This is a genomic window from Labilibaculum euxinicum, from assembly GCF_009795715.1.
Taxonomy (GTDB): Bacteria; Bacteroidota; Bacteroidia; order Bacteroidales; family Marinifilaceae; genus Labilibaculum; species Labilibaculum euxinus.
The window spans coordinates 1-44821 of sequence record NZ_WTCR01000021.1 but is presented as its reverse complement, the minus strand read 5'-3'; the positions used below and the strand labels follow the sequence as shown (position 1 = coordinate 44821).

General features: G+C 33.9%; 39 protein-coding genes. 20 read left to right on the top strand and 19 right to left on the bottom strand.

The window, feature by feature from the left end:
* Positions 1-124 precede the first annotated feature (124 nt).
* Entirely contained in the window at positions 125-226 is a 102-nt protein-coding gene (locus GQR60_RS20460; protein ID WP_124993290.1) for a bacteriocin class II family protein, read from the top strand.
* A 280-nt stretch (positions 227-506) separates the two neighbouring features.
* Positions 507-1370 carry a sensor histidine kinase gene (locus GQR60_RS19400; RefSeq protein WP_124994529.1) on the top strand — a complete coding sequence of 288 codons (864 nt, stop codon included), beginning with the start codon at positions 507-509 and terminating at the stop codon, positions 1368-1370.
* 53 nt (positions 1371-1423) lie between these two features.
* On the opposite strand, the gene GQR60_RS19395 is transcribed toward GQR60_RS19400, so the two are convergent.
* The 3 genes from GQR60_RS19395 to GQR60_RS19385 form a co-directional block, all read right to left on the bottom strand.
* Positions 1424-1753, bottom strand: coding sequence for a hypothetical protein (locus tag GQR60_RS19395; protein ID WP_124994528.1), 330 nt, complete (start codon positions 1751-1753; stop codon positions 1424-1426).
* A gap of 12 nt (positions 1754-1765) precedes the next feature.
* Entirely contained in the window at positions 1766-2788 is a 1023-nt protein-coding gene (gene ruvB / locus GQR60_RS19390; RefSeq protein WP_101311147.1) for a Holliday junction branch migration DNA helicase RuvB, read from the bottom strand.
* Between the two features lie 137 nt (positions 2789-2925).
* Positions 2926-3306, bottom strand: a complete 381-nt coding sequence (locus GQR60_RS19385) for a response regulator (protein ID WP_124994527.1) — start codon at positions 3304-3306, stop codon at positions 2926-2928.
* Positions 3307-4162: 856 nt separating this feature from the next.
* Between GQR60_RS19385 and rpiB the strand changes: the two genes are divergently transcribed.
* The gene (rpiB, locus tag GQR60_RS19380) at positions 4163-4603 is read left to right on the top strand and encodes a ribose 5-phosphate isomerase B (RefSeq protein ID WP_101311149.1); all 441 of its coding nucleotides are present in this window, start codon (positions 4163-4165) and stop codon (positions 4601-4603) included.
* A 129-nt stretch (positions 4604-4732) separates the two neighbouring features.
* Positions 4733-5176 (top strand): RrF2 family transcriptional regulator, encoded by a 444-nt coding sequence (locus GQR60_RS19375; protein ID WP_101311150.1) that lies wholly within the window; start codon positions 4733-4735, stop codon positions 5174-5176.
* Here the strand turns inward: GQR60_RS19375 and GQR60_RS19370 are convergent.
* Positions 5171-5599, bottom strand: a complete 429-nt coding sequence (locus GQR60_RS19370) for a VanZ family protein (protein ID WP_124994526.1) — start codon at positions 5597-5599, stop codon at positions 5171-5173. The two genes, GQR60_RS19375 and GQR60_RS19370, sit on opposite strands and share 6 nt — an antisense overlap.
* Positions 5600-5855: 256 nt before the next feature.
* Entirely contained in the window at positions 5856-6575 is a 720-nt protein-coding gene (locus tag GQR60_RS19365; RefSeq protein WP_124994525.1) for a head GIN domain-containing protein, read from the bottom strand.
* Between the two features lie 189 nt (positions 6576-6764).
* Between GQR60_RS19365 and hemW the strand changes: the two genes are divergently transcribed.
* Positions 6765-7901: a radical SAM family heme chaperone HemW gene (hemW, locus tag GQR60_RS19360; protein WP_124994524.1), complete on the top strand. Its 1137-nt coding sequence runs from the start codon at positions 6765-6767 to the stop codon at positions 7899-7901.
* Between the two features lie 55 nt (positions 7902-7956).
* Positions 7957-8346 (top strand): rhodanese-like domain-containing protein, encoded by a 390-nt coding sequence (locus GQR60_RS19355; RefSeq protein WP_124994523.1) that lies wholly within the window; start codon positions 7957-7959, stop codon positions 8344-8346.
* Between the two features lie 683 nt (positions 8347-9029).
* Here GQR60_RS19355 and GQR60_RS20010 read toward each other — a convergent pair.
* On the bottom strand, positions 9030-11273 hold the full coding sequence (locus GQR60_RS20010) for a hypothetical protein (RefSeq protein WP_191991654.1): 2244 nt from the start codon (positions 11271-11273) through the stop codon (positions 9030-9032).
* A 35-nt stretch (positions 11274-11308) separates the two neighbouring features.
* A complete protein-coding gene (locus tag GQR60_RS19345; RefSeq protein ID WP_124994522.1) occupies positions 11309-14032 on the bottom strand; it encodes a TonB-dependent receptor in 2724 nt (907 codons plus the stop codon).
* 713 nt (positions 14033-14745) lie between these two features.
* Here GQR60_RS19345 and GQR60_RS19340 point away from each other — a divergent pair.
* Together GQR60_RS19340 and GQR60_RS19335 are read left to right on the top strand one after the other, a co-directional pair.
* The gene (locus tag GQR60_RS19340; protein WP_124994521.1) at positions 14746-15783 is read left to right on the top strand and encodes a sensor histidine kinase; all 1038 of its coding nucleotides are present in this window, start codon (positions 14746-14748) and stop codon (positions 15781-15783) included.
* A gap of 25 nt (positions 15784-15808) precedes the next feature.
* A complete protein-coding gene (locus GQR60_RS19335) occupies positions 15809-16513 on the top strand; it encodes a response regulator transcription factor (RefSeq protein ID WP_124994520.1) in 705 nt (234 codons plus the stop codon).
* On the opposite strand, the gene GQR60_RS19330 is transcribed toward GQR60_RS19335, so the two are convergent.
* Complete coding sequence (locus GQR60_RS19330) at positions 16510-17214, bottom strand: ComF family protein (protein WP_124994519.1); 705 nt, start codon at positions 17212-17214, stop codon at positions 16510-16512. The two genes, GQR60_RS19335 and GQR60_RS19330, sit on opposite strands and share 4 nt — an antisense overlap.
* Before the next feature lie 218 nt (positions 17215-17432).
* On the opposite strand from GQR60_RS19330, the gene GQR60_RS19325 reads away from it, so the two are divergent.
* The 4 genes from GQR60_RS19325 to GQR60_RS19310 all read left to right on the top strand — a co-directional run bounded on the left by GQR60_RS19325 (position 17433) and on the right by GQR60_RS19310 (position 20781).
* Entirely contained in the window at positions 17433-17804 is a 372-nt protein-coding gene (locus tag GQR60_RS19325; RefSeq protein WP_124994518.1) for a carboxypeptidase-like regulatory domain-containing protein, read from the top strand.
* A 9-nt stretch (positions 17805-17813) separates the two neighbouring features.
* Positions 17814-18281, top strand: coding sequence for a toxin-antitoxin system YwqK family antitoxin (locus GQR60_RS19320; RefSeq protein ID WP_124994517.1), 468 nt, complete (start codon positions 17814-17816; stop codon positions 18279-18281).
* 159 nt (positions 18282-18440) lie between these two features.
* Positions 18441-19265, top strand: a complete 825-nt coding sequence (locus GQR60_RS19315) for an energy transducer TonB family protein (RefSeq protein ID WP_124994516.1) — start codon at positions 18441-18443, stop codon at positions 19263-19265.
* Positions 19266-19368: 103 nt separating this feature from the next.
* Positions 19369-20781, top strand: a complete 1413-nt coding sequence (locus tag GQR60_RS19310; protein WP_124994515.1) for a glycoside hydrolase family 16 protein — start codon at positions 19369-19371, stop codon at positions 20779-20781.
* 28 nt (positions 20782-20809) lie between these two features.
* On the opposite strand, the gene GQR60_RS19305 is transcribed toward GQR60_RS19310, so the two are convergent.
* From GQR60_RS19305 to GQR60_RS19285, 5 genes are all read right to left on the bottom strand, one after another.
* Positions 20810-21400, bottom strand: a complete 591-nt coding sequence (locus GQR60_RS19305; RefSeq protein WP_124994514.1) for a hypothetical protein — start codon at positions 21398-21400, stop codon at positions 20810-20812.
* 385 nt (positions 21401-21785) lie between these two features.
* On the bottom strand, positions 21786-25223 hold the full coding sequence (locus GQR60_RS19300; protein WP_124994513.1) for an efflux RND transporter permease subunit: 3438 nt from the start codon (positions 25221-25223) through the stop codon (positions 21786-21788).
* Between the two features lie 11 nt (positions 25224-25234).
* Positions 25235-26356, bottom strand: coding sequence for an efflux RND transporter periplasmic adaptor subunit (locus GQR60_RS19295; RefSeq protein WP_124994512.1), 1122 nt, complete (start codon positions 26354-26356; stop codon positions 25235-25237).
* Positions 26357-26385: 29 nt separating this feature from the next.
* Entirely contained in the window at positions 26386-27732 is a 1347-nt protein-coding gene (locus GQR60_RS19290; protein ID WP_160463531.1) for a TolC family protein, read from the bottom strand.
* 4 nt (positions 27733-27736) lie between these two features.
* Positions 27737-28345: a TetR/AcrR family transcriptional regulator gene (locus tag GQR60_RS19285; protein WP_124994510.1), complete on the bottom strand. Its 609-nt coding sequence runs from the start codon at positions 28343-28345 to the stop codon at positions 27737-27739.
* Positions 28346-28632: 287 nt separating this feature from the next.
* Here GQR60_RS19285 and GQR60_RS19280 point away from each other — a divergent pair, with 287 nt between their 5' ends.
* Positions 28633-29487, top strand: coding sequence for a hypothetical protein (locus GQR60_RS19280; RefSeq protein ID WP_124994509.1), 855 nt, complete (start codon positions 28633-28635; stop codon positions 29485-29487).
* 33 nt (positions 29488-29520) lie between these two features.
* Here the strand turns inward: GQR60_RS19280 and GQR60_RS19275 are convergent, their stop codons facing one another.
* A complete protein-coding gene (locus tag GQR60_RS19275) occupies positions 29521-31179 on the bottom strand; it encodes an AMP-binding protein (RefSeq protein WP_124994508.1) in 1659 nt (552 codons plus the stop codon).
* Between the two features lie 277 nt (positions 31180-31456).
* Between GQR60_RS19275 and asnS the strand changes: the two genes are divergently transcribed.
* The 3 genes from asnS (at position 31457) to GQR60_RS19260 (ending at position 35395) form a co-directional block, all read left to right on the top strand.
* Entirely contained in the window at positions 31457-32902 is a 1446-nt protein-coding gene (gene asnS / locus GQR60_RS19270; RefSeq protein WP_124994507.1) for an asparagine--tRNA ligase, read from the top strand.
* Positions 32903-33210: 308 nt separating this feature from the next.
* A complete protein-coding gene (gene rpoN / locus GQR60_RS19265) occupies positions 33211-34665 on the top strand; it encodes an RNA polymerase factor sigma-54 (RefSeq protein ID WP_101311186.1) in 1455 nt (484 codons plus the stop codon).
* Positions 34666-34792: 127 nt separating this feature from the next.
* A complete protein-coding gene (locus tag GQR60_RS19260) occupies positions 34793-35395 on the top strand; it encodes a phosphatase PAP2 family protein (RefSeq protein ID WP_124994506.1) in 603 nt (200 codons plus the stop codon).
* An 11-nt stretch (positions 35396-35406) separates the two neighbouring features.
* On the opposite strand, the gene GQR60_RS19255 is transcribed toward GQR60_RS19260, so the two are convergent.
* Together GQR60_RS19255 and GQR60_RS19250 are read right to left on the bottom strand one after the other, a co-directional pair.
* Positions 35407-35826, bottom strand: a complete 420-nt coding sequence (locus GQR60_RS19255) for an SPOR domain-containing protein (protein WP_124994505.1) — start codon at positions 35824-35826, stop codon at positions 35407-35409.
* 19 nt (positions 35827-35845) lie between these two features.
* Positions 35846-36277 (bottom strand): SPOR domain-containing protein, encoded by a 432-nt coding sequence (locus GQR60_RS19250; protein ID WP_124994504.1) that lies wholly within the window; start codon positions 36275-36277, stop codon positions 35846-35848.
* A gap of 250 nt (positions 36278-36527) precedes the next feature.
* Between GQR60_RS19250 and GQR60_RS19245 the strand changes: the two genes are divergently transcribed.
* Positions 36528-36902 (top strand): methylglyoxal synthase, encoded by a 375-nt coding sequence (locus GQR60_RS19245; RefSeq protein WP_101311175.1) that lies wholly within the window; start codon positions 36528-36530, stop codon positions 36900-36902.
* 95 nt (positions 36903-36997) lie between these two features.
* Positions 36998-39286, top strand: coding sequence for an inorganic phosphate transporter (locus GQR60_RS19240; RefSeq protein ID WP_124994503.1), 2289 nt, complete (start codon positions 36998-37000; stop codon positions 39284-39286).
* A 60-nt stretch (positions 39287-39346) separates the two neighbouring features.
* Here GQR60_RS19240 and GQR60_RS19235 read toward each other — a convergent pair whose 3' ends face one another.
* The 3 genes from GQR60_RS19235 to GQR60_RS19225 form a co-directional block, all read right to left on the bottom strand.
* Positions 39347-39868: a hypothetical protein gene (locus GQR60_RS19235; protein WP_124994502.1), complete on the bottom strand. Its 522-nt coding sequence runs from the start codon at positions 39866-39868 to the stop codon at positions 39347-39349.
* Positions 39869-39881: 13 nt separating this feature from the next.
* Complete coding sequence (locus GQR60_RS19230; RefSeq protein ID WP_124994501.1) at positions 39882-40562, bottom strand: SIR2 family NAD-dependent protein deacylase; 681 nt, start codon at positions 40560-40562, stop codon at positions 39882-39884.
* A gap of 111 nt (positions 40563-40673) precedes the next feature.
* Positions 40674-41519 carry a hypothetical protein gene (locus GQR60_RS19225; RefSeq protein ID WP_124994500.1) on the bottom strand — a complete coding sequence of 282 codons (846 nt, stop codon included), beginning with the start codon at positions 41517-41519 and terminating at the stop codon, positions 40674-40676.
* 248 nt (positions 41520-41767) lie between these two features.
* Here GQR60_RS19225 and dnaG point away from each other — a divergent pair, with 248 nt between their 5' ends.
* A complete protein-coding gene (gene dnaG, locus GQR60_RS19220) occupies positions 41768-43723 on the top strand; it encodes a DNA primase (RefSeq protein ID WP_124994499.1) in 1956 nt (651 codons plus the stop codon).
* Positions 43724-43744: 21 nt separating this feature from the next.
* On the top strand, positions 43745-44257 hold the full coding sequence (locus tag GQR60_RS19215; RefSeq protein WP_124994498.1) for a pyridoxamine 5'-phosphate oxidase family protein: 513 nt from the start codon (positions 43745-43747) through the stop codon (positions 44255-44257).
* The last annotated feature ends 564 nt before the right edge of the window (positions 44258-44821 follow it).

The following is a 44821-nucleotide window of genomic DNA, read 5'->3' as shown; positions in this document are numbered from 1 at the left end:
AAAGGTGGTATCAACGAAATGACTGATGTTAGTATTTGTGACGATTGTATCGTGTAAGTACCCAATTGACCAAATCCAAATTTCCTATAGTAAACCTAGTATTGACCAATAAAACCAAACAGCAATGAAAAATTTTGAAATAGTATCTCAGGAAGAATTACAAAACATCAAAGGTGGTATCAACGAAATGACTGATGTTAGTATTTGTGACGATTGTATCGTGTAAATAAGTATCTCTTCAAAATATTGACAAAGTAGTTTGAATAAATTATATTTACTGAGCCCATGAATAATTTTGAAGAAGTATCCACAAAAGAATTACACTTAATTAAAGGTGGTGTAAACGAAATGACAGATATATGTATTTGTGATGATTGCATTGTTTAAATAAACCCAATATATATTTCCAATAAAGATTTTATCAATAAGACTTAGTGTACTTGTTTTTAAATAATGTAAAAAACAAAAGACTAATTAACTCTATTATTGAGACCTAATTCATTTGCATGGAGAGACGTCCTACATATAAAGAACTGGAGCAATTACTAAAAGAAGAAAAAGCTAAAACTGCCAAGGCAGAAGTGCTTAAAAATTCTTTTCTTGCAAATATGTCACATGAAATTCGAACGCCAATGAATGCTATTATTGGTGCTTCAGAATTATTACGTGATGATTCTCTTTCAAAAATAGAGCGAAATGAATTTACTAACATTCTTAATACCAGCAGTAAAGAATTGTTGGATTTATTTAATAGAATACTTGAACTTTCCCAATTAGAAAGTGGTTCTATGAATTTCCACGAATCGGAAATATCAGTTCACACTTTATTTATCCAATTGTATTCTATATTCGAACAGAATATTAATGATTCTCAGAAAAATTTAATTCTAAATTTTACTGAAGATCTTCAAGAAATTAAAATATTCACGGATCTTGACAAATTAACAAAGGTTCTATCCTATCTTCTAGAAAACGCAGTGAAATTTACTGAAAAAGGAGAAATTGATTTTGGTTGCGCAATTCAGGATAGAAATAATATTCTTTTTTACGTAAAAGATACTGGTCCCGGAATTAACAAAAACGAACAAGAACAAATATTTAAAAAATTCACGCAAGTGGATAATTCGTACACAAGAATTTATTCAGGTGCCGGATTAGGTTTGAGTTTATGCAAAGAAATTGTAAACTTTTTGGGTGGTAAATTATTTATAGATTCACACCTCGGACAAGGTTCCATTTTTTATTTTACAATTCCTCTAAAATATTCAGAATCGAACATCATTTTAAAAGAAAAAATTGAAGCTATTTTAAAGCTTAATATTAACGATATATATTCTTTATCTACTATTAAAAAGAATATTGCTATTTAGGAAAATTACTAGGTAATAGAAAGGAGCTTGCTGGTCACAAGCTCCTTTTTTTTTTATTTCGATTTAAAGGATATTTCTTTTAAATTCAATAGGAGGTCAAATACGATTGTAAGTATCAAAAAGTTGAACTTTTGATTCCAGTCGTAGAAAAATCCTGCACAAGCCACAATCATAAACAGAATATTTGCCAAACGCAAAACCTCCAAAATTTTAGATGATTTAACGCTTTCATAATTTAGTGTACTAAATCTGTAAAATACATTAAGAACAAGTCCCAGACTTAAAACAGCCAATCCGTATTTCTCAGCTTGTAAAATAAATAAGGCACCAATAATAATTAGTATTGTTGCAATGGTATAAACAATTGGTAATATTTTATTCATCTGTTCTTGCTATTAAAAAAGTAATTCAGGGTCAGTAAATTTGTTTTTACCCAAATGTGCATACGCCAGAGGAGTTACTTCTCTTCCTCGAGGCGTTCTTTTAATAAATCCTTCTTTGATTAAAAACGGTTCGTAAACTTCCTCGATTGTACCACTATCTTCACCAACAGCAGTTGCAATTGTAGAAATACCAACCGGCCCTCCATTAAATTTATCAATCACAGTATTTAGAATTCGATTGTCCATTTCATCCAAACCGTGTTTATCAATATTTAATGCTTCCAAAGAGAATTTAGTAATACTCAAATCTATATTTCCATTTCCCTTTACTTGAGCAAAATCACGAACCCTTCTTAAAAGTGCATTCACAATTCGTGGTGTTCCTCTGCTTCGTGAAGCAATTTCGCCTGCAGCTTCATGAGAAATCTCTACATTTAAAATTTTAGCAGATCTTTCCACAATTTTAGTTAAAATAGGAAGGTCGTAATACTCTAAGTGACAATTTATTCCAAAACGTGCACGCAAAGGTGAAGTTAGTAAACCCGAACGAGTTGTTGCACCAATTAACGTAAAAGGATTTAATTCAAGTTGGATGGAACGTGCAGCGGGCCCCTTATCAATCATTATATCGATCTTGAAGTCTTCCATAGCGGAATACAAATACTCCTCTACAATCGGACTTAAACGATGAATTTCGTCAATAAACAACACATCGTTAGGTTCAAGATTGGTTAAAAGCCCGGCAAGGTCTCCTGGTTTATCCATTACCGGACCCGAAGTAATCTTTAATCCAACACCCAATTCGTTGGCTAAAATATTTGAAAGTGTTGTTTTACCCAATCCAGGAGGTCCATGAAGCAGCACATGATCCAAAGCCTCTTCCCGCATTTTTGCAGCTTTAACAAATATGCTCAGGTTTTCAACTGTCTTTTTTTGACCTCGAAAATCACTAAATTCAAGAGGTCGTAATTTCTTTTCATACTCTTTTTCGTTGTCCGAAAAATTATTATCTCTGATATCCAAGTGATCCTCCATTAGAAGCAAAATTTGACTACATTCATTTGTAAACAATGAAGTGATTTATACAAAAAAGGGTTACGGAAATTTATTGATAGCTCATCCAGAATAAGATTAAATCCTTTTCAAGGATAAGACTGAAGCTGCAAATTTATTTAAAGATCTAAACTTTTTAGCACTTTAAACAAATTATCAATTTCAAAAGGTTTCGCGATATGACCATTCATACCATTTCTCAGACATTTTTCTTCGTTGGCAATCATGATATCTGCAGTTAAAGCTATAATTGGAATTTTCTGACCATTCTCCAGATTTCGAATTGCTCTCGTTGCATCTAATCCATCCATTTCAGGCATCATGATATCCATTAAAATAAAATCGTAATTGCCTTGTTTAAACATCTCAATTGCCTCTATTCCGTTATTGGCAACATCAATTAAATAACCATATCGTCTTAAAGTAAATTTAACAACGGTTTGATTTAACTTATTATCCTCAACTAATAAAATGGAATAGTTTTTTGTTTCCCAGCTCATATTGTATTTCGTGGATTTTTCAATGCAATGCAAGATAATAAAATCATTACAAAAACCAGATATTTGATCGAACTAATGATTTGAATATATTTCAAGTTTAAAGAACCCAATTAACACTTATCAACAAGTCTAATATTATTATTTATTTTTTAAAATTTCTTAAAAGAATATAATGATTAATATATCCTGTTAATACTGTTGGTAAGAGTTTCCGTATTTTATTGATTTTTAATTAAAATTAAACCTAGTAACAGGAAATGAACAGGTATTGTTAATTTTATCATATTTGATTTTCAGTGAAATACTAATGTTATTAACAAGTTGTTAATAACAATAAATATTAATAAAAATTTATCTTATTGATATTAACAGTCTGTTGAAAACCTGTTGAGAGATGTAAATCTTCAAATGAAAAATAAACTTGTAATGGAATAATATTTTTTCTATACAATCAGGAAATTGTATGATCCAAAGAAAAGATTGTAAAATTTAGTAAGGAAAAATCAACAGTATGTTAACTGAATGTGAACAAAAATGTTGATAGTTGTGATATTTTAATGTAAGTGTCAGATTTACAGCATTATCATTCATTGTTTTTATTCAGTTGGATGTAGATATATTAAAATCCCATTTTTTCAAGCAAATGAGTAATTTTAATTAGTTTTGTATCCTTAAACAATGAAATATTTTTGTGGATTTTAAAGAATAGATTAAAAATTAAACACTTTTTAATCTACTTTATTTTGAAAAATTGCAAATATGAAACGTCCATGCCAAATCGATTTTGACACACAGAGAGATAATTATTTCTGCATTGAAAGTTCGATATGGTAAATAAAAAAGAAATAATAAGTATATGAAAACACTAAAAATAGCTATTGCATCAGATCATGCAGGTTATCAATTCAAGAATAGGCTTGGAGAATTTTTAAAGAAAAACGGTTATTTGGTGACTGATTTTGGTACCGATTCGGAAGCTAGTATGGATTATCCGGATACAGCTCATCCATTAGCAGAAGCTGTCGCGTCAGAGAAATTTGATTTTGGATTTACTCTTTGTGGTAGTGGCAATGGAATTACCATGACAGCAAATAAGCATCAAAAAATTCGTGCGGCATTGTGTTGGAATTCTGAAATTGCTGAATTAGCAAGGTTGCATAATAATGCAAATGTGTGTGGAATTCCAGCTAGATTTATTTCTTACGAAGAAGTAGAAAAGATTGCAAAAATATTTTTATCAACTGATTTTGAAGGAGGTAGACACCAAACTCGAATAGATAAAATTCCTTTAAAATAGAGTGTTATTTTTTTGATAAACAGAATCTAAATAAGGAATTAAAGAATTAAAGATGCTTTATTAGTAGTAAATATTGTTATATTTGTGCTGATTGTTAGATGAATATGAGAGTAATACTAAATAGAAAGAATGTTATCGAATACCTGTAAATATGCAATTCGTTCAGTAATTTATTTATCGCTGAATGGCACAGAAGGAAAGAAAATTGGAATCAAAAAGATTTCGGAAGATTTAGAAATTCCCACTCCATTTTTGGGCAAAATATTGCAAAGTTTAGCCAGACAAAAATTGCTTACTTCAACAAAAGGGCCTCATGGTGGATTTGGTATGGGCAAAAAGCCATCTGAAATAACATTAATGAATATTGTTGAAATAGTTGATGGATTGGATATGTTCGAGAACTGTTTGATTGGTATGAGACCCTGTAAAACACACACAAATAAACAATCACCTTGTCCGGTTCATAATCAATTTGGAAGTATCCGACAAACCATTTATGATTTATTTAATGGAAAAACGATTGGTGAATTAATAGATGAAATGGGAACAGCCGAAGAATTTATTAGTTTATAATATTTTCTTAAAAAAAGATATCTTATTAAAGGGCTTGCGGTTCAACAGCAAGTCCTTTTGTTTTTTTAGCCAAGGATACATTATTATAGCAAAAACACCTCCTAAAATATCAGCGAATAAATCCAAATAATCGCCGCTTCTATGTACGAAATAGTTTTGCTGAAGGTACTCTATTAAGCCTCCGTAAAAGGCAATTAATAATAGTATAATTACTGCATTATAAATACGTTTTAATTTCGTTTGAATACTTAGCTCTGCAAATAAGAAAATTCCCATTATAAAGAACATTCCGAAATGAACAAGTTTATCGAAGTGTGGTATTGATATTAGTGGAGTGTTGGGAAGATCATCTCCAGGAATTGAGCATAGAATGAAAATGACAACTGCCCAAAGAATGTTTCTCCAAAATAATTTAGTATTCATAAAGTTTTGCTGAATTTTATTCAAAGGTAATACGCATTTTTAAGATTTTTATTTTTTCAGGAGAATACTTTCTTTTCTCTTAAAGGAGAATTTTCACTTTGAGGTGATTGTAAAGAAGAAACAATTGATCCGGCATTTGTAAAATAGTGTATATTTATGATATGTAATTTTGAGTGTTTGTAGTTTTATACGGTAATTATTGGATACAAAAAAAGGAATCAATTTGATCCCTTTTTAAGTTAATATGCTGTTTTAATCAGTACTTTTTTAAGCTACCCAGAAAAGAAATATCACTTGTAATTTTAGGTTCGCCCTTGTATTTAACTGAACCAATTCCTGAGATACTTACCCGAAGATCTTCTTCTACACAAACTTTACCACTTCCAACTCCACTAATATCAATACTGCCTCTTTTTACAATCAGATCGTAGGCGCTTACACTTCCTGCGCCGGAAATATCAATTGAAACTTCGTCGCATTTACCAGCTAATTTAATAGTTGAAGCACCACTATTATCAATTGTTAATCGATTGGCCGAAAGTTCTAAATCAGCAGAAGATGCACCGTTTATTTCAATATCTAGCTCATCAAAACGAAGCATTTGATCACACTTTAAAGAAATTGCACCATTGGCTTTTAATCCGCTAAGATGTTTAAAACCAATGTATAATTTTAATTCTTTTGATTTGTAAATACTCTTTTCGGTTGATATATAAAGTACGTCGCCCTTAACCCTGGTTTTAATAATATCCATAAGATTTTCATCCGCAACTACTTTTAGGCTGTAATCATCATCCTGAGAAAGAATAATAGTAAAGGCACCGTTAACTTTAATGGTTTCGAAGGTGCTTACTTCTCTTTCCTCTGTTTGCACATTCCCATTGCCTTTTACTCCATCTGCCTTAGCAGGAAATATACATATAAGGCTGATAAACAGAATCGATACTAATGAAAATATTTTTCTAATTGGATTCATAACTATTATTTTTAGGTATAAGTTCACTTTAGCTTTGTTGATATAAAGACGTTTTGGGAATATAAGTGTTGCATTTTTTCTTAACTGATTGTTTTAGTAGCTAACAAAAGTTAACAAGATTTTTAATTATTCGCTTGTTGAAGAGGAAAATTTGTCAAATGAATTTACCTTGCAGAAAAATAGATTGATATGTCGGGAGTATATTTTCACATTCCATTTTGTAAACAACTTTGCCACTATTGTGCTTTTCACAAAAGTATTTCATTGCAGGCAAAAAATGATATGTTGGAATGCTTAAAGCTTGAATTAAAACTTAGAAAAGGATATTTAGGTGATACAAGTTTAAATACCATATATTTTGGAGGAGGAACACCATCGGTGTATCAACCAAAAGAAATTGAATCGTTGATTGATGAAGTGGTCAAGTATTTTACTATTGATGCTAATGCTGAAATTACATTAGAAGCCAATCCTGATGATCTTACTGAAAAATACCTGCAGGAGCTGGGTAAAACCCGGGTAAACAGACTTAGTGTGGGAATTCAATCGTTTCATGATGAAGATTTGATTCTGATGAACAGAAGACATACCGGTAAAGAGGCTTTTGATGCTATTCGCAGAGCTCAGAGTTTTGGTTTTGACAATATATCGGTTGATCAGATTTATGGTGTTCCCGGCCTGAGTATGGAAAAGTGGAAGGAGAATTTAGAGCTGGTTTTTGACTTGGATATTCAGCATATTTCATCTTATCATTTAATGTATGATCCGAACACAATATTTACAAAAAAGCTGGAAAAAGGACAGCTGGTTGAGATGGATGAAGAAGAGAGTTTTGAGCAGTTTAATTATTTGATTGATGAAGCCAGAAAACATGGTTTTATTCATTACGAAATTTCCAATTTTTCGAAAGAAGGATATATTTCCAAACACAATTCAAGCTACTGGAAACAGAAAAAATATCTGGGAATCGGCCCATCAGCCCATTCCTACAATTTGGAGCAACGAGAATGGAATATTGCCAACAATTACAAATATATAAAGGCAATTAGGGAAGGTAAGAGTTTTTCTGAAAAGGAAGAATTGAGTGAATTCGATCGTTTTAATGATTTTATTTTGACTTCGCTTCGAACTTATTGGGGAATGGATTTGGAATTGGTGCGTAAGGATTTTGGCGAAGATCTTTATCAGCATTGTATCACAAAATCTAAAAAGTATCTTTTATCTGATCATGTAAGACAAGAAAATAATTGTATCATTTTAAATGATAAAGGTGTGTTTGTTTCCAATGATATTATGTCCGATTTTTTTTGGATTGAAGAAGAATAATAGAATGTAAATACAAACGTTGTTAAAGAATATATAAATTACAATTCTATTTTGGATGAAAGCAATTACTTCTTTTTTACTTGTGTTTATTGTATTAGGCATTTCAAATGTTTATTCGCAAAACGATTCAATTCAGGTTTTGAGTCCAAATCATTTTAACAGGGTATTACAGCTAAATCCAGACGTTGTACTAATAGATGTAAGACCAAAGAAGGAATTCAAAAAAGCTCATATTAAAGGCGCTTATTTAGCTCAAAATTCTGAGGTGTTATTTCATTTGATTGATTCTTTGGGAACATCGAAAGTATACTTGCTTTATTGTAAGTATGGTGAGCAAAGTGTTGATGCCGGGAAGATGATTTACGAAAAGTATAAAATATCTGTTTGTTCCCTGGAAGGAGGATTGGATGCCTGGCTTCAGGAGGGAAAAGAAATTGAGAATTGATATTATTTCTGCAGCAATAGGTTCAAACAGATTTGGTTTGAGTGATAGGACAGAGTCAGGTCTGTAATTCTTAAATTGTTTTGGTACTATTTCTTAAACAATTGTTCAATTCTAAGTTTAGATTGTAAGAATTTCTGCAGCAATAGGTTCAAACAGATTTGGTTTGAGTGACAGGACAAAGTCAGGTCTGTGATTCTAAAACTGTTTTGATACCATTTCTCAAACAATTGTTCAATTCGAATTTTAAATTGTAAGAATTTCTGCAGCAATTGGTTCAAACAGATTTGGTTTGAGTGACAGGACAGAGTCAGGTCTGTGATTCTAAAACTGTTTTGATACCATTTCTCAAACAATTGTTCAATTCGAATTTTAAATTGTAAGAATTTCTGCAGCAATTGGTTCAAATAGATTTGGTTTGAGTGAAAGGACAGAGTCAGATCTTTAATTCTTAAATTGTTTTGGTACTATTTCTCAAACAATTGTTCAATTCGAATTTTAAATTGTAAGAATTTCTGCAGTAATTGGTTCAAATGGATTTGATTTGAAGGAGTAGGGCTGAGATAGATCTGGCAATTAGAGATGTCTTTCAAAAAATTGGAACATTCTAAACAGAGAAATAGAAACAAAACAAAAGGCAGATCTTCACGGATCTGCCTTTCCTAATTATCTGAATTTATAGTGAACTATTGTACAATAGTAGTTCCGTTGTAAGCTTTGTTCAAAGCATCCGACAACCAAGTTGGTTTTGCAGTACCAGCACCAGCACCTGTTGCATCAGCATTTTCGGTAACAGTTAGACCAGTAATGGCTTTTACATCGTTACCAGTTCCCATATCAACAAATTTGACATTGGTAACAACAATATCGCCAGCATCGATTCTAGCATGTGCGGCAGCATCTTTTGTTGCGTCATCAGCATAGAAATAGGCTTGAGCTTTGTTAGCTGCCAATCCGCCAATTACAATGTTATCAATGTTCATTTTACCAGCACCTTCTTTCAAATAGAATGGTTTTTCGCCCATTCCGTAAACAGTAAGGTTTTTTAAAGCAGCGTTGGTCATAGGAGTTGCAGTACCGTTATCACCATTGTTTGATCCTTCAATTCCTGATTTTGTAGAATTGATTGATAACCAATACTCTCCGGTTCCATTCCATCCGTCAGCGAAATCAATTCCATCATCTTCACTGTCAACAGAAACAAAGTGAGTAGCGTTTACAGTTCCACCAAAGAATTCCATACCATCATCACCACCTTTATAGGATACGATATAATCAAGAACAGTAGCAGAACCAACAGCGAATAAAGAAAGTCCGTTAAACTCTTTAGTATCGGTATATTTATAACCTGTATATTCCAAACGCAGGTAAGTAATGCTTCCTGAATTATCATCAGCAACATCGCCGCCGTAAGTTAAACCGGAAACCTCAGCACCAGCACTTGCATCGGCTTTGTTGGTTGGAGCGTATCCGCACAATACCAATCCACCCCATGCTTCTGCTTCTTCTTTTGCGCAAGTCATAACAACAGGAGCATCAGCAGTACCATTTACAAAGATTTGAGCACCTTGTTCAACAGCGATATAACGAACTGCAGCATTGGCCTGAGTTACTTCCGAAGCGATAATTACAGTTCCTGCAGGGATAGTTAATTTTGCACCTTTTTTAACAATTACAGGACCATCAAGAATATAAGTAGTATTGGCATCTAATGTTTTATCTGATGTGATATCTTCGTTTAACACCAAAGTAGCTTTTACTGCATCACCAAAAACAGTTGTTGTTGCATTAATTGTATTTAATGCGTCCGGCATCCAGTCTGGTTTGTTGATACCATTACCAGCTCCACTAGCAGAAAAGTTTTCTGAAACGGTTAAACCAGCTACAGTCTTAACTGTATTTCCTTCACCCATGTTTACGAATTTAACGTCGGTAACTTTAATATCACCAGCATCAATTCTAGCATGTGCGGCAGCATCTTTTGATGCATCATCAGCATAAAAATAAGCTTGAGCTTTTCCGTCTGCTAAACCACCAATAACGATATTATTGATATTCATTTTACCAGCACCTTCTTTCAAATAGAATGGTTTTTCGCCCATTCCGTAAACAGTAAGGTTTTTTAAAGTAGCATTGGTCATAGGAGTTGCTGCTCCGTTATCGCCGTTGTTTGATCCTTCGATACCTGATTTTGTTGAGTTGATTGAAACCCAGTACTCTCCGGTTCCAGACCATCCGTCAGCAAAATCAATTCCATCATCTTCACTGTCAACAGAAACAAAGTGAGAAGCATTAACGGTTCCACCAAAGAACTCCATACCATCATCACCACCTTTATAAGATACGATATAATCTAAAGTAGTTCCAGAACCAACACCGAATAAAGAAAGTCCGTTGAATTCTTTTGTATCGGTATATTTATAACCTGTATATTCCAAACGCAGGTAAGTAATGCTTCCTGAATTATCATCAGCAACATCGCCGCCGTAAGTTAAACCGGAAACTTCAGCACCAGCACTTGCATCAGCTTTGTTGGTTGGAGCATATCCGCACAATACCAATCCACCCCAGGCTTCAGCTTCTTTTACATCACTGGTCATTACAACAGGTGAATTAGCAGTACCATCAATATTTATTTTTGCTCCTTGTTCAACAGCGATGTAGCGAACTTCGCTATTTGCAGAGGTTGGTGTTGTGGCTTCGATTCTTGTTCCCGCGGGAATTGTTAAAGTAGCTCCCGATTTTACAAGAAGTTTTCCTGATAACTTGTAAACTTTGCTGGCATCTAATGTCATGCTTTCGGTAACATCCCCCTTAAAATTTTCAACTGTAAATTTATCAAGCGGGTTGTCAGTCCCATTGTCATCATCTGAACAACTTGATAAAGCAATTATAGAAATCGCTAACATCGATAACAATAAATTTTTCATTTTTTCTTTTTTTTTAATTATAAAATGGAATTTTTTTAAAATGTATAGTTTACTCCCAAACTGAATTTCACTCCTTTTTTATGGTGTTTAACTAACCAGTTTTGGGTTTCGTTTTCCTGAATTCTATCTATATTCTGGTTTAATATATTTTTTACAGAGAGGCTTACACCGAACTTTTTTAATTTTGATTTTACAACAAAATCAAGATTGTGAATTTCCTTGTCTACCTGATTTCCCAGTGATGCATATCCAATTAGATTTAATCGGTCAGAAACATAATTGTAGGAAATGGTAGAGGTTATTGAATTAACAGTGTTCCAAGAATATTTATAACTTAAATTTGCATTTGCAATAAGCGGAGCAGCACCTTGTAATTCTTCTTTATCTTTATTGAAATTTGCATTTACAAGACCTTGAGATTGTTCGTTAATTTTTTCACTATCCAATGTCTGCTCAGTTTTCATTAAGGTAAGATTGGCAGTTGTGTATAATTTTTTAGCAGAATTTCCGGAAGAAATTGTGAGAATATCTTTTTTAGCTTCCAGCTCTACTCCATATACATAAGCCCAATCTCCTGTATTTGCATAGGTAAAATCGTTACTGGCTGATGCCATTACAAATTTGTTGATTGGGTCGACGATGTATTTACCAAAAACAGCAGCAGAAAATAATTCATTTGGTTTCGGGTATACTTCCCATTTCAATTCTCCATTGTAGTTTTTTGAAGGAGTTAAATATGGATTTCCTAATGATTCTTCGTCTTTATCTTGAAATGAGAATAAGGCAGTTTCTTTAAATTGCGGAAGCGTATAAGTTACACCTGCTGCAAATCGCAGGTTCGATTTATCAGTTAAAGCATATCGTAAAGATAGATCCGGTAATACGTTTAATTCCGTAAAATCATTTTTATCGCTTCCTAAAGCCGTATTGTATTCAATTTGCTGATAAACATTTTCAAGTCTGACTCCTAATAAAAGCAACAAGCGGGCAGTAAAGTTGTATTCCAAGGAAGCAAATCCGGCATTGATAGTCTGTTTTCCATCGTAGGTATCAAACACTATAAAATGACTTGATCTAACCCTTAAGTCAAACAGTTTATTTTGGAGACCTTCATTGTTAAAATAGGAATCAATATCATCAACATTAGTAAGTCTATTGTTCAAAATTTTATGATTGAACTGAACGGCTTCAAAGCTTCTTGTTTTGAATTTTCCAGAATAACCTACACTTAATTTTCCTTTGTAACCGGCATCTTCAAATCCTTCTCCAAATTTGTAATCCAGATTAAAATTCCCAGCTATTTCATCCTCCACCAAGTCATGATAATATCTGCTGTTATTGGCCGGATCGTTGGTTGCAAATTCTTTTTCTGTATCAGTACCATTTTCCATGGTAATATATCTCCTGTCAGGTACAACGTTGTTTACGTTGTTATAGGTAACTCCCCAATGAATATCTGTTTTAGAATTCAGTTTATGATCTCCCAGCAACTGATTTACGAGTACGGTGTTTTTTTCATATTCCATTTTACGAACAAGTGCGCCCTCTTCAGCCAAATCTTTAATGTATCCTGTGCCACTTCCAATCCAATCTTCCGAAGTATTTAAGAACATTGAGTTCAAATAAATATTGGAATTGCTCCAATTGTAATTTAAATTGATCATTCCGGTTGTTTGAGTATCGTATTGGTACTCCTCACCGGTTAAATCCTTTCTTAAATCATTGCTGCCGTTTATTTTTCTTTCGGCAAGTTCTCCATAGTAGTATTCGTTATCGAATGACAATGTTCCAAAAACATTTAGCTTTGAATTTTCAAAATCGAAAGTTTTTCCTCCCGATAAGGCTAAACCTAAATTCGGATAGATTGTTTTCTCCTGAGGATTCCATTTGTTCTCAAATTTGTAATTTGAAAAATCAGTTGGATAATCTGAGTTATAAAATCCTGTCAAATTAGGTCCGTCACTCATATAGAATTTATCAGCATCCAGTGTGCTTGAGTTCAAACCTGTTTTTACACCTACCTTAAAAAAGTTTTCACCACTATGCTTTTTCGAAACAATATTGATGTTGGCACCGGCAAAATCACCTGATAAATTCGACATTGAAACTTTTTGAACATCAACAAATTCAATAATATCGGTTGAAAATAATTTTAAATCGATATTTTTAAACTGAGAATCGTTGGATGGTAAAGGCAATCCGTTTAGGGTGGTTGAGTTGTAACGATCCCCCAATCCACGAACGTTTAAACCATTAGTTCCTTCTTGTTTTGAAATTCCCGTAATTTTAGCAGCTGCAGCAGCAGCATCGGAAACACCTTGGTTGGCTAATTCCTGAGCACCAATAGATTGTTTAATTACTGCAGATTTTTTCTGATCCAACAGCAATACAACTTCAGATTCTCGTTTCGCTTTGGCAAACACCTTTACATCATTTAACTCTACTGTTGAAGATCCCAATACAAAATCCACACTCACCGGGTTTCCCTCATTAACGGAGATGTTTTCTTTTGATAAGGTTTCGTAGGAAATAAAGGAACATTTAAGAGTTACAACGCCAGCTGGAATATTTGGCAGTGAATAATTACCGTCAAAATCGGTTACGGTTCCAATAGTAGTACCGTCTACATATACCGATGCTCCAATTAATGCTTCTCCGGTTTTTCCATCCTTCACATTTCCTGTTGCGCTTCCCTTTTGCGCAAATACACTAATTGATGAAATGCTTAGTAATAAAACTAAGATTACTTGTTTAATCATTTTTTGAAAAATAAGTCAATACGTTTTTACTTTCTAATCACATTGCGATGTTAGGGAAGAACTGTGATTAGAATGATAAGTGCGTTTTAAATAAAAATTATCAAATTAAACTGCTGGTGTTAATTTTAAGTTAGGGATTGATTCGTTTGTAAAACAAATGTGAAGTGAATGTAAAGATGATATTTACATTGATAATTGAGCCAGTAGGTAAGTCAAATGTAATTAGTGTGTTATTTATATTTGCTTCGTTATTATTACAATGAGATTGCGAAATTATTACAGTGTTTTTTTAAGACAGTTTTTTTGATTTATTTATTTTTTCGAGTAAAAATGATCGAAAATTTCTCACGAAATATTTCTCACTTTTTTAAGACGAAATTATCGGGCTTAATTATTTTTATGTCTTAATTATTAAGATTTTATTAATATTTAAACAATTGAACTACAATAAGATTAATGAAAACTTAACATAGATTTCAAAGATTATCTTACTTTTATTTAAATATTTGCTGATCGAAAAAAGAGTGATTCAGTAATCCTTATTTTACGTCATTATTGTTGGTTTACTTACTTTAAATAGCGTTTTAAAATTTATATGAAACGTCTGTGACAAGGATATTTTGACACACGGGGGATAATTATTGGTACATGGCAAGTTCTCCCGATAAATTCGGGACAGGCTATATTGCAATTAAAAAACATATTATTATCATATGAAATTGATTTCATCAAAAAAGGTTACAGTCTATCTAAGTTTATTTACTGCATTGCTAAGTATATTACTATACGGGCTCACCTATTTTTTACCCTTTAATTTGTTGTATCTGATTATATTTACAATTATTACAGGTTTGCTGGTTTATTTCATGACAAAGTATCTCGTTGATCGATTTTTATATTCTAAAATCAGAATACTTTATAAAACAATTCATGATACTCAGTTAATTGATAAGGATTTAGCTGAAAAAGTTCAAAATACTGATGCTTTGCATGCCGTGGAAATGGAAGTGATGGAATGGAGCGAAAACAGGGGATCGCTGGTTTCACAATTAAAAAAACAAGAGAAATACAGAAAAGAATTTATTGGTAACGTCTCTCATGAGCTTAAGACACCTATCTTTAATATTCAAGGTTATGTTCTTACCTTGTTGGATGGAGGTCTGGAAGATCAATCCATAAACAGAATGTATTTGGAGCGAACTGAGAAAAGTATCAATCGTATGATTACAATTGTTAAGGATCTGGAAGTTATTTCAAAACTGGAATCAGGAGAATTAAAATTGTGTTTTGAGCGGTTTAATATCGTCGATTTGATAAATGAGGTGCTGGAGATGCAGGAAATTAGAGCTAAAAAGAATAATATAAAGCTCGTTTTTGCGCAAGAGAATGATAGTTCTAAATTTGTGTATGCAGATAAAAAGGAAATTTTCCAGGTTGTAAATAATCTGCTTGTTAATTCTATTAAATATGGAAAAAACAAAGGAACAACGCATATTGAAGTAATGAGTATGGATAAAACGTTTCTGATTGAAATTCGGGATAATGGTATCGGAATTGAACCTGATAATCTTCCCCGGATTTTTGAACGTTTTTTTAGAGTAGATAAAAGCCGGTCCCGAAATATGGGTGGTTCTGGATTAGGACTTGCAATCGTTAAACACATTATTGATGCTCATAACCAAACTATTAATGTTAGCAGCACGTATGGTGAGGGTGCAAGTTTTACATTTACACTGGACAAAGCAAAATAAACAAAACTAAATAACCAAAAGTATAATGGAAAGCAGTAATTACAAGATTTTATTAGTAGACGATGAATCTGATATTCTTGAGTTTTTGAGTTATAATCTGAAAAAAGAAGGTTTTCAGGTTGCCACAGCTGGAAATGGCGTTGAAGCCATTGAAAAAGCTAAAAAATTTCATCCCCATTTAATTATTTTAGATGTGATGATGCCGGAAATGGACGGAATTGAAACATGCGAAAAAATCCGTTCGATACCCGATTTTCAAGATGTGTTGATTTCTTTTTTAACTGCACGTGGAGAAGATTATTCTCAAATTGCCGGTTTTGAAGCAGGAGCTGATGACTATATCAATAAACCAATTAAACCAAAGGTATTTATAAGCCGGGTAAATGCTCTTCTAAAAAGATCAGGACGAATTTCTGATGATACTTCGAATCCATCAACCCGATTAATTACGATTGGGAATTTATCGATTGACAGGGAGCGTTATCTAATTATTCAAAATGGAAATGAGTTCTCATTGCCAAGAAAAGAATTTGAGTTGTTATTATTGTTGGTATCGCGTCCGGAAAAAGTATTTACCCGCGATGATATTTATGCGGCCATTTGGGGCGAAAAAATTATTGTGGGAGATCGTACAATAGATGTACATATTCGAAAATTGCGTGAAAAAATTGGCGATCGTTTTATTCAAACAATTAAAGGAGTAGGATATAAATTTGTTGATGTAGATTAGGCATATGCCAGGGTGGCGATACTAACTTTTGCACCCTCGGCTTTTAATAGGGCATGAGCGCACGCCTCAAGGGTTGATCCTGTGGTTACTACATCATCAACCAATAAAATGTGCTTGTTAATTAGATTCGATGGCTCTATCAGCTCAAAGATGTTATCCACATTTTGCCATCGTTCTAATTTGTTCTTTTTAGTTTGTGATTCGGTATGAATCTTTCTGATTAAATTTTTTGAATCAGTAGGTTTCAGCATCGATTTTCCAAGGCCAAGAGCTACTAATTCTGCTTGATTGTATCCTCTTATTTTTTCTTTCTTTGGATGCAGTGGAACAGGAATAATAACATCAATATCTTTAAAAAATTCTGAATTTTTTAGACTTTCACCAAAGTGTTTTCCCAATGCAAATCCAATTTCTTGTTTATTGTGATATTTCAATTTGTGAATTAACTTCTGAAACTGACTCCCTTTACTAAATGTATAATACGAAGCGGCATAATTAATATTTACTCTACCCCAAAACAATATCGAGACAGGATTGTTTTTATTCAGATGAAAATCAGTCTTGGGTAAATGAAATAAACACCTGGTACATATTGTTGTTTCATTTTTAAAAAGATAACTACCGCAAGCCTCGCACAGTCTGGGGTAAAACAAATTGAGGAAATCATTAAACCATGTTGATATAGAAAGTTTTAATGTCATGTTATTTGAGCTGTAATAATTTCTCAATAAAAATTTAACTCTTACTTAATGGTTTGATAAGTTTATTCTAATCTCTTTCAGATTATACTGAGCTATATTTGTTGTGAAAAGAGAATGGTAAATAAAAGAGTTATTAATTACCTTCTAAAATAAGAAAATTAAGTTAATTAAAAAATATTTGAAGATTGAATGTTCATATTAAACTGAAATCAAAAAAAATGAAAAAATTAGTATTCCTTTTTGTTGCGCTACTTGTTTTAGGTCTTGAAAGTCAAGCTGTAAATGTAGTTACGCCTGTGGGCGATAAAGAAATGGAAGTTGCCGAAATGGCAGCCATGACAACAACGAGTTTAACTGGTGTTGTTTTGGATAATGAAACTGGTGAAGCATTAACAGGAGTTGCTATCCGTTTCGAAGGATCAAATGAAACAGTTTACACAGATTTTGACGGGAATTTTAAAATTGCCAATGTTGTTCCAGGAAATTACAACATTTTATCAAGTTACATTTCTTATAATGATAATAAATTAAAAGATGTAAATGTGAATGGTGTAAATAATGTTATTCGCCTGGTTCTTAAAAAGGATTAATTTTTATAGATGAGTAGAAAATTACCAATTGTTTTAGGCATTTTATTTTGTCTGATTACAAATCACTCTATTTCCCAGGTGATTAAGGAAGTTGAAGGATTGTATTACAATGCCACCGGAGATTTGTATACGGGAACATATACCGAATTTTACGAGAGTGGTAACAAACGAATAGAAATGAATTTAGTAGAGGGAAAGCGAAATGGAAAAATTACGCTTTACTTCGAAAATGAAAAAATTCAGGAGGTTCGTTCTTATTCGGACGGACTAATGGATGGTACCTGGATTACCTGGAACGATAATTCTGTAAAAATTGCGGAAGCAACTTATAAACGGAATAAAAAACACGGGAAATGGTATATTTGGGATGATAATGGTGTTAAAAGATACGAGATGGAATATAGTGAGGGTGAGAAAGTTGGAACCTGGTATATTTGGGATGAAAATGGAAATCTTCTAAAAGAACGTAAGTTTTAGTAAATTCACAATAATAGTTCTCTGAAGTCGCTTAATGAAAATTAAGCGGCTTTTCTCGTTTATTCTAATTGTTTGTAATGAATACATGAAAATTGTTAATAATTTTGCAATAGAAGCGTTACACTATAACAATAGTAATCTGAAATAGAATAAAATTTAATGAATTCCTTTTTCCAAATAGTAGTAAATGTTAAAAACCGACTGGTTCAATTTTTCAGTTTTCTTTATTCTGAATTTGTTGGTTTTTTGAGAAGGAATAAATATGGTGTGATGGGCACACTCGCTTTTCACATGCTTTTGATTATACTGCTTCTGGCCTTTAAACTGAATACGAAGAGAGAATTTTTAGAATCGGAAATTTTAATTGATATTCCTCCCGAAGTGGCCGAACAGTTTCTAAAAGAAGAGAAGGAAAAAATTGAAGAAGCCCTCGAAGAAAAAAAATCTGAAATCTCTAAAAGCGTAGACGAACTTCTTCGCTCAATTGCCGTAAACCAAAACGTTGCAAAATCGAAAACGGATCCAAAACGAAACGTCGATAAAATGATTGAAGAGATTCGAAAGGACTTGGATGATTATAGTTCCGACGATGCTGCAGATGGTTCAGGGGACTTAAAAGAGTTTAAAAAGGATAGTTTGACCGATGCCGAGGCAAAAGAAAAACAGAAGCTTTTAGATTCTTTGGAAAGTATTGAGTACAGTGGTCCAAGCAGTGTTTATTACAGTTTAGAGGGCAGGCATAAAATCTATTTGCCTATTCCGGTATTTAAATGCGAAGGCGAAGGCTTGGTTGTTGTTCAGATTGCTGTTAATCAGGCAGGAAGAGTGATCCAATCCAAAATTTTGAAACAAGAATCAGGAGTGCAGGATAATTGTTTATTTGATGCTGCATTACAAGCTTCCCGAAAAACCAGATTTAATATCAGTACGAGTAGTCCTCAGCAGCAAATTGGTACAATTACCTACCAATTTGTAAAGCAATAAAACTGTTGTATTGGTTTACTGATATAGCATAAAAATATATTCTTGATTATTAAGCAATAATATATAAATTGGAAACTCATTTTATAAAAAAAATAATTTCGCTATGAGCTTTTTTTTAGCATACAAACTTCACAAAGCTTCTGATACTCTTGGTATTGAAAATAATAGAGATACTCTTAGAAAAGACTTTGAAGACTTTAAATCTTTTTCTGTTTCGGAGGAATTGAAAGATTATTATGATTTGGAAGCCTATATTCAGTCTGAGAAATTCAAATCAAACAGGAAAACAATAGAAAGTAAGTGCTATAAAAAGAGTGATCTTTTTAAGGATGAAAAGGATTTTAAACGTTTTCAGCGATCTAAAAAATTCAAGACTTATTTTCGATTAAAAGGTTCTAATGAATTAGCCACTTTTGAACTAACCAAAGTATCAGATGAAATTGCGCGATTCAAGGAATTAGATTCTATTGTTCACTCTGCAGATTTTAATAAGAAAGAACAATTGGAAGAATTGAAGGAGTTTAAGCTGATGAAAAGTTCTCAGCATATTAAGGACTTTTTTAAGTTTGAAAAATCGAAATCCTATAAAATTTATAAAGAGCTTGAGGATTCGAAAGAACTGGAAGAGTATTTGAAATTAGAGGAAAAGATTAGTTCTGATGAATTCCGGGAAGAAAAAGCTGATTTGCTGGATAAAAAGAGATTCGAAAAGACCGATGATTATAAGAAGCTTCAGGAATATCTGGCTCTGAAAGAATCCGACCGATATAAAAAGTACTTTGAGCTTAAAAATAAAAATCCGTTTGAAGAATTAAAAAAATGGGAACTTAGCTTTTCTGAAGAATTTGATTCCAAACAATTGGATGAAGAGAAATGGATCAATAAATATTTTTGGGGTGAGGAATTGCTGAATAAGGGATATAGTTTAAATTCAGATTTACACACTTTCACCGAAGGTAAAAATATAGATCACTCGGCTTCTTCAATTCTACTGCAGGCGCGAAAAGAAAAACATCAAGGTTTGTTGTGGAACCCAACAATGGGTTTTGTGCCTAAAGAATTTGATTACACATCTGCAATTATCAATACCGGAAAATCATTTCGCCAAAAATACGGTCGGTTCGAAGCCAAAATAAAGCTTACAAATCCAAATCAGGTTATGCATTCATTCTGGATGGTTGCTGATAAAAATTCTCCTCATATAGATGTTTTAAAGACTTCCGGCGATGGAAAATTGTTGATAGGAAACTATTGGGGGAGTGAAAGCCAAATTCATTCAAAACATTTTAAAATAAAGGGAATTGACCTTTCGAAAGGTTATTTTATTTACACCTTGGATTGGAATAAAAATGAATTGGTTTGGAAAATAAATGATGTGGTGGTAAAAACTCAGACCGAAGGTGTTCCGCAAGACCCAATGTATTTAAATTTTAGTATGGGCATTACAAAAGAACAGGCAAACGTAAATGCTTCCCTCGAAATAGATTGGGTACGATGCTACAAAATAAAGGAATAAAAAAAGTGCCCCGGTTGCGGGCACTTTTTTAATTTAATGATGTTCCTACATTAAATACACTAAAGTAGTTATCTATTGAATCGGCAAGTTGAGATTTCAGGTCATCCAATTCTTCTTTTTCCATTTCTTCTTCATCCCAATAGGTAAGGACGATATTAAGGTAGTCTTTAATTAGTTCAGGAGATGTTTCAAGACCCAGGTCGCTTCTTAGCAACAGATTAAACTCGGCAAACCACAATAAGGCTATTTTGTGTTCATGAACAGTCCCTTCAACAAATGAACTTAAAGATTTAAATTCCAAAAATTTCTTGATGGTTCGTTCTGAAGCTAAATAATACAATTTGGTTCCTAATTCCAAAAATTCTTTCTGTAGTTTTTTAAAATTACTTTTACTTTTCTTTTCGCACAATATCTTCATGAAAAATGCATTAATCCGAAGAAATTCCTCACGTTTTTCGTTAGAATTATTTGCAGAAGTATGAGATTTGCTCAATTCATTTTTTATTTCAATCTCACCAGAATCCCTTGTGGTATTTCTCCTTTCCTGAATTAAAAAGGAAATTAAGAAAGCGAGTGCCGCCAAGCTTAAAATCTGTAATATCATTGAAGTGATTTCCATGAGTAGTGTTATTATAAAGATGGTTAATATAGCAGAATGTCTGTAACAAGTTTGTAATGAAAAATTTACGAATTATTATGTTCTTACACAAAACAAGAATGTCCGTTTTTATTTATCTATGTTTTTATTGGACAAACAGGCTGTTTTTCGAGACTAAAAAATGATTTTAAGTTTTTATAAATTTCCCAGTAAAATCAATAGAATCAGGCCTTTTCAGATTATGTTTACAGGTCATAATTTATATCATTTTCCTTTGGTTATTCAATCTTTATTTTGAAGCATAAATGAAATATTAGTTATCTTCAATTAAACAGTACGAGCATATGATATTTTATAAAAAAAAAGCTGACCCTTTGGCCAGCTTTAATTGGATGAATAAAATAAACTATTTTTTAGAAAACATATCGTATAAACGATGTTCAATTTGAGTTGAAAGGCGGAACATGACCGGCGCAATAATTAGTGTTAAAAAAGTTGCAAAACTAAGTCCGAAAATAACAGTCCACGACATAGGTCCCCAAAATGCAGTACTATCGCTGCCGAATGATAATTGCGGATCGAATTCACTAAACAAAGTGAAGAAATCGAAATTCATACCTACGGCAAGAGGGAACAGACCAAGAACTGTTGTGATTGCTGTTAGCATAACCGGACGTAATCTGGTTTTACCTGCTTTTGCGATACAATCAACCTCTTCGGCAGAAGTCAAATATTTGCGTTGGCTTCTGTCAATGGTCTCTATTTTGCGTTTCCGAAGCAAGTCAATGTAATCAACAAGCACAATTCCGTTGTTTACAACAATTCCGGCAAGTGAGATAATACCGATTCCCGTCATTAAGATGACGAATGGCATATTGAAAATACCTAAACCAAGGAATACACCGATTGTACTAAAGAGTACTGTAATCATTATAATTAGCGGCTTAACTGCCGAATTAAATTGTGTAACCAATATAAGGGTAATTAATGCAAGGGCAATTAATAAAGCCTGAGTTAAAAATGCTGATGTTTCATCCTGTTCTTCCTGTTCTCCGGTTAACTTGTGAGTGTATCCTTTTGGCATTTCGGAATCGGCTAAAACTTCCCTTATTTTAGCATTTATTTCATTGGCATTAAACCCTTCTTCTACGTTTGAGTAAATTGTAACAACACGTGTGTTATCAATTCTATTAATTCTTTCGTAGGTTGAACCATAGTTGTAGCTTGTAACAGCCGATATTGGAATCTGAACCATTTGGTTACTTACCGGACTCATTACATTAATTTTCTGGTTCATAAGAGAGGGAACGTCATATCTGTATTTATCTGCCAGACGGAGCATAATGTCATATTCATCTTCACCATCTTTAAATTTGGATACTTCCAAACCATATAAGGAATTACGAAGTGCACGTGCTACCTGATTAGTTGATAAACCAAAGCGTCTCACCTTGTCCCGATCGATATTAATCAGCATTTCTGGTTTTCCCTGATCCAGATCTAGTTTCAATTCTTCAATACCGGCAATTCTTTCGTCATCTATTTTCTGTTTGATACGATTTGCCTGAATCAACAATTGTTCAAAATCATCACCTGAAACCTCAATATTGATTGGATGTCCAACAGGGGGACCTTCAGAATTTTTTTCAACAAATATTTTAGCACCGACAAAACCTTTAAAATTTGCAGTTAGTTTCTTCATTAATTCGGAAGTACTAACTCCACCTCTTTGTTTGTATTCAACGAACGAAATACTTGTTAATGATTTATTTGCTGAACGGGAACCTTCAAACATGCCGCCTTTACCTGAACCAACATTGGTTGAAATGGAACGAATGATATCTTTATAGGGTTCCATTGTTTTCTTTACAATTTTTTCAACCTCAACGGAAATTTCGTTGGATTTGTGAATATCAGTTCCCAATGGAAGTTCCATAGTAACGTAAACAGACTTGGGATCGTTATCCGGAAAGAAAACGACTAAAGGCTTGGTTCCAAAATAAAACATGATGGATACAATCATTAAAACAAAAGTTCCAAGAAAGAAAAGTAAGGGACGAATACCTTTAAGTGCATACCTCAGGGTTCTTTCATACGAGTTTTCGAGTGCAACCAGAAATTTTAACTGAAACCAACGTGCAAAAGGTTTTAGCACCAATAAATTTGTTACGATTAGTAAGCCTATGCATGCCAAAAGATTTGCCATGATATAAGTATCCAGTATTCCAAATGCTTTTGATACGTAGAATGGAAGTGAGGCAATTAGGAAAGATCCTGAAATAATAAGGTACTTTTTGGCGTCAATCTTTTTCGAAATATTATCGATTTTTACAAAACTAGCTGTAAATACAGGATTAAGAATTAATGCCACAAACAGCGATGATGACAATACGATGATTAAGGTAATAGGCAGGTATTTCATAAACTCACCCATGATTCCACCCCAAAGCAATAATGGGAAAAATGCGGCAAGGGTTGTTGCTGTTGATGAAATAATCGGCCCTGCAATTTCACTTACCCCTTTTTTGGTCGCTTCTAGTTTCGAAAGGCCTTCTTCATGCAGACGATATACGTTTTCGACCACAACAATTGCATTATCAACAAGCATTCCCAATGCCAAAATCAAAGAAAACAGAATCATCTGATTTACTGTATATCCCATTTGATTGAGAATAATAAACGAGATAAACATCGACATAGGAATTGCTAAACCTGAGAAGAGTGCGTTGCGCAATCCCATAAATAAATAAAGGATCAGGATAACCAATAACATTCCCATAATAATGGAATTTTCAAGGTCGCTTACCTGACCACGAACATCTTCAGATGTATCATCGGTAACCGTTACCAGCAATCCTCGTGGCAAATTCCCCAACTCTTTCTCTTTCGAGATAATTTTATAGATTTCATCGGTTGCAGCCAAAAGGTTTTCACCGGATTTTTTAGAAATTGAGAGGGAAACTACGGGATTGTTATTCAATCTTGAAATGGAAGAAAGTTCTTCGTATCCATCTTCAATTTCGGCAACATCCTTAAGATAAACCACTTTACCATTGGTAACTTTTACAATAGTATTTTCGATTTGCTGCATGTTGGTGTAATCGGCACTGGTACGAATGCTTCGCCGGGTGTTATCAGTGATTAAAGTACCTGCACTCACTGTAACATTTTCATCGCTGATGGCAGTCTCAATATCCTGAAAGGAAACACCGTTTGCTTCCATTTTGTGCAAATCGGCATTGATCTTAATTTCTCTTTCATCAACCCCTTTAATATCAGCCTCAGAGACTTCAGGCAAGGCTTCAAACTTATCTTGAAGATCTTCTGCAAATTGTTTTAATTCGTTCAATCCAAAATCGCCCGAAAGGTTAATGTTCAGGATTGGAAAATCAGCAAAATCTATGTCTTCAACAATTGGATCCGTATCCAAATCATCAGGTAATTCGCTTAAAGATTTGTCTACTTTGTCTTTTGTATCCTGAAGAGCTTGTTTTACATTTACATCAGTGTTAAACTCAACAACAATCAAACTCATATCCTGATAGGAGGCAGAAGACATTTTCTTAACTCCTTTTAAGGATTTTAACTCCTTTTCAATGGGTCTGGTTATCAGATTCTCGATATCAACCGGAGAGTTTCCCGGATAAGGAGTTGAAATTAGAATGTTCGGAATCACTACTTCAGGAAAATATTCCCGAGGCATACTTTGGTACGAAAACCAACCAAACATGCAGAGAATTGCAGTTAGAATAAAAATGGAATTCTTATTCTTTAATGCTCCGAATGTTGGTTTAAACTGCCTTTGATTTTCTTCGGCAGCGCCTGTATCTTTGATTTTATCCATTTTATTTGAAATTATTTGGTGCTAATCAGCGATCCGTTCACAACTTGAGAAAACCCATCTGTTATAATTTGGTCTCCTAGCGAAAGACCAGAATCAATCATCGAAACATTGTTGTAGGTTTTGGAAACAGTTACATATGTTTTTCTCGCCACAAGGTTTTTTCCCTCCTTTTTAGCTATGTACAGATAGTTTCCTTCAAAATCTTTTTTAATAATAATTGAAGGAACAACCATGGCATCCTGAACTTCATAATCCTTGATTTTCATTACAGAAATCAAATTTGGCTTGATCATGTGTTTTGGATTGTTAAGGTTGATTCGAATTTTGAAACTTCTGTTTGCAGGATCAATTACATTTGATGTGCGGTAGATATTTGCTTTGGTCTGGTAATTAATAGCCGGGAAATCCAATTCTACAGCTTCTCCTGCTTTAATAAAATTTAAGAATGTTTCAGATACATCACCTTCAACATAGACTTTATCAATATTAACCAATTGAGCAAATGGAATAGAAGGTCCTGCTAATTCTCCTTTTTTCTGATGTATTTCATCAACAATACCATTAAAGGGAGCCATGATAATTGCCATATCTTTTTGAGCTTCCAAACCTTCCAGTTTGCGTTCGAATCCTTCTTTATTTGCTTTTGCCTGCAAGTATTCTATTTCAGAACCAATCTTTTGGTTCCATAAACGCTCTTGTCTTTCGAAGATTGTTGTGTTTAGTGCAAGATTGGTTTTTACCTCGTCAATTTGTTGCTGAATTTGAGATGTATTCAATTTCCCTAAAATATCACCTTTGTTCACATGCTGTCCTTCACTTACATCAACAGAAATGATATTTCCGGCAGTTTCCGGAGTTATCGTTATGTTTTTATCGGCTTCCACATTACCGGTTACTTGTATATAATGTTCAAATTTTGATGTCGCTAATTTTTCAACAACCACATTTATCGTTTCTTCTTCGTTACTTGTACTTCGAATTTCATTTTCCAAATCTGCTATTTTGGTTTTCAAAATAGAAAGTTCTGATTTATACTGTTTTAATTGTTCGGATTTGTTCTCATTTTTTTCCGAGTTCTTTGCAGAACAGGCAAAAAGTAATGGAATAATACAGGCTATAAGTAAGTTTTTCATTTTATAATGTTTTTTGTAGGATGTTAGTATTACAATTTACCCAAGGCTTTTTCAAAGGCAATTTTCGAATTTAAAAGCGAGAGCGTTGAATTAATATATGCGGAATGCGAATCCAGGTATTGTTTTTCGTTTTCAGATAATTCTGTACTTGTAGATATTCCTTCCTTAAATTTGATTTGGGTTCTATCGAAAATTCGTTTGGCAATTTTTAAGCCTTCTATATCATTTTCATATTTCTCCTGAGCATTCAACAAGTTGGTAAAAGATAGAGTTACATCCATTTTAAGATTTTGTTGAGTCATCTCCTGTTGATTTTCCAGCTTCATAAAATTGATTTTCTCTTGCTTAATTCTTGAACGCTTTTGGCCTGCCGAAAAAATCGGCATTTTTAATTGAAATCCAAGAACTGATGATTTAAACCAGGGAACATCAGATCTGAATACATTGGTATAATCTGAACTGGTGTTTTTACCATAGTTGTAAAAGGCCGAAATAGTTGGTAAATAAGCCGCTTTTTCATTTTTTATAATCAATTCCTGTGCTTTTAATTGGGTCTCAATAATTCTGAAATCAATATGATCAGACATATTAAAATTTGAAATTACCGGCGATTCTGTTCTAATAGGATCAACCAGTTCTTCCAGGCTATTGGTCAACTCAATTTTTTCATCAATTTCTATCCCTAAGCCAAATTTTAATATAATTAGTGAAGTTTGAATAGCTCTTTTGGCATCTGCTAATTGATTTTTATTTGTATTGAGCATCAGTCGAATTTGATCTACATCCAATTCTTCTCTAAAACCATTTTGGTGATACGCATCAGTTTCGGTTAGGAGTTTCTGATTAATTTCGAGATTTTCCTGAATGGTTTTGTAATTTTCTTCGGCAACCAAAACGGTAAAGTAGGCTTGAGACACAGTATTTTTAATCTCAATTTCTGATTTTTCTTTTTGATTCTGAGAAAGTTGTACAAAAACTTTGGCAGCCATTGTTCCAACAATGTAAGATCCGTCGAAAATTTTCTGACTAACACTAACTGAAGCAGAGCTGGTATATCGCTGACCAAATTTAATTGGAGTATAAGTTCCTGGTGTGCCTCCAAAAAATTCAGAAGGAAGCAAGGAAACTGATAAATTTAGATTATTGTTGTAATCAAGTGCTGCGTCAATTTGAGGCAAACCATCGGCAATCGTTTCCCAAACCTTTTTTCTGGCCACTTGCAAATCATATTCAGTTGATTTTATCGAGTACGAATTTTCCAAAGCGTACTGTTGTGCTTCGGCTAAGGTAAGTTTTAAGTTGGATTCAGTTTGTGCTTTTGCGGGAGTACCGAGTCCAATAAAAATCACCATTAATGCTGGTAGGATGTTTTTCATTGTATTATTTAAATTTATTTTTAAAATATTCAATTCCTTTATTTGTACAAATACCATAAAGATGATAGAGGGTCAGTTCTATGTGCATATCTTTATTAAAAACTTCATTGCTTGAAAACACCTGATATTCGGTTGTGTTAAGATTTAAATAAAAACTAACCAGATTTTTACTTATAAACAGAACATCTAATTCCGGCCGATACAGGCCTTCTTTAATTCCTTTTTGCAGATTGTAAATTATCTCTATTTGGAAATTTTTAATTTTCTCCTCTTTAATTTTCAACCATATTTCAGGGTAGTATTTTTTTAGATCATAGTCTAACGAATCACATTTTTTAAGAATCCTCTCATTAATAAAATTAAAAAATTCAAAATACTGATCGAGTGCGTTTAAATTGATTATTCGATCAGATTTAAAGGAAAACTGAGGGTTTTTGATATCCCATTTACAAGCTTCATTTATTAGTTCATTTTTGTTGGTGAAATAATTATATAATGTTTTTTTAGACATGCCCATTTTTGAAGCAATGTCATCCATGCTTATACTTTTAATACCATATTGGAAAAATAAAGCCCAACTAGTAGTAATGATATTTGTTTTTTGCTCATTCATGCAGCAAATATAAATCAATAAAAAACTCCGGAAACTATCTTTGTGTTAAAAGTTTCCTTTCTTTTATTAACTCTTCTTAACACTAAAGTCATTTTAATTCTATAGGTTTAATATTGCAACAATAAAAATATAGATCTTGTTTTATTTCAGATCAACTTATTAGGTAACTCTTCATATTTTATCGGTAAAAGGATTGAGACAAGGTGTTTTGCAGAAAGGATTCTTTGTATTTGTGAACCAAATAATAAAATGTGAATTTTGTGGTTATTTAAGGAAAGATGATTTGTATGAAGAATTTATTATGGCTTTTTTTGCTACTTGTTGCCGGCAACAGCATGGCTCAAGTTTCCTTGGTTGGAGGAGAACGTATTGATTATTTCAGCAGTTGGACTGAACGGGGAGCTAAGGTGGTTCCCTCGGGTGAAATACATCTAAGTGCATTAGCAGTAAGCAGATATGGGAATTATCCCAAAACGGAAATTAATTCTCAGTTATTACTGTTTCCATTTGCTCCTAATGTTGGAGTAAAACATGAATGGTTCGGGCAAAACACAATTGTTTCAACCCAACACAGCTTTTATTATCCAACGCTTGGTCTTAAATGGGCAAGAAGTAGTGGATTTCAAGATCAAATACCTAAGTCGGCAGTAGTTCCTCATATTTTCACCTTTAGAAATGAATTGATTGTTAGTCATATAATTAATCCCCAGCCTAAAGATTGTTTTATTAAACTTCCCGATTTAGTACTTACAGGAAGGCTTGGTTTTGATTTTTCGTTAACAACAGGAGACTCTCAGTTGCCATTACTGGATTATCATTTTTTATACCACAGAACAGCATCCTGTCATAACAGCCAAAAGCTTTATTTTGCAGGAGTAGAATTGGATGGAAATGTTTACCGGAATTTTAACTTTTCGATCAACGCAGATTATTATTCTATCGATTTTAATGGTGAATGGGCTGCTGAGAGTCAGGGGAAAATTCATTGGCACCGCGACAGTAAATTTTCTGTTTCGGGAGGGTATAAATTATACTACCTGAACACCAATTACGGGTCTCAGTTTTTAGTGATGCCGGTTATGGATTTTGTCTTTAAATTGAATCACACAACCCGCCTTCAGAATGGTTTATTTAAAAAATAGAAATCCATTCTTTAAAGGAATGGATTTCTATTTTTATTCGTGATACAAACTAGTGTACAAATATCTTTTTATATTTCTTTTGGGAGTTTTCTTAAATTCCTCGGGAAATACAATAACCCGTGATATTTTCATATAGGCAGGAAAGCTTTTGTTTAAAATTTGCTTGTCCTTATTAAGAGCTTCTTCAATTTCGTCTTTGCTTAATCCTTCCGCATCACAAGCTTCGTAATCCGGATAGATCAGTGCAATTAACTTGTGATCTTTATCATCAGTAACAATTGATTCCTGAATAAACGGCATATTATTTAAGCATGCTTCAATTTCTTCCGGATAAATATTCTGTCCGGATGGACCAAGCAGCATATTCTTACATCTGCCTTTGATGTATATGTTATCGTCTTTATCAATGATTCCAAGATCACCTGTTCCCAACCAACCGTCTTTATCAAGGGCTTCTTTTGTAGCTTCAGGATTTTTGTAGTAGCCCTTCATTACATTGGAGCCCTTCACCTGAATTTCACCTACAATATTAAACGGGTCGTCAGATTTGATTCTAACCTGCATGCGATCAACTACTTTACCACAGGAATGTGCACGAAATTTACTGTTTGAACTATAACTAATTAATGGACCACACTCCGTCATTCCGTAACCAACAGAAAATGGAAATTCTATTTTTAGAAGAAAATCTTCCACTTCTTTGCTTAAGGCCGCGCCTCCAATAATCACTTCGATAAATTTCCCGCCAAAGGTTTCAGTGAGTGAATTTCGAATCTTTTTGTAAATTTTCTTTTCCAGTAATGGGATCTTCAGCATTAGTTTCACTCTTCTGCTTTCCAATACAGGCAATATTCTTTTTTTATAGATTTTCTCCATTATAAGAGGAACCAAACAGATTAACCGAGGTTGTACTTCCTGAAAGGCCTTGGTTATTATTTGAGGAGTTGGCACTCTCGAGAGAAATATAACATGACAGCCACAACAGAATTCGGTGAGGAATTCGAACATACAGCCGAATACATGTGCCAATGGCAAAAATGAAACGATCTTGTCCTGAGGACGAAAATCCATATAATCGAAGCCAATTTGTATATTCGAATACAGTGACTCATAGGCCAGCATTACCCCTTTCGAAAATCCGGATGTACCTGATGTATACGATAGAACTGCAATATCTTCATCTTTAGGATTGGCGTAATCCAGTTTGTTTTTATCTACCTTATTTTTTAGTGATTCTGCATTGGCTTTTTCAACTGCTTTTTTCAATTTGTCGCACGATGAACAAAAAACGTTATAATCCTCCAATGAAATAATACCTTTCAGTTTTTCAATTTTTGAATCATCAATTTTATTGAAAATATTTTCGGTTGTAAAAAGTAATGTAGATTCGGAATGATTAACGATGTGATGAATATCGCTGGAATTAAAATCAGGAAGAATGGGTACAATTACAGCTCCATAAGTTATGGTTCCCAAATAAGTAACAGCCCAATTGTTTAAATTACGACCAATAACTGCAATTTTGTCTCCTTTTTTTATTCCTAACTCTTTAAAAAGAAGATGCATCCAATGTATTCTTTGAGCAACTTCCTGATAAGTTAAGGTGTCTTTTTGGTAATTGGTAAATGCTGGTTGCTCCCAGTTTTTATGTATGGTTTTTCGAATCTTTTCGATTAACTTATTCTCAATCATATACTTACTGATTATTTGAAGGCCTTAAAGATACTAATCTTGACAAAAAATCATAATCATACTTGTATTAAATTCCTTTGTGATATAAATAAGTATCATTAAATCAATCGTTTGCACTACTGCTTTAATGTTGAAAAAAAAAGGTATTTCAGTTTATTAAGAGAATAAATATCGAGTTTGTCTTACGATTTTGGCTGATTATTTACTTAATAAGACCATAATTGAATCCAATTTTATATTTTTGTAAACTTATTATCTCATTAACCAGTAATATAAAATGGAACAGAAAAGAATTAAGATCAAAAAGCTGTTGATTTCAAATGAAGTTGGCAGTGAAGTAAATGTGAAAGGTTGGGTTAGAACCAAGCGTGGAAACAAGCAAATTAATTTTATCGCTTTAAATGATGGTTCTACTATTAATAATCTTCAGATCGTTGTTGATGTTCCAAATTTTAATGAGGATTTATTAAAGAAAATTTCTACAGGTGCAGCGATTTCTGTTGTTGGAGAGGTTATCGCATCGCAGGGAAGCGGACAAAGTGTTGAGATTTCTGCTACAAAAATTGAGGTTTTAGGTGTTGCCGATCCCGAAAAATACCCACTTCAACCAAAGAAACATTCTTTGGAATTTTTGAGAGAAAAAGCGCATTTACGTTTTCGTACCAGTACATTTAGTGCGGTTTTCCGTATTCGCCATGCAATGGCTTTTGCGGTACACGAATTCTTTAATAAAAAAGGTTTTTTCTATATGCATACGCCGCTTATTACAGGTTCGGATGCTGAAGGTGCCGGTGAAATGTTTAGAGTAAGTACTTTGGATGCTAAAAATCCACCTTTAAACGAAGATGGAAGCATTAATTATAAGGAAGATTTTTTCGGAAAGGAAACAAATCTTACAGTTTCCGGTCAGTTGGAAGGTGAATTGGGAGCAATGTCTTTGGGAGAAATTTATACTTTTGGTCCTACATTCCGGGCTGAAAATTCAAATACAACCCGTCATCTGGCAGAGTTCTGGATGATAGAACCTGAAATGGCTTTCTATGATATCACCGATAACATGGATTTGGCCGAAGAGTTTTTAAAGTATATGATTAAATATGCTTTGGATAACTGTATGGAAGATCTTGAATTTTTGAGTAAGAGATTAAAAGAAGAGGAAAAAGGGAAGAAAGCTGATGAACAATCAATGGAATTGATTGAGAAATTGAAATTTGTTTTGGAGAACGACTTTGTTCGTTTAACTTATACGGAGGCAATTGATATTCTTCGTAACTCTCAGCCCAATAAAAAGAAGAAATTTCAATATTTGATTGATGGTTGGGGAGCTGATCTGCAGTCAGAGCATGAGAGATATCTGGTAGAGAAGAAATTCATGAAACCGGTTATCTTGATTGATTATCCAAAGGAGATTAAATCTTTCTATATGAAACAAAATGAGGATGGAAAAACTGTAGCTGCTATGGATATTCTATTCCCGGGAATTGGTGAGATTATTGGAGGATCGCAGCGTGAGGAAGATTTGGATAAATTGGTGACCCGTATGAAAGAAATGGGTATACCTGCTGAAGATATGGATTGGTATTTAGATACCAGAAGATTTGGAACAGCTACTCATAGCGGCTTTGGGTTAGGATTTGAAAGAATGATGTTGTTTGTTACCGGAATGGGTAATATCCGCGACGTAATTCCTTTCCCAAGAACACCAAAAAATGCTGAGTTTTAAGAGGGTAAAAACCAAATGATATTGAAAACCGTATTGCATATGTAGTACGGTTTTTTTGTGCTCTAAATTATGAATGTTGAAATTGAAATTTGGAGTTTTATCCTGATAAGCCAAAGCCTGACAGAATTATTTATAAAAAAAACGATAAACTAAGCTACTTATTTTGAGCTTTTTGAGCATGCCTGTTGTGCTTAAGATTTTGATACTTACCACTTATGGCTTGAAAATTGTACTTGAGTGATGATCTTCTTGTAAGTTCACAAGAGAATATGTACCTTGCTTCATTCAAAAAAAAGAACGGAATCAGTATGCTAAAGCAAAGTTTACAGCAAAAGTTATTACAGAAATTATCGCCTCAGCAAATTCAGGTGATAAAATTGTTGGAGCTTCCAACTTTGCAGCTTGAAGAGCGAATTAAAAAGGAGTTGGAAGAGAATCCTGTTCTGGAAGAAGGAAATAATGAAGAGGATTATCAAGATGATAATCAATCTGATGAAGCTCCCGAGAAAGATAAGGATCAGGAAGAATTTTCTTTGGAAGATTATATGAATGATGAAGATACTCCATCTTATAAACTTTCTGCACAAAATTATTCGCAGGATGACAAGCACGAAGAAATCCCTTTTTCGGGAGGAACAACTTTTCATGAATTGCTGATATCACAATTGGGATTGCGCATTCTTACTCCTGAAAAATATGCTTTAACGGAATATCTGATTGGAAATATTGATGAAGACGGATACCTGCGAAGAGAGATTGAAAGTATTGTGGATGATTTGGCTTTTTCGATGGGTGTTGAAACTTCTTATGAAGAATTAGTGGAATTGTTACGGGTAATCCAGGATTTTGATCCGGCAGGAGTTGGTGCACGCGACTTACAGGAGTGCTTGCTTCTTCAGATTGAACGCAAAGGGAAATTTAATCCAGATGTAAAATTAGCTAAGCTGATTCTGAAAAAGAATTTTGAAGAGTTTACCAAAAAGCACTACGATAAAATTCAGAAGAGAGTTGGCGCAAGCGATGAAGATTTTAAATGTGCTGTTGACGAAATTTTAAAGTTAAATCCAAAGCCGGGAAGCACATTTAATAACCCATTAGATAAAGCATCGCCTACTATTATTCCCGATTTTATATTGGAAGAGGAAGATGGCGATTTGTTATTGAGCCTGAATTCACGAAATGTTCCCGAACTGCACATTAGCAGAGCTTATTCCGAGATGCTAGAGGATTATTCCGGCAATAAGAAAAATCAGTCACGAGAGAATAAAGACGCCGTTATGTTTGTGAAGCAAAAGCTCGATTCTGCAAAATGGTTTATTGATGCAATTAAACAAAGACAAAATACATTGTTGATAAGCATGAACGCGATTATTGATTTTCAGCGGGAATATTTTCTGGAAGGTGATGAACGTAAACTCAGACCAATGATTTTGAAAGATATTGCTGAAATAACAGGGCTGGATATTTCAACCATATCACGGGTATCAAATTCGAAATACATACAAACTCATTTTGGTATTTTTTCCTTAAAGTATTTCTTCTCAGAAGGTTTGCAAACCGATTCGGGAGAAGAGGTGTCGACTCGTGAAATAAAGAAAATATTGCAGGAGTGCATTGATAATGAGGACAAGAAGAAGCCATTAACTGATGATAAGTTAGCGGTTATTTTAAAGGAAAAATCGTATCTGATAGCCAGGCGCACTGTAGCTAAATACAGAGAACAATTAAATATTCCTGTGGCCAGATTGAGAAAAGAATTATAAATTTTGTTAAAGAATAAACGAGTTGGTGCAAAGACAATTATCTTTGCACCTTTGTTTTGTTAAAGGGCTTGGATAAATGATGTAATCTTTTTTCACATTTTCTATTCTGCATTTTAAATCTACTATTATGAATTTCGCTCGAATAATATCAGGAGTGGCACACCCAATGTTAATGCCATTAATTTCTGTTTTTGTAATATTTCATTCAGGAACTTATCTTGACTTTGCGCCCCATCAATTGGTACGTGTAATTTATATGATTGTAGTAATTTCAACGGTATTACTTCCCTTAAGTATTTTGCCTTTACTGAAGAATCAGAATATCATTTCAGATATTGGTTTGGAAAAACGTCAGGAAAGGCTCATTCCCTTAGTATTAACACTACTATTTTACTTTTTAGGCTATTACATGTTGCTTAAATTTCCAATCACAAGGATTGTTGCTAATTTACAACTGGCCGCTATTATTTCTATCGTCATAGTTACTCTTATCTCACTAAAGTGGAAAATTAGTTTGCATATGGCAGGTATTGGGGGCTTTTTAGGAATGGTAATTGCATTTACCATACTTTATTCCAGTTCTCTAAAACTTGTATTTATGGTGGGGATTATTTTTGCAGGATTAATTGCGTATTCCCGGTTAAAATTAAACCTGCATACTCCATCTCAGGTTTACGCAGGTTTTATAGTTGGTTTAGTAACAATCTGTTCTTGTATGCTGTTAATATAAAATTCTATTATTTATTGGTGCAACAACCACAAATCCGGTGTTTTATTCAACTTCCGTAATCGAATCAGTTCTTTTACTGCAGTTTCTTTTTTATTAAATGATTGCATTACAACACGGAACTTGCCGTTTTGTTCCATTACAATACTTGGATATCCTTTTTGGTACAATTTACCTTTAAAATTTTCAGCCTGACTTAAATTATTGTAGCTGGCGGCTACAATGTGATAATCAAAAGAATTCCTGTTTTCAGCAATTTGCTCACTTGTAAATTTTGGATCTGGCTTGTTTGGTTCAGGTGTTAGTTCGGGAACCAATCGTTTTGCTGTCTGTTCTACAACCTTACCTTTTTCAATCGGAGTTATTGTTTTTTTATCTTTACATCCGGAAAAAAGAAGAAATACAAGAATTAAAAAGAAGTTAAATTTTACCATTTCGATTTCAAGTTTCAAATCATCGTTTAATATAAAGCCAGTTTTCTTTATGCTCTTCAGATGCTCTAGCCGATTTTAGTTCCTGAAAAGCAAGAGTGCGATCTGAAAAAGCTTTGTAAGAAACCCGGTGAAAACCATTTGCAGCTTCAAAAATTTCAGAATTATAACCATCCTTGGTTAATTTTTGCTGCAAACGTTCTGCATTTTTTATATTTTGAAAACTAGCTAAAATTAAAAAATATTTGTTCGGAACCTGTTCAACTACAGGTTTAAGTTTCTTTTTAGCTACTACGGGTTCTGCCTTGGGTTCAGTTTTTGATGATTCTTTTTTTGCCTTCACCTTTTCAGCAACTTCTTTTTTTACGGGAGTCTTTTTTTCATCCTTGCAGGCCGAGACACCAATTGAAAGAATGAGTGAAGCAATAAATACGGTTTTAATATATTTTTTCATAAGTGTAGGATTAATATTATAGTAACAAATTTACAATTTTATTAATGATTTCAATAATACTTCGTTTATTTGTTATTTCATTAGTGTCAGATCAACTTATTCGAATCGGGCTTTGGTTTCTGTCATTTCATAAAAACACGAATATTTTGCCAAAACACGAATATAAGTATGAATTTTTGATTAAAAAAAGGATTCTTAAGTCATGCTTCGTGAAATATATTAAATTACAAAACAATTAAAAAATAAATGTATGAAGACAATCGCGTTGGTTGCTCACAATGAAAAGAAGAGTGTGATGCTTGCCTGGGTAAAAAGACATAAGGATGAGCTTAAAAAGCATAAATTAATAGGGACTACAAATACATCTGAATTATTGAATTCAGTTTTGGATCTTGAGGTTAAAGGCTTTGGTCATGGTCCTAATGGTGGAGATATTCTTTTAGCTGCTCAGATATTGGAAGGCAAGGTAGATGAAGTAATTTTCTTAATTGATGCCGAAACACCGCACGGACATGAGCATGATATTCAAACTTTAATAAGAACATGCGTAATAAATAATGTGCCAATGGCCTTAAATGTGGCTACTGCAGATTATTTGGTAAAACTTAATCAATCAGAGGCATAAAAGTGTTAACGTTAAATTAACACAAAGATAATGTTTGAGAAATATTAGCGTCTCCATGTGTTTGTATGTTTGCGGGGAATTTACGAACTTATAACATGGAGAACTTTTACTTAATTATTGTAGTAGTGCTTTTTGCACTGGCTATTTCTGACCTTATTGTTGGGGTTAGTAATGATGCCGTTAATTTCTTAAACTCTGCATTTGGCTCCAAGGCAGCCCCGCGTTGGGCGATTTTAGCGATTGCCAGTCTTGGAGTTTTGGTTGGAGCCACTTTTTCCAGTGGAATGATGGAAGTTGCCCGTAAAGGGATATTTCATCCCGACCAATTCTACTTTGCAGAAATCATGATCATCTTTATTGCGGTAATGCTAACGGATATTATTCTGTTGGATTTTTACAATACCGTAGGTTTACCAACGTCGACAACCGTGTCGATTGTATTCGAATTACTGGGTGCCGCTGTGGCTGTGGCCGTTGTAAAGATCATGAACTCTTCTGATCAGACAATACTTGACTTAGGAAGTTACATTAATTCGGCAAAAGCACTGGCGATTATTACAGGTATCCTGTTAAGTGTGGTCATAGCCTTTTTCTCAGGGGCTCTTGTGCAGTATGTTAGCCGTTTGATTTTCACTTATAAATTTGAAAAAACATTTAAGTATTTCGGAGCACTTTTTGGTGGGTTTGCAATTACTGCAATTACCTATTTCATTTTAATAAAAGGAGCCAAGGGATCTTCTTTTATAACGAAAGAAACTCTTAGCTGGATAAAAGAAAACACACTAACAATCATTTTTGTTTGTTTTGTAGGTTGGACAGTAGTTCTGCAGGCTTTGGTGTGGTTTGTCCGTTTAAACATCCTGAAAGTAATTGTTTTGGTCGGAACCTTTGCTTTGGCAATGGCTTTTGCGGGTAACGATTTGGTAAACTTTATTGGTGTTCCGTTGGCGGGTTTCAAATCGTTTCAGGCATTTATCGCAAATCCAGGTACAGATGCTTACGGAATGACAATGGAAATTCTAAACGATAAGGTGAAAACAGAAACTTATCTGTTGATTATTGCCGGTTTAATAATGACAATTACTCTTTGGTTTTCTAAAAAAGCCAGAACAGTTACCGAAACAGAAATAGGATTGAGTAATCAGAATGAAGGCGAGGAAAAATTTGGATCGTCTTTTTTTGCCCGTCTTTTGGTTCGACGTTCTTTGTCTGCAAATAGTAGTTTAAAAAGTATATTACCTGTTAAGTTTCAGGAGGGGATTCAAAAACGATTTGCCAAGCCTTCAGCTCCGGCAGGTATCGATAAAAAGGATGTACCTGCTTTTGATATGATTCGTGCTTCGGTAAACCTTACTGTTGCAAGTATCTTAATCTCTATAGGTACATCTCTAAAATTACCTTTGTCTACAACCTATGTTACATTTATGGTTGCAATGGGTTCTTCACTTTCCGATAGAGCATGGGACAGAGATTCTGCAGTTTACCGAATTACTGGAGTACTTACCGTAATAGGAGGTTGGTTTTTTACAGCATTTTTTGCTTTTACCGCAGCTTTTATTTTCGCAAGTTTAATTAATTGGCTTGGTGGATACGCGATCATTGGCTTATTAGTTGTAGCTGTTGCATTTGTTGTGCGGTCACATGTATTCCATAAACGCAAATCGAAGGGGCAAGACTCAGCCGAAGAAATTGACGAAGAAGATGCTTCTATTATTAGTAAAGGAGAGATTCTTGAACAGCTTACTCATGCAGTGTCGGTTGTAACCACTAAGATTCCTAAGGTTTATGCTAAAATTGTTAACGGTTTGGCTTTTGAAGAACGTGGTACTCTTAAAGAATCTCTAAAAAAAGTAAGGAAGCTCGACAAGGAAGCTAAATCACTGAAAGATCAGGTTCCTTTTGTTGTTCAGAAACTTTCTGAGGACAGTATAACAACAGGTCCATTTTACGTTCAATTGCTTGATTACTTAAGAGAAATTGCTCACTCGATTAATTTTATTGCTGAACCTGCTTTCGATTATGTGGACAACAATCATAAATCATTGGTTCCTGAACAAATCAATGAGTTAAATATAATTCAAACAAAGCTTGAGGATTTCTTCAAAACCATAAACCGTTTGTTAAATGACAATGATTATGATTTAAATCAAATCGAAAAAGCTTTTGGAAAGCAAAAAGATTTACTGTCATCTTTAAGTAAGTTTAGAAAAGAGCAAATTAGAAGAATTAAGGCTGAGAAAGTTGGAACCAGAAATTCGGTTCTTTATTTGGGAATTATTAATGAAACCAAAAACCTTGTGCTTTATTCCGGAAATCTTTTGAAAGCATCCCGCGATTTTACAACGACAAATGGCGTGATCGATCTAACAAATGACGATTTGTAATTAGACTATTGTTCAAATAATATAGAAAGGGTTATCCGATTTTTTTGGATACCCTTTTGCTTATTTTATTTTTCGCTCGAGAATGCCTTCCACATCAAAATATTTTTCAAATTCTTTCGTATGTGTTTCAATATACTCTTTAAAGCTTTTCGAGTTGGGAAATACCTTGTTAAACTGATCTTTTGATAAAAAGAAGACTTTGTAGCGATTCCCGGCAATTGGCTTGTAACGATAAATCATAAAACCCTTATCGCTGTCTGCACCAACAAATTGCATATTAAAATAAACATTCTCGTTTACTTCCGACGAAAACATTCTAATGTTGATAATCGATTCAATATTCTTCGTTGAGTCTGCAATTTCTTTTAATTGAACAAGGTACTCTGTATCATTAAAAGGAATCACTTCGATATAACCTGATGCTTCTTCTTTTTTATTCTCGGAACTAAGAATCCATTCTCCCAATAAACTTTTTTCGATTACAGAATTACCCGAAGGCGATATTGGTACTTTCGATTCATAATGATTACAAGAAGTCAAAACTAATATTCCCAATAGTAGTAACAGCACTTGTTTTTTCATAACTCAATGGTATTTAATGAAGAAGTTCGAACAGTTTTTCCATTCCAACACTCGCCTTTTCTCTAATATAAGTAATATTTCTGTTTGATTGCATTAATGGCTGATTAGGATCGATAACATAAACAGGTGTTTTATTTGGAATATAGTCGATTAAACCTGCTGCCGGATACACATTTAATGACGTTCCAACAATCACAAAAACATCCGCTTTACTAACAATAGCCACCGCTTCGCTAATTGCCGGAACACTTTCGCCAAACCATACAATATGAGGCCTCAATGGTGAACCTTTTTCACAAGTGTCGTTTAAAGTTAGTTCCCAATGATCCAGATCATAAATTAATTCAGGATCAGCTGTACTTCTAGCCTTCTTTAACTCACCGTGAAGATGTAATACATTTGAACTTCCAGCCCGTTCATGCAAATCATCAACATTCTGAGTAACAATTTCAACCTCATAATGTTTTTCAAGTTCCGCAATAAGCAAATGTCCCTTATTGGGAAAACAATTAAATAACTGTTTACGGCGCTCGTTGTAAAATTGATGCACTAAATGCGGATTTTTTTTCCAGGCATGCGGACTGGCAACTTCCATTACATCGTATTGGTTCCAAAGACCACCCATGTCACGAAATGTTTGGATACCACTTTCAGCACTCATGCCGGCACCACTTAACACAACCAATTTTTTCATACAATAAATGGATCTTTTCGACTCAATTTAGTCATAAAATAAGGTCGTTCAAAATTTATCAATTCGGGCAATTATCTCTTTAAACAAATTAAAGCAAGTATGAGCATATATTTATTTTGCTAACTTTTTAAAATCACTCCCCAAAAATCTGTCGGTTTGCTTGCCTTTTACCATATGGTAATCGAAATAATAAAACTTTGAGTCGCCGGCACCAATAAGTATTTTAAAACATCTGGCCTTATTTTTTGTTTTTTCGGGGCCAACTTTATGCAAAAAGAGAATATCGTTGTTCTTATTTCGAATGGCTTCCTCAATTTCATTGGCTTCTACCAATTTCACTTTGCCAGGATATATTTTTCGTATTTTAGCTGCGGAATTAACGTCATCATCCATTTCATTCTTTAGCAAATAGAGAGTTTTGTCTTTAGTTTCGGAACTGTTTTTATTGTAGTATTTCAGTATGTTTTCAGATATAATGTCAGGATTTTTAGTTACCAGCGCAATATGATTTTGCATAAACAGAACCAAAGAGGTGAGTTTATAAATGTAACTTTCTTCATCAACCCGCACATACGATAATGGGATTGAACACAGGTCAGGCATATCACCAATAACATTTGCCTGTCCACCCAAAAGCAGACTTAAAAAATTGTATTTGGCATTGGTTTTGTCTTTATTAAAAGTAACAATACTTGTTACTAAAAATGAATACTTAGGATTGAATCGTTGTTTTTCGAATTCTGCGTTCGAAATAAATTCATACTGGGTAATGGTCCAGTTTTGTTTAACTGCTTCTTTTATCTTGTCATTAAAATCGGAAAACAGATTATCTTCCAAAACCACAAGTGTTTTTGTGTTGTGAAATCTATTGTAGTCAGATGCGCTTGGTAAGTGTTCTTGTGAGAATAACTGGATTCCTGCCAGACAAATTGCGATTGTTATAATGATTCTATTCATGGTTTTACATCTTGATAATGTGTTGACTTGCTTGTTTTTTTATGGTTTTAATACAATTCAAGTATTGAATTTAATCAAATAAATTATGTCCATCAAAATGTAGAACGAATTGTTGTTGGTATTATTTTCGATTCCGGAAGAATTTTCAAGAGAATGATTACATGGTTTTGTGATTGGGTTTAATTTAGAATTTCTAAAATCTGCCGATCTTTCCATTTTTATCAATCTTGTTTCCTATTTTTGTTGCTATGATTGATCAGTCAACAGTTGCACGAATTTTCGACTCTGCCGAAATTACCGAAGTAGTTTCCGATTTCGTGACTCTAAAAAAAAGAGGCGTTAATTTCCTGGGATTGTGTCCTTTTCATAACGAAAAGTCGCCATCCTTTACCGTTTCTCCTGCCAAAGGCATTTACAAGTGTTTTGGTTGTGGAAAAGGTGGAAATTCCGTGAACTTTATTATGGAACATGAGCATCTCGATTATGTAGGTGCATTAAAATATCTGGCGAAAAAATATCACATCGAGGTTGTTGAAAAAGAGCTTTCGCCCGAACAGGAAAGACAAAAGAATGATCGGGAGAGTATGATGATTGTGAATTCTTTTGCTCAAAAATCATTTACCCAGAATTTGTATGAGCATGCTCAAGGCATGGCCATAGGAATGGGATACATGCGGGAACGCGGGTTTCGAGATGATATTATTAAGAAGTTTCAGGTAGGTTATTGTTTAGAGGCTTGGGATGCTTTTTCGAATCATGCTCTTGATTGTGGTTATAAAAAGGAATATCTGGTGAAAACCGGATTAAGCATCGAAAAAGAAAACCGATTGCTCGACCGCTTTCGCGGAAGAGTTATTTTTCCGATTCACGGAATTGCAGGCCGGGTTCAGGCATTTGGTGGTAGAATACTTAAAAATGATGCCAAAGCAGCCAAATATTTAAATTCCCCCGAATCAGAAGTATATCACAAAAGCCGGATTTTGTATGGTATTTTTCAAGCCAAGAAATCCATTGTGCAAAACGAAAAGTGTTTTTTAGTTGAAGGGTACACTGATGTACTTTCATTCCATCAGGCAGGAATCGAGAATGTTGTTGCTTCATCCGGAACGGCTCTTACTGCTGACCAAATACGTCTGATTAAAAGATTTACCAATAACATTACCATTATATACGATGGCGATGCTGCAGGTATTAAAGCTTCACTTCGGGGAATCGATTTGGTATTGGAACAGGAAGTGAACGTAAAAGTTCTATTATTGCCTCAAGGCGAAGATCCTGATTCATTTTCCAGAACTATGGGGGCAAGTGAATTAATGGAATACATCGAGAAGAATGAGAGTGATTTTATCGTTTTTAAAACCAATCTGCTTTTAAAAGATGCAAAAGATGATCCGGTAAAAAGAGCCAATCTCATTATTGATATTGTGCGTTCCATAGCCATAATTCCCGACGGTATTGTTCGGGCAGTTTATGTGCGTGAGTGCAGTAATATCCTAAATGTAGATGAAAGAGTATTGTATACCGAAATCAATAAAATAATTCATAGAGTAAAAGAAGATAGCTGGAAGAATGAACAAAGATCCAATTTACCGGAAGATCAGACTACAGATAAGTTGTCGGAGAATTCTGCATTTCTGCGTTCAGCAAATGAATGCGATTTGGAGGAGCGGGCATTGGTTCGAATATTGCTCAATTTTGGAAGTGAAATTCTCTATAGTCAGAAAGATGAAGCAGGAAATGAAGAGCAGTTGCTGGTTGGACAGTATATTATTACAGAGCTCTCCAATGATGAACTGGAATCAGTCAATCCATTGTATCAATTGGTATTCGATCAGTACGGTGAAAATATGGAAAAGGAAGCTTTCAATACAAAAACCTTCTTTCGCGATCTTCCCAACGAAAAAGTAAATCAGTTAGCTGCCGATATTCTTAGTGAACCCCATCAATTAAGTGGTTTGTGGACGCGTAATGAAAGCGTTGTTGAATCAGAGGAAATGAAACTGAAAGAGATCGTTCCTAAATTGGTGAATGAATACAAAGGGAAAAAAGTTCGTTTGTTAATGAAGGAAGTCATGCAGGAAATGCAGAAAGCTCAGGATACCGGTAATGCAGATCGAATGATGGAACTGATGAAGCAAAAAATGGTGCTCGATCAAATTAAAAATGCGATTTCAAAAGAACTGGGAAATCGAACCATATCATAGAATCTAATAAAACACATATATATGAAGACCATATTTATTGAATCCAAAGAGCAAATCGACGAAATTATCAACTCATGCGATACCTGCTTTTTGGGAGTAGTCGATCCGGAAAACAAACCATATGTTATTCCTATGAACTTTGGCTTTCACGATAATTACATTTATTTACACGGAGCAGGTTTTGGAAAACTAATAGATTGTTTAAAATTGAACCCGGAAGCATGTGTTACTTTTTGCACACCTCCAGTTTTGGCTTATCAGGATGTTCACATGGCATGCAGTTACCGCATGAAAGGAAAAAGTGTTGTGGCACGTGGTCCTATCGAGTTCATTATCGATTTGGATCAAAAAGTTGATGCGCTGAACATTACCATGGCTAATTATACAGATCACAAATTTACCTACAACACGCCAGCCGTTCGTAATGTAGAAGTATACCGTATGAAAATTGACGAAATTACCGCTAAGGAATTTGGTGCGCCGCATGGCAACAATTTCCCCTGGCAAATGAAAAGAGACAATAAAGAATCTTAAAAAGACCTATAATACAGCAAGCCTTCTCATCTCGGGAAGGTTTTTTTTAGTTTAGGGCGTTTCCCTCATAAATTCGGGTCAGGCTTTCCGTTCCTACTCCTCGCTTTACTCTTCTCTTATAGCAGCAAGTAAATTAATCAACCTGCCTCTTCCAATTTCTCAAATGATTTTATGCATCGCTGTGGGGTATCCACTTCAATCCTTAACGCAGCATATTTCATGTTTTGTTGTTTTTAATTATCCTTCACACTTCTTAGTACGGCTTTACAAATACCACCCATATCTTTATTTCGAAGATTAAAGTAGTTTTATTCCCAGAAGAAGAAAATGTTTGTTTTACTCAGCACCATCAGGAATCATTGGTTAATTTACTTTTTATAAAAAATAATTATTCATGTTATCAGTTAGTTAAGTTAATGTTTGGAAAAACTTTATGGAATGGTTTGGAATTGGGAAAAATAATGGTTTATCTTTGCACCGCTTTCAACGGAAAGTGGGCAGGATTTTGGGTGATTTGGGGAGTAATTTTTTTATCACCGGAACGGGCTTTATTTTTTTGAAATT

Excerpts from the sequence above, each read along its gene's own strand:
- GQR60_RS19285 (WP_124994510.1), bottom strand. The coding sequence starts at position 28,345 with ATGAATGAGCAAAAAACAAATATCATTACTACTAGTTGGGCTTTATTT.
- GQR60_RS19280 (WP_124994509.1), top strand. The coding sequence starts at position 28,633 with ATGAAGAATTTATTATGGCTTTTTTTGCTACTTGTTGCCGGCAACAGC.
- ruvB (WP_101311147.1), bottom strand. The coding sequence starts at position 2,788 with ATGGAGGATCACTTGGATATCAGAGATAATAATTTTTCGGACAACGAA.
- GQR60_RS19240 (WP_124994503.1), top strand. The coding sequence starts at position 36,998 with ATGGAGAACTTTTACTTAATTATTGTAGTAGTGCTTTTTGCACTGGCT.
- GQR60_RS20010 (WP_191991654.1), bottom strand. The coding sequence starts at position 11,273 with ATGAAAAATTTATTGTTATCGATGTTAGCGATTTCTATAATTGCTTTA.
- GQR60_RS19255 (WP_124994505.1), bottom strand. The coding sequence starts at position 35,826 with ATGGTAAAATTTAACTTCTTTTTAATTCTTGTATTTCTTCTTTTTTCC.
- GQR60_RS19335 (WP_124994520.1), top strand. The coding sequence starts at position 15,809 with ATGGAAAGCAGTAATTACAAGATTTTATTAGTAGACGATGAATCTGAT.
- hemW (WP_124994524.1), top strand. The coding sequence starts at position 6,765 with ATGTCGGGAGTATATTTTCACATTCCATTTTGTAAACAACTTTGCCAC.
- GQR60_RS19250 (WP_124994504.1), bottom strand. The coding sequence starts at position 36,277 with ATGAAAAAATATATTAAAACCGTATTTATTGCTTCACTCATTCTTTCA.
- GQR60_RS19275 (WP_124994508.1), bottom strand. The coding sequence starts at position 31,179 with ATGATTGAGAATAAGTTAATCGAAAAGATTCGAAAAACCATACATAAA.
- GQR60_RS19235 (WP_124994502.1), bottom strand. The coding sequence starts at position 39,868 with ATGAAAAAACAAGTGCTGTTACTACTATTGGGAATATTAGTTTTGACT.
- GQR60_RS19330 (WP_124994519.1), bottom strand. The coding sequence starts at position 17,214 with ATGACATTAAAACTTTCTATATCAACATGGTTTAATGATTTCCTCAAT.
- GQR60_RS20460 (WP_124993290.1), top strand. The coding sequence starts at position 125 with ATGAAAAATTTTGAAATAGTATCTCAGGAAGAATTACAAAACATCAAA.
- GQR60_RS19295 (WP_124994512.1), bottom strand. The coding sequence starts at position 26,356 with ATGAAAAACTTACTTATAGCCTGTATTATTCCATTACTTTTTGCCTGT.
- dnaG (WP_124994499.1), top strand. The coding sequence starts at position 41,768 with ATGATTGATCAGTCAACAGTTGCACGAATTTTCGACTCTGCCGAAATT.
- GQR60_RS19300 (WP_124994513.1), bottom strand. The coding sequence starts at position 25,223 with ATGGATAAAATCAAAGATACAGGCGCTGCCGAAGAAAATCAAAGGCAG.
- rpoN (WP_101311186.1), top strand. The coding sequence starts at position 33,211 with ATGCTAAAGCAAAGTTTACAGCAAAAGTTATTACAGAAATTATCGCCT.
- GQR60_RS19365 (WP_124994525.1), bottom strand. The coding sequence starts at position 6,575 with ATGAATCCAATTAGAAAAATATTTTCATTAGTATCGATTCTGTTTATC.
- GQR60_RS19310 (WP_124994515.1), top strand. The coding sequence starts at position 19,369 with ATGAGCTTTTTTTTAGCATACAAACTTCACAAAGCTTCTGATACTCTT.
- GQR60_RS19400 (WP_124994529.1), top strand. The coding sequence starts at position 507 with ATGGAGAGACGTCCTACATATAAAGAACTGGAGCAATTACTAAAAGAA.
- GQR60_RS19370 (WP_124994526.1), bottom strand. The coding sequence starts at position 5,599 with ATGAATACTAAATTATTTTGGAGAAACATTCTTTGGGCAGTTGTCATT.
- GQR60_RS19395 (WP_124994528.1), bottom strand. The coding sequence starts at position 1,753 with ATGAATAAAATATTACCAATTGTTTATACCATTGCAACAATACTAATT.
- GQR60_RS19225 (WP_124994500.1), bottom strand. The coding sequence starts at position 41,519 with ATGAATAGAATCATTATAACAATCGCAATTTGTCTGGCAGGAATCCAG.
- GQR60_RS19260 (WP_124994506.1), top strand. The coding sequence starts at position 34,793 with ATGAATTTCGCTCGAATAATATCAGGAGTGGCACACCCAATGTTAATG.
- GQR60_RS19355 (WP_124994523.1), top strand. The coding sequence starts at position 7,957 with ATGAAAGCAATTACTTCTTTTTTACTTGTGTTTATTGTATTAGGCATT.
- GQR60_RS19315 (WP_124994516.1), top strand. The coding sequence starts at position 18,441 with ATGAATTCCTTTTTCCAAATAGTAGTAAATGTTAAAAACCGACTGGTT.
- GQR60_RS19320 (WP_124994517.1), top strand. The coding sequence starts at position 17,814 with ATGAGTAGAAAATTACCAATTGTTTTAGGCATTTTATTTTGTCTGATT.
- GQR60_RS19245 (WP_101311175.1), top strand. The coding sequence starts at position 36,528 with ATGAAGACAATCGCGTTGGTTGCTCACAATGAAAAGAAGAGTGTGATG.
- GQR60_RS19385 (WP_124994527.1), bottom strand. The coding sequence starts at position 3,306 with ATGAGCTGGGAAACAAAAAACTATTCCATTTTATTAGTTGAGGATAAT.
- GQR60_RS19375 (WP_101311150.1), top strand. The coding sequence starts at position 4,733 with ATGTTATCGAATACCTGTAAATATGCAATTCGTTCAGTAATTTATTTA.
- GQR60_RS19325 (WP_124994518.1), top strand. The coding sequence starts at position 17,433 with ATGAAAAAATTAGTATTCCTTTTTGTTGCGCTACTTGTTTTAGGTCTT.
- GQR60_RS19290 (WP_160463531.1), bottom strand. The coding sequence starts at position 27,732 with ATGAAAAACATCCTACCAGCATTAATGGTGATTTTTATTGGACTCGGT.
- GQR60_RS19345 (WP_124994522.1), bottom strand. The coding sequence starts at position 14,032 with ATGATTAAACAAGTAATCTTAGTTTTATTACTAAGCATTTCATCAATT.
- GQR60_RS19340 (WP_124994521.1), top strand. The coding sequence starts at position 14,746 with ATGAAATTGATTTCATCAAAAAAGGTTACAGTCTATCTAAGTTTATTT.
- GQR60_RS19230 (WP_124994501.1), bottom strand. The coding sequence starts at position 40,562 with ATGAAAAAATTGGTTGTGTTAAGTGGTGCCGGCATGAGTGCTGAAAGT.
- GQR60_RS19305 (WP_124994514.1), bottom strand. The coding sequence starts at position 21,400 with ATGGAAATCACTTCAATGATATTACAGATTTTAAGCTTGGCGGCACTC.
- rpiB (WP_101311149.1), top strand. The coding sequence starts at position 4,163 with ATGAAAACACTAAAAATAGCTATTGCATCAGATCATGCAGGTTATCAA.
- GQR60_RS19215 (WP_124994498.1), top strand. The coding sequence starts at position 43,745 with ATGAAGACCATATTTATTGAATCCAAAGAGCAAATCGACGAAATTATC.
- asnS (WP_124994507.1), top strand. The coding sequence starts at position 31,457 with ATGGAACAGAAAAGAATTAAGATCAAAAAGCTGTTGATTTCAAATGAA.